The 56,974-nt window shown below is 71.9% G+C and carries 51 protein-coding genes and 1 pseudogene (1 of these 52 cut by a window edge); 35 read left to right on the forward strand and 17 right to left on the reverse strand.

Annotation, left to right across the window (positions count from 1 at the left end; all coding sequences use genetic code 11):
• A pseudogene (locus ACIQMX_RS16310) lies at positions 1-84 on the reverse strand (electron transfer flavoprotein subunit beta); the annotation flags it as partial.
• A gap of 111 nt (positions 85-195) precedes the next feature.
• Here ACIQMX_RS16310 and ACIQMX_RS16315 point away from each other — a divergent pair.
• Both ACIQMX_RS16315 and ACIQMX_RS16320 read left to right on the forward strand, forming a co-directional pair.
• Complete coding sequence (locus ACIQMX_RS16315) at positions 196-918, forward strand: TetR family transcriptional regulator (RefSeq protein WP_363074060.1); 723 nt, start codon at positions 196-198, stop codon at positions 916-918.
• Between the two features lie 125 nt (positions 919-1,043).
• On the forward strand, positions 1,044-1,448 hold the full coding sequence (locus ACIQMX_RS16320; protein ID WP_363074062.1) for a zinc ribbon domain-containing protein: 405 nt from the start codon (positions 1,044-1,046) through the stop codon (positions 1,446-1,448).
• Positions 1,449-1,458: 10 nt separating this feature from the next.
• On the opposite strand, the gene ACIQMX_RS16325 is transcribed toward ACIQMX_RS16320, so the two are convergent.
• The 3 genes from ACIQMX_RS16325 to ACIQMX_RS16335 form a co-directional block, all read right to left on the reverse strand.
• On the reverse strand, positions 1,459-2,103 hold the full coding sequence (locus ACIQMX_RS16325; RefSeq protein WP_402478510.1) for a response regulator: 645 nt from the start codon (positions 2,101-2,103) through the stop codon (positions 1,459-1,461).
• Positions 2,094-3,254, reverse strand: a complete 1,161-nt coding sequence (locus ACIQMX_RS16330; RefSeq protein ID WP_402478513.1) for a sensor histidine kinase — start codon at positions 3,252-3,254, stop codon at positions 2,094-2,096. The genes ACIQMX_RS16325 and ACIQMX_RS16330 overlap by 10 nt, the downstream gene beginning before the upstream one ends.
• Positions 3,255-3,362: 108 nt before the next feature.
• Positions 3,363-4,028, reverse strand: coding sequence for a DedA family protein (locus ACIQMX_RS16335; protein WP_402479393.1), 666 nt, complete (start codon positions 4,026-4,028; stop codon positions 3,363-3,365).
• Positions 4,029-4,367: 339 nt separating this feature from the next.
• On the opposite strand from ACIQMX_RS16335, the gene ACIQMX_RS16340 reads away from it, so the two are divergent.
• Positions 4,368-7,088, forward strand: coding sequence for a cellulose binding domain-containing protein (locus tag ACIQMX_RS16340; protein ID WP_402478516.1), 2,721 nt, complete (start codon positions 4,368-4,370; stop codon positions 7,086-7,088).
• A gap of 130 nt (positions 7,089-7,218) precedes the next feature.
• A complete protein-coding gene (locus tag ACIQMX_RS16345) occupies positions 7,219-7,809 on the forward strand; it encodes a hypothetical protein (RefSeq protein WP_402478518.1) in 591 nt (196 codons plus the stop codon).
• 255 nt (positions 7,810-8,064) lie between these two features.
• Here the strand turns inward: ACIQMX_RS16345 and ACIQMX_RS16350 are convergent, their stop codons facing one another.
• Positions 8,065-8,949, reverse strand: a complete 885-nt coding sequence (locus ACIQMX_RS16350) for an SIS domain-containing protein (RefSeq protein ID WP_402478521.1) — start codon at positions 8,947-8,949, stop codon at positions 8,065-8,067.
• A 211-nt stretch (positions 8,950-9,160) separates the two neighbouring features.
• On the opposite strand from ACIQMX_RS16350, the gene ACIQMX_RS16355 reads away from it, so the two are divergent.
• From ACIQMX_RS16355 to ACIQMX_RS16445, 19 genes are all read left to right on the forward strand, one after another.
• Complete coding sequence (locus ACIQMX_RS16355) at positions 9,161-9,961, forward strand: DeoR/GlpR family DNA-binding transcription regulator (protein ID WP_402478524.1); 801 nt, start codon at positions 9,161-9,163, stop codon at positions 9,959-9,961.
• Between the two features lie 336 nt (positions 9,962-10,297).
• On the forward strand, positions 10,298-11,473 hold the full coding sequence (locus ACIQMX_RS16360) for a Gfo/Idh/MocA family oxidoreductase (protein ID WP_326657283.1): 1,176 nt from the start codon (positions 10,298-10,300) through the stop codon (positions 11,471-11,473).
• Positions 11,474-11,599: 126 nt separating this feature from the next.
• A complete protein-coding gene (locus ACIQMX_RS16365; RefSeq protein WP_363074076.1) occupies positions 11,600-12,886 on the forward strand; it encodes a ricin-type beta-trefoil lectin domain protein in 1,287 nt (428 codons plus the stop codon).
• Positions 12,887-13,258: 372 nt separating this feature from the next.
• Positions 13,259-14,257 carry an MBL fold metallo-hydrolase gene (locus tag ACIQMX_RS16370; RefSeq protein WP_363074078.1) on the forward strand — a complete coding sequence of 333 codons (999 nt, stop codon included), beginning with the start codon at positions 13,259-13,261 and terminating at the stop codon, positions 14,255-14,257.
• A gap of 125 nt (positions 14,258-14,382) precedes the next feature.
• A complete protein-coding gene (locus tag ACIQMX_RS16375) occupies positions 14,383-15,744 on the forward strand; it encodes an ATP-binding protein (protein ID WP_402478529.1) in 1,362 nt (453 codons plus the stop codon).
• Complete coding sequence (locus ACIQMX_RS16380) at positions 15,741-16,166, forward strand: roadblock/LC7 domain-containing protein (protein WP_363074082.1); 426 nt, start codon at positions 15,741-15,743, stop codon at positions 16,164-16,166. The genes ACIQMX_RS16375 and ACIQMX_RS16380 overlap by 4 nt, the downstream gene beginning before the upstream one ends.
• The gene (locus tag ACIQMX_RS16385; RefSeq protein WP_363074084.1) at positions 16,163-16,516 is read left to right on the forward strand and encodes a DUF742 domain-containing protein; all 354 of its coding nucleotides are present in this window, start codon (positions 16,163-16,165) and stop codon (positions 16,514-16,516) included. The genes ACIQMX_RS16380 and ACIQMX_RS16385 overlap by 4 nt, the downstream gene beginning before the upstream one ends.
• The gene (locus ACIQMX_RS16390; protein ID WP_219573959.1) at positions 16,494-17,123 is read left to right on the forward strand and encodes an ATP/GTP-binding protein; all 630 of its coding nucleotides are present in this window, start codon (positions 16,494-16,496) and stop codon (positions 17,121-17,123) included. The genes ACIQMX_RS16385 and ACIQMX_RS16390 overlap by 23 nt, the downstream gene beginning before the upstream one ends.
• Positions 17,120-18,382, forward strand: a complete 1,263-nt coding sequence (locus ACIQMX_RS16395) for a cytochrome P450 (RefSeq protein WP_402478534.1) — start codon at positions 17,120-17,122, stop codon at positions 18,380-18,382. The genes ACIQMX_RS16390 and ACIQMX_RS16395 overlap by 4 nt, the downstream gene beginning before the upstream one ends.
• An 83-nt stretch (positions 18,383-18,465) precedes the next feature.
• Positions 18,466-18,885, forward strand: coding sequence for a cell division protein SepF (locus tag ACIQMX_RS16400; protein WP_363074088.1), 420 nt, complete (start codon positions 18,466-18,468; stop codon positions 18,883-18,885).
• Between the two features lie 196 nt (positions 18,886-19,081).
• Positions 19,082-19,441 carry a nucleotide pyrophosphohydrolase gene (locus tag ACIQMX_RS16405; RefSeq protein WP_402478537.1) on the forward strand — a complete coding sequence of 120 codons (360 nt, stop codon included), beginning with the start codon at positions 19,082-19,084 and terminating at the stop codon, positions 19,439-19,441.
• Positions 19,442-19,566: 125 nt separating this feature from the next.
• Positions 19,567-20,103, forward strand: coding sequence for a DUF6099 family protein (locus ACIQMX_RS16410; protein ID WP_363074092.1), 537 nt, complete (start codon positions 19,567-19,569; stop codon positions 20,101-20,103).
• A 43-nt stretch (positions 20,104-20,146) separates the two neighbouring features.
• The gene (locus ACIQMX_RS16415) at positions 20,147-21,070 is read left to right on the forward strand and encodes an LLM class F420-dependent oxidoreductase (protein WP_402478540.1); all 924 of its coding nucleotides are present in this window, start codon (positions 20,147-20,149) and stop codon (positions 21,068-21,070) included.
• 197 nt (positions 21,071-21,267) lie between these two features.
• Complete coding sequence (mmuM, locus tag ACIQMX_RS16420) at positions 21,268-22,245, forward strand: homocysteine S-methyltransferase (RefSeq protein ID WP_402478543.1); 978 nt, start codon at positions 21,268-21,270, stop codon at positions 22,243-22,245.
• Positions 22,246-22,275: 30 nt separating this feature from the next.
• A complete protein-coding gene (locus ACIQMX_RS16425; RefSeq protein ID WP_402478546.1) occupies positions 22,276-23,796 on the forward strand; it encodes a 3' terminal RNA ribose 2'-O-methyltransferase Hen1 in 1,521 nt (506 codons plus the stop codon).
• A complete protein-coding gene (locus ACIQMX_RS16430; protein WP_402478549.1) occupies positions 23,793-26,492 on the forward strand; it encodes a polynucleotide kinase-phosphatase in 2,700 nt (899 codons plus the stop codon). The genes ACIQMX_RS16425 and ACIQMX_RS16430 overlap by 4 nt, the downstream gene beginning before the upstream one ends.
• A gap of 101 nt (positions 26,493-26,593) precedes the next feature.
• On the forward strand, positions 26,594-27,826 hold the full coding sequence (locus tag ACIQMX_RS16435; protein ID WP_402478552.1) for an arginine deiminase: 1,233 nt from the start codon (positions 26,594-26,596) through the stop codon (positions 27,824-27,826).
• A 196-nt stretch (positions 27,827-28,022) separates the two neighbouring features.
• Positions 28,023-29,027, forward strand: coding sequence for an ornithine carbamoyltransferase (argF, locus tag ACIQMX_RS16440; protein ID WP_402478554.1), 1,005 nt, complete (start codon positions 28,023-28,025; stop codon positions 29,025-29,027).
• A gap of 185 nt (positions 29,028-29,212) precedes the next feature.
• Positions 29,213-30,640 carry an amino acid permease gene (locus tag ACIQMX_RS16445; RefSeq protein WP_402478557.1) on the forward strand — a complete coding sequence of 476 codons (1,428 nt, stop codon included), beginning with the start codon at positions 29,213-29,215 and terminating at the stop codon, positions 30,638-30,640.
• Positions 30,641-30,652: 12 nt separating this feature from the next.
• Here the strand turns inward: ACIQMX_RS16445 and ACIQMX_RS16450 are convergent, their stop codons facing one another.
• Positions 30,653-31,120 carry an ATP-binding protein gene (locus ACIQMX_RS16450; RefSeq protein WP_402478559.1) on the reverse strand — a complete coding sequence of 156 codons (468 nt, stop codon included), beginning with the start codon at positions 31,118-31,120 and terminating at the stop codon, positions 30,653-30,655.
• Between the two features lie 240 nt (positions 31,121-31,360).
• Between ACIQMX_RS16450 and ACIQMX_RS16455 the strand changes: the two genes are divergently transcribed.
• Positions 31,361-32,188, forward strand: coding sequence for an enoyl-CoA hydratase family protein (locus tag ACIQMX_RS16455; protein ID WP_402478561.1), 828 nt, complete (start codon positions 31,361-31,363; stop codon positions 32,186-32,188).
• Positions 32,173-34,509: a bifunctional salicylyl-CoA 5-hydroxylase/oxidoreductase gene (locus ACIQMX_RS16460; RefSeq protein ID WP_363074109.1), complete on the forward strand. Its 2,337-nt coding sequence runs from the start codon at positions 32,173-32,175 to the stop codon at positions 34,507-34,509. Before ACIQMX_RS16455 ends, ACIQMX_RS16460 begins: the two co-directional genes overlap by 16 nt.
• Here ACIQMX_RS16460 and ACIQMX_RS16465 read toward each other — a convergent pair.
• The 4 genes from ACIQMX_RS16465 to ACIQMX_RS16480 are packed head-to-tail and all read right to left on the reverse strand — an operon-like array spanning position 34,496 to position 38,257.
• On the reverse strand, positions 34,496-34,927 hold the full coding sequence (locus ACIQMX_RS16465; RefSeq protein WP_363074111.1) for a hypothetical protein: 432 nt from the start codon (positions 34,925-34,927) through the stop codon (positions 34,496-34,498). The genes ACIQMX_RS16460 and ACIQMX_RS16465 overlap by 14 nt on opposite strands.
• Positions 34,920-35,756 (reverse strand): GNAT family N-acetyltransferase, encoded by an 837-nt coding sequence (locus ACIQMX_RS16470; RefSeq protein WP_402478564.1) that lies wholly within the window; start codon positions 35,754-35,756, stop codon positions 34,920-34,922. The genes ACIQMX_RS16465 and ACIQMX_RS16470 overlap by 8 nt, the downstream gene beginning before the upstream one ends.
• A 43-nt stretch (positions 35,757-35,799) precedes the next feature.
• The gene (locus ACIQMX_RS16475; RefSeq protein WP_402478566.1) at positions 35,800-36,615 is read right to left on the reverse strand and encodes a PaaX family transcriptional regulator C-terminal domain-containing protein; all 816 of its coding nucleotides are present in this window, start codon (positions 36,613-36,615) and stop codon (positions 35,800-35,802) included.
• 4 nt (positions 36,616-36,619) lie between these two features.
• Positions 36,620-38,257, reverse strand: coding sequence for an AMP-binding protein (locus tag ACIQMX_RS16480; RefSeq protein WP_402478569.1), 1,638 nt, complete (start codon positions 38,255-38,257; stop codon positions 36,620-36,622).
• 122 nt (positions 38,258-38,379) lie between these two features.
• Between ACIQMX_RS16480 and ACIQMX_RS16485 the strand changes: the two genes are divergently transcribed.
• Complete coding sequence (locus ACIQMX_RS16485; RefSeq protein WP_402478571.1) at positions 38,380-39,507, forward strand: acyl-CoA dehydrogenase family protein; 1,128 nt, start codon at positions 38,380-38,382, stop codon at positions 39,505-39,507.
• Positions 39,504-39,905 carry a RidA family protein gene (locus ACIQMX_RS16490; RefSeq protein ID WP_363074119.1) on the forward strand — a complete coding sequence of 134 codons (402 nt, stop codon included), beginning with the start codon at positions 39,504-39,506 and terminating at the stop codon, positions 39,903-39,905. Before ACIQMX_RS16485 ends, ACIQMX_RS16490 begins: the two co-directional genes overlap by 4 nt.
• Positions 39,906-39,988: 83 nt before the next feature.
• Here the strand turns inward: ACIQMX_RS16490 and ACIQMX_RS16495 are convergent, their stop codons facing one another.
• Genes ACIQMX_RS16495 through ACIQMX_RS16515 form a run of 5 tightly spaced genes read right to left on the reverse strand, consistent with a single transcriptional unit; the run spans position 39,989 to position 45,464 of the window.
• Positions 39,989-41,122 carry an FAD-dependent monooxygenase gene (locus ACIQMX_RS16495; protein ID WP_363074121.1) on the reverse strand — a complete coding sequence of 378 codons (1,134 nt, stop codon included), beginning with the start codon at positions 41,120-41,122 and terminating at the stop codon, positions 39,989-39,991.
• Positions 41,123-41,170: 48 nt separating this feature from the next.
• A complete protein-coding gene (locus tag ACIQMX_RS16500) occupies positions 41,171-41,740 on the reverse strand; it encodes an ATP/GTP-binding protein (RefSeq protein ID WP_363074123.1) in 570 nt (189 codons plus the stop codon).
• Positions 41,741-41,746: 6 nt separating this feature from the next.
• On the reverse strand, positions 41,747-42,154 hold the full coding sequence (locus ACIQMX_RS16505; RefSeq protein WP_402478576.1) for a DUF742 domain-containing protein: 408 nt from the start codon (positions 42,152-42,154) through the stop codon (positions 41,747-41,749).
• A complete protein-coding gene (locus tag ACIQMX_RS16510) occupies positions 42,151-42,588 on the reverse strand; it encodes a roadblock/LC7 domain-containing protein (RefSeq protein WP_402478578.1) in 438 nt (145 codons plus the stop codon). Before ACIQMX_RS16510 ends, ACIQMX_RS16505 begins: the two co-directional genes overlap by 4 nt.
• Positions 42,585-45,464, reverse strand: a complete 2,880-nt coding sequence (locus ACIQMX_RS16515; protein WP_363074127.1) for a nitrate- and nitrite sensing domain-containing protein — start codon at positions 45,462-45,464, stop codon at positions 42,585-42,587. The genes ACIQMX_RS16510 and ACIQMX_RS16515 overlap by 4 nt, the downstream gene beginning before the upstream one ends.
• A gap of 381 nt (positions 45,465-45,845) precedes the next feature.
• Between ACIQMX_RS16515 and ACIQMX_RS16520 the strand changes: the two genes are divergently transcribed.
• Genes ACIQMX_RS16520 through mnhG form a run of 6 tightly spaced genes read left to right on the forward strand, consistent with a single transcriptional unit; the run spans position 45,846 to position 52,356 of the window.
• A complete protein-coding gene (locus ACIQMX_RS16520; RefSeq protein ID WP_402478581.1) occupies positions 45,846-48,773 on the forward strand; it encodes a Na+/H+ antiporter subunit A in 2,928 nt (975 codons plus the stop codon).
• Positions 48,770-49,384: a Na(+)/H(+) antiporter subunit C gene (locus ACIQMX_RS16525; protein WP_402478584.1), complete on the forward strand. Its 615-nt coding sequence runs from the start codon at positions 48,770-48,772 to the stop codon at positions 49,382-49,384. Before ACIQMX_RS16520 ends, ACIQMX_RS16525 begins: the two co-directional genes overlap by 4 nt.
• Complete coding sequence (locus ACIQMX_RS16530) at positions 49,381-51,033, forward strand: Na+/H+ antiporter subunit D (RefSeq protein ID WP_363074133.1); 1,653 nt, start codon at positions 49,381-49,383, stop codon at positions 51,031-51,033. The genes ACIQMX_RS16525 and ACIQMX_RS16530 overlap by 4 nt, the downstream gene beginning before the upstream one ends.
• The gene (locus ACIQMX_RS16535; protein WP_363074135.1) at positions 51,030-51,674 is read left to right on the forward strand and encodes a Na+/H+ antiporter subunit E; all 645 of its coding nucleotides are present in this window, start codon (positions 51,030-51,032) and stop codon (positions 51,672-51,674) included. Before ACIQMX_RS16530 ends, ACIQMX_RS16535 begins: the two co-directional genes overlap by 4 nt.
• On the forward strand, positions 51,671-52,006 hold the full coding sequence (locus tag ACIQMX_RS16540) for a monovalent cation/H+ antiporter complex subunit F (protein WP_363074137.1): 336 nt from the start codon (positions 51,671-51,673) through the stop codon (positions 52,004-52,006). Before ACIQMX_RS16535 ends, ACIQMX_RS16540 begins: the two co-directional genes overlap by 4 nt.
• A complete protein-coding gene (gene mnhG / locus ACIQMX_RS16545; RefSeq protein ID WP_363074139.1) occupies positions 52,003-52,356 on the forward strand; it encodes a monovalent cation/H(+) antiporter subunit G in 354 nt (117 codons plus the stop codon). The genes ACIQMX_RS16540 and mnhG overlap by 4 nt, the downstream gene beginning before the upstream one ends.
• A 22-nt stretch (positions 52,357-52,378) precedes the next feature.
• Here mnhG and ACIQMX_RS16550 read toward each other — a convergent pair whose 3' ends face one another.
• Both ACIQMX_RS16550 and ACIQMX_RS16555 read right to left on the reverse strand, forming a co-directional pair.
• Positions 52,379-52,879: a DUF6069 family protein gene (locus ACIQMX_RS16550; RefSeq protein WP_363074141.1), complete on the reverse strand. Its 501-nt coding sequence runs from the start codon at positions 52,877-52,879 to the stop codon at positions 52,379-52,381.
• 254 nt (positions 52,880-53,133) lie between these two features.
• Complete coding sequence (locus ACIQMX_RS16555) at positions 53,134-55,209, reverse strand: hypothetical protein (RefSeq protein WP_402478590.1); 2,076 nt, start codon at positions 55,207-55,209, stop codon at positions 53,134-53,136.
• A 282-nt stretch (positions 55,210-55,491) separates the two neighbouring features.
• Between ACIQMX_RS16555 and ACIQMX_RS16560 the strand changes: the two genes are divergently transcribed.
• A complete protein-coding gene (locus ACIQMX_RS16560; RefSeq protein WP_363074238.1) occupies positions 55,492-56,589 on the forward strand; it encodes a P1 family peptidase in 1,098 nt (365 codons plus the stop codon).
• A 300-nt stretch (positions 56,590-56,889) separates the two neighbouring features.
• Positions 56,890-56,974 carry the 5' portion of an alpha/beta hydrolase gene (locus ACIQMX_RS16565; protein WP_402479397.1) on the forward strand. 836 nt of this gene lie beyond the right edge of the window, so the window shows 85 of its 921 coding nt (coding positions 1-85); its start codon is at positions 56,890-56,892; its stop codon lies beyond the right edge, outside the window.

A 56,974-nucleotide genomic window follows, 5' to 3' on the forward strand; every position in this document is an offset into this window, starting at 1 on the left:
ATCCAGCGTCAGGTCATCGGCGAAATGCCGGTCACCGGTCGCGTCGGGCACGTACTTCACACAGACAACGATCCTCAAGCTCACGCCGGCTCTCCCTGTACTTCGTGGTGTCTCTGCGACGATCCTATGGCACCCAGTACCCTTCGTAAAGGTACCCAGTGTCGGATGCGCGTTTCCGGTGCTACGTTTCCCGGCATGACCGATGATCGCGGGCCGGCCAAGAAGCCCCCCATGCGTGATGTGCTCGCCGAGGCGGCCTTCGCGCTCTTCATGGAGCGCGGGTTCGAGCGGACCACCGTGGACGACATCGTCGCCAGCGCGGGGGTGGGGCGCCGGTCGTTCTTCCGCTACTTCCCCTCGAAGGAGGACGCGGTCTTCCCCGACCACGAGCGGTGCCTCGCGGACATGACCGCGTTCCTGGAGGCGGCCGGGGAGGGTGATCCGGTGGAGGCGGTGTGCGATGCGGCCCGGCTGGTCCTGCGGATGTACGCGGAGAAGCCGGAGTTCTCCGTGCAGCGCTACGGCCTCACGCGTGAGGTGCCCGGTCTGCGTACCTATGAGCTCTCCGTCGTGCGCCGCTACGAGCGGACCATGGCCGGGTACCTGGAGCGACGCTGGGCCGGCGCCCCCGACGCCGCCCTGCGTGCGGAGGTGATCGCCGCGTCGGTGGTCGCGGCGCACAACAACGGGCTGCGGTCCTGGCTGCGTTCGGGTGGCCGGGGCGACGCCGGCGCCGAGGTCGACCGCGCGCTGGAACTCGTCCGCACCGTATGGGGATCCGCCGCCGAGCGGCCCCCGTCGCCAGCCGCCGAGGACGAGGTGATCGTGATGATCGCACCGAAGGGCGCCCCGATGTGGCGCGTCGTGCAGCGCGTGGAGGCGGCTCTCGACGAGGAACGCGGCACCACTGAGAGGTAGTTCACTCGACGGTTCACTATCCTCCGGCACTCAGTACCTTTACTTCGTGGAACTAAGTGCCATACGGTGCCGGTGTGCCGTCGCCGGCGGTGCGGCGCACCCAACCGAGCGCGGGAGGCCGAGACGTGTTCATCACCGGAATCGACGTGGAGCCCACTGCTCGCGACGCAGCGGAGCCGCGCAGCACGGAGGGTCTGGTCTATCAGGTGTGCCGATGGTGCGGCACCGCGTCCTTCCGCAAACTCCTGTGCCCCGTCTGCGCGTCGAGCGACCTGGAGGCGGAGCAGAGCGACGGGCACGGTGTCGTCGTGCGGTCCAGCGTCGTGAACCGCTACTCGCGGGTCATGCGCAACGAGTCCCTGGTCCGCTTCCCCGCAGGCTTCGTGTACCGGTGCCGCATCGTGGGCGCGGCGCCGCACCTGGTCAGTGTCGGCGACCGGGTCCGGCCCGTCGGCGGGAAGACCTCCGAGGCGGGCGAAGTGGTCCTCGAACTGTGCGACCCGCCCGGAATGGGCGACTGGTACGCGTGAGCCGGCGCCGTCACGCCTCCAGATAGCGCAGCACGGCCAGGATCCGCCGGTTGTAGCCGGTGGTCTGCGCCAGCCCCAGCTTGTCGAAGACCGCGTTCAGGTTCTTCTCGACCGCGCTCAGCGAGATGTGCAGCTTCTGCGCGATCGCCGCGTTGGTGTGGCCCTGTGCCAGCGCCTCCAGGACGGTGCGCTCGCGCGGGGTCAGCCGAGACAGCGGGTCGCCGTGCACACTGCGGATGACCAACTGCCGTACGACCTCCGGGTCGAAGACGGCCCCGCCCGCATGGATCCGCTCCAGCGAGTCCAGGAACTCCTCCACCTGCGCCACCCGGTCCTTGAGGAGATACCCGACCCGTTCGGCGTTCGAGGCGAGCAACTGGGCCGCGTAGGCGCGCTCCACGTACTGGGACAGGACGAGCACGCCGATGTCCGGCCACCGGCTGCGGATCTCCACCGCGGCGCGCAGCCCCTCGTCCTTGTGCCCGGGCGGCATCCGGATGTCGGTGACGACGAGGTCCGGCGCATGGGCCGCGACCTCCGCCAGCAGCGCTTCGGCGTCACCCACCGAAGCGAGCACCTCATGGCCCTCCTCGGTGAGCAGGCGGACCAGTCCTTCCCTCAGCAGGGTCGAGTCCTCGGCGAGGATCACACGCACGGCAGCTCCGCGGTCACGGTCGTGGGGCCCCCGGCGGGGCTCCGGACGTCCAGCATGCCGTCGATCGCGGCGACCCGGCCGCGCAGGCCGGCCAGCCCGCCGCCTTCCGGGTCCGCGCCGCCGGTCCCGTCGTCGCGGACGAGCACCGTGAGGACCTCGCCGCGCCGCGCGACGCTCACCAGGACCTGCCGGGCGCCGGAGTGCTTGACGGCGTTCGTCACGGACTCCGACACGACGAAGTACGCGGCCGTCTCCACGGACTGCGGCAGCGGCCCGGAGACGTCGTACGCAACCTGTACGGGCAGCGCGCACCGCTCCGCCACCCCGCCCAGCGCCTCCCGCAGCCCCAGGCTGTCGAGCGCGGTCGGATAGACCCGCCAGGCCACCTCGCGCAGTTCGGCGAGTACCTCGCCCGACTCCTTGTGGGCCTGTGCCAGCAGGGCCTCCGCCTGCCCGGCGTCACGGGCGCGGCGGGCCCGGCCGAGCAGCATCGCGAGCGCGACGAGACGCTGCTGTACGCCGTCGTGCAGATCGCGCTCGACTCGCCGCCGCTCGCTGTCCACGGCCCGTACCACCGCGGCGCGGCTCGCGGCGAGTTCGCCGATGCGTCGCTCCAGCAGTTCCCGCTCGCCCGGCCCGAAGCACTCGCGCGCGAGCCGGGCGTCCAGCGCGGCGAGCGAGAACAGCCCCTGGACGTCGAGGAAGAGCAGCACGGAGCCGAGGACCACCTGGGTGAGCAGCTCCTGCCAGCTCAGCGTCGACCTGGCGACCCCGGCGGCGAGCAGTCCGGCCAGTACGAGGCCGAAGGCCAGCAGCCCGGTCACCACCGCGCACAGGAGCCCGGCGTAGGTGCGGGAGGCCAGATAGCGCAGGACCTGCTGGTCGGAGGCGCGGTGTTCGGGGAACCGGTCACGGAAGAAGAAGGACCGGCGCCACCGCTCCACCGCCGTCAGCCTCCGGGCACCCGCGACCAGAAGGGCGCGCGCCCGGGTCCGGGTGTGCGGCCACAGGAGAAAGCCGCCCAACAGGGCTCCGGCCACGGCGAAGTAGAGGAGTCCGGCCAGTGCCGTCAGGCAGCCCAGGAGGGTGCCCGCGACCGCGGACGGCCGCCGGATGAATCCGCCGTCGGTGCCTGCCGGGTCGTCTGTCATGTCCACCGACCCTAAGGGCTGTCCCGCCAGGCATTGCGGGGCGGCCCTCTGGACCTCTCGTCCGGTCGTGAGGATCCCGGCCGGTCCGCTCACGGGCATCGTGGCACCTCAGGGTGTACGGCGGTGCTGGGCCCGCCCGTTCGCGGACCGGACGCGGACGACGACGTACAGCGCGAGCGCCGCCAGGACCAGCACCAGGACGGCCTTGGAGAGCAGGCCGACGTAGGTCTCCACCGCGTCCCACTGGTCGCCGAGCCAGTAACCGGCCATCACCAGAACCGAGTTCCAGGCCAGGCTCCCCGCGGCGGTCAGCCCCAGGAACACCGGCATCGGCATCCGTTCCAGTCCGGCGGGCACGGAGATCAGGCTCCGGAAGACCGGCACCATGCGGCCGAGCAGCACGGCCTTCGTGCCGTGCCGGGCGAACCACGCCTCCGTACGCTCCAGGTCGGAGCTTCTGACCAGCGGAAGCCGCGCCCACAGCGCGTGCATGCGCGCGCGGCCGAACAGCATCCCGATCCAGTAGAGCGCGGCAGCCCCCGCCACCGAACCCAGGGTGGTCCAGAAGAGGGCCGATGCCAGTGAGATCACGCCCTGCCCCGCGGCGAACCCCGTCAGCGGGAGGATGACCTCGCTCGGCAGCGGAGGAAAGAGGTTCTCCAGCGCGATGGCGAGGCCGGCGCCGGGCCCGCCCAGGGTGTCGACGAGGCCGGCAGCCCAGCCGGCGACTCCGTCGGAGGGTTTCTGGGGAAGGGCGAGCAGCACGGAACGCATACGGGTCTCCAGATCGGGGCGGCGGTCGCGGCACCACGCCGCGACCTCCCTGGTCACGCTAGGAATCCCGCATCGGCGGCGGTATGCGGCTTGCCGTCCGGCGGGATGCGGCGGCCCGTACGTCCGTACTGCGGTTTCCCGCAGGGTGCGGGCCGTGGCCGTCCCGTATGCGCGGACACCTGGTCAGAGGATGGGGCCGAGTCATCCGATGAACCCTGTGAACACCCTTCTCGCGACGGGTCCGCGCCGCTACCATCGGGACGCGAATGGGAGCGCTCCCACACCTGTACCCGCCCCGTACCGCCGCTGTCGGCGGTCTCGTTCGGAGAGGACGTTTCCGTGCGCTCAAGCGCTAGACCCCTTGCCGCCCTCCTGGCAGCACTCACTCTCACCGCCGGGCTCTTCGCCACCGGCGCCCCGGCATCGGCGCGAGCCAACGATGGCGCACCGGTCGCCGAAGCATCCGATGTGTCCCTGGCCGCGGACACGTACGACTGGAAGAACGTCCGCATCGACGGCGGTGGTTTCGTCCCCGGAATCGTCTTCAACCGGTCGGAGAGGAACCTCGCCTACGCCCGCACCGACATCGGTGGCGCCTACCGCTGGGACCAGGCGGGCAAGCAGTGGACCCCGCTGCTCGACTGGGTGGACTGGGACCACTGGGGCTGGACCGGCGTGGTGAGTCTCGCCTCCGACTCGGCCGACCCGGACAACGTGTACGCCGCCGTGGGCACGTACACCAACAGCTGGGACCCGAACAACGGCGCTGTGCTGCGTTCCTCGGACCGGGGTGCCAGCTGGAAGGCGACCGAGCTCCCCTTCAAGATCGGCGGGAACATGCCGGGCCGCGGCATGGGAGAGCGCCTCGCGGTCGACCCGAACAAGAACTCCGTGCTGTACCTGGGCGCGCCCAGCGGCAACGGCCTGTGGCGGTCCACCGATTCGGGCGTGACCTGGTCCGAGGTGACGGCCTTCCCGAACCCGGGCAACTACTCCCAGGACCCGACCGACACCAGCGGATACGGCAACGACAACCAGGGCATCGTCTGGGTGACCTTCGACGAGCGCACCGGCAGCGCGGGCAGCGCGACCCAGGACATCTACGTGGGTGTCGCCGACAAGGACAACACCGTCTACCGCTCGACCGACGGCGGTGCCACCTGGTCGCGGATCGCCGGGCAGCCGACCGGATACCTGGCCCACAAGGGCGTACTCGACTCCTCGAACGGCTATCTGTACCTGACGCTCAGCGACACCGGCGGGCCGTACGACGGCGGCAAGGGCCGGATCTGGCGCTACGCCACCGCGACGGGGGAGTGGAAGGACGTCAGCCCGGTCGCCGAGGCGGACACCTACTACGGCTTCAGCGGACTGTCCGTGGACCGGCAGCAGCCCGGCACCCTGATGGCGACCGCGTACAGCTCCTGGTGGCCGGACACCCAGATCTTCCGCTCCACCGACAGCGGGGCGACCTGGACCCGGGCCTGGGACTACAGCAGTTACCCGAACCGCACCAACCGCTTCACCCAGGACGTCTCCTCCGTGCCGTGGCTGACCTGGGGCGCCAACCCGACGCCGCCGGAGACCACGCCCAAGCTGGGCTGGATGACGGAGGCGCTGGAGATCGACCCGTTCGACTCGAACCGGATGATGTATGGAACCGGCGCCACGATCTACGGCACCGAGAACCTCAAGAACTGGGACTCCGGCAGTCAGTTCAAGATCACTCCGATGGTGAAGGGCCTTGAGGAGACGGCCGTCAACGACCTGGCGAGCCCGCCGTCCGGTGCCCCGCTGCTCAGCGCGCTCGGCGACATCGGAGGCTTCCGGCACACCGACCTGGACGCCGTACCCGGCATGATGTTCACCTCGCCCAACCTCACCTCGACCACCAGCCTCGACTTCGCGGAGGCGAGCCCCAACACCGTCGTGCGGGTCGGCAGCGCCGACGCCGCCCCGCACATCGGCTTCTCCACGGACAACGGATCGAACTGGTTCCAGGGCTCCGAGCCCGCCGGAGTCACTGGCGGCGGCACGGTCGCGGCCGCGGCCGACGCCTCCGGGTTCGTATGGAGCCCTGAGGGTGTGGGTGTGCAGCACACCACCGGGTACGGGAGTTCGTGGTCGGCGTCCACCGGCATCCCGGCCGGGGCGACCGTCGAGTCCGACCGGAAGAACCCGAAGAAGTTCTACGGATACAAGGCCGGCACCTTCTACGTCTCGACGGACGGCGGCGCCACCTTCACCGCGAAGGCGTCGACCGGCCTGCCCGCCGAGGGCAATGTCCGCTTCAAGGCCGTGCCGGGCATCGAGGGCGACGTGTGGCTCGCGGGCGGCAGTGCGACCGGCGCCTACGGGCTGTGGCACTCCACCGACTCGGGCGCCACGTTCACGAAGTCGTCCGGGATCGACCAGGCGGACTCGGTCGGCTTCGGCAAGGCGGCCGCGGGAGCCTCGTACCAGACGCTCTTCGTGACCGCGAAGATCGGCGGTGTGCGCGGCGTCTTCCGTTCCACGGACGCGGGTACGACGTGGACCCGGATCAACGACGACGCACATCAGTGGGGCTGGATCGGTGCCTCGATCACCGGTGACCCGAGGATCTACGGGCGGGTGTACGTCTCCACCAACGGCCGCGGAATCATGTACGGCGACTCCTCGGACGGCGACGGCGGCACGGACCCGGGCACGGACCCGGGCACGGATCCCGGCACCGACCCCGGGAACCCGCCCGGGGACGCGGCCTGTTCGGTGACGTACAAGGTCACCAACCAGTGGTCCGGCGGTTTCCAGGCCGATGTGACGCTCACCAACACCGGCACCGCGGCGCTGGACGGCTGGCAGCTCGGCTGGACGTTCGCGAACGGGCAGAAGGTCACCCAGATGTGGAACGCGACGCCCACCCAGGACGGGGCGAAGGTGAAGGCCGCCAGCATCTCCTGGAACGGCAAGGTGGCGCCGGGCGCCTCGGTGGGCTTCGGCTTCACGGGCACGCTGACGGGCGGCAACGCCGTGCCGGCCGCGTTCGCCCTGGGCGACGAGGCCTGCGCCACCGGCTGACGGACGAGGGCGGGGACGGGGGGAGGGGCGGGCCGGGCGGGTGGGCCCGCCCCTTGCCGCGCCGTCTCACCGGCCGGGCGTACGACGGCCTCACTGGCCCCGTACAGGTTCGTCGGCCATACTGCCCGCCGTGGAGCAGCGCATAGATCCGAAGACTCAGCCCGCGTACGCCGCAGGCACAGACCCGGCGTACATCCCCGGTCTCACGGCCCCTCGCACCGCCGCGAAGGCGGACGAGGACCCGGAGCAGACCGAGGACCCCGCACCCGAGGGTTCCGCGCCCGAGGACGCCGTCGTGGAGGCCGCACCGGAGGAGGACGCGGCACCGGACGCCGAGCGCGTCGCCGGGACGGCGGCGGACGACGAGGAGGACGAGAAGGAGCACGTGGACGAGGCCGGCGGCGCCTCGTCCGAAGAGGGAGCCGGCGAAGAGGCCGACGACGGCCCGTCGTTCGAGGTGAGCGACCGGCGCGGTTCGATCTCCGCGGACCGTACGGGTATCCGGTTCACGCTGGACGACCAGGAGGCCGACTTCCGCTGGGACGAGATCGGCGCCGTCGAACTGAAGCCGGCCCGGTTCGGCCGCCGGTTCACCATCACGGTCCACATGTCGACCCGGCGCTGGTTCAACGCCGAGGTCGAGGCGGCCGCCAGGAGCAGCCTCAAGGAGTGGACGGAGGGCTTCGACGCGGTCCTGGACGCCTACTTCGAGGAGTCCTGAGGCGGGTGCGGGCCCGGGAACGGCCGTGCGGTGCTGACGGTCCGGGCCCGGGCCATTGGGCTGACCTGACCGTCCGGCCCCGGGACGGTTGTGCCGGGGCACCTTGAGGCCTCCGGCGCCGGTTTCCGAGCCGGGCAGCTCGGGGGTGGTGCCCCGCCACGACCGGCCGCCCTGCGACGGGCGGCCGGTTCTCCGGCGGACCGCCGGGAGCGACGCACGGTGCGCCCAGCGGATTCCACCGCCGGCTGAGGCGACTCAGGCCCCGGCCAGGACCACCGAACGCGTCAGGTGGCGCGGGCTGTCCGGGTCCAGGCCGCGGGCCGCGGCGCGGGCGATGGCCAGGCGCTGGACGCGGACCAGTTCGGCCAGCGGGTCGAGGCCGCTCTCCACCCAGCGGGCGCCGGTGGCGAGGACCTGCTCGCGCAGACCGTCGGGTGCGGTGCCGAACGTCCAGGTGGCGGTGCCGGTGGTGGCGATGCTGATGGGGCCGTGGCGGTACTCCATCGAGGCGTACGCCTCCGTCCAGGACAGCGAGGCCTCCTTCATCTTGAGTGCGGCCTCGTTGGCGAGCCCGGCGGTCCAGCCCCGGCCGAGGAAGGTGAACTGCGAGCAGTCCAGCAGTCCTTCGGGCAGCGGCTCGGCCAGCGCGGTCTCCGCGTCGCGGACCACGGCCTCGGTGTGCAGGCCGAGGTGGGCGCGGAGCAGCGTCAGCAGTGTAGTGGCGAACCTGGTCTGCACGACGGACCGCTCGTCCGCGAAGTCGAGGACCACGACGGCGTCGGCGGACGTCATCACCGGAGTGTCCGGGTCGGCGGTGATGGCCACGGTGGGGGTGGTCCCGCGCAGCCGGTCGAGGAGTTCGAGCACCTCGGTCGTGGTCCCCGAGCGGGTGAGGGCGACGACGCGGTCGTAGCGCCGACGGGCGGGGAACTCCGAAGCGGCGAAGGCGTCGGACTCGCCCTGACCGGACTCCTCACGGAGCGAGGCGTAGGCCTGAGCCATGTAGAACGAGGTGCCGCAGCCGACGACGGCGATGCGCTCGCCGGGGGCGGGCAGCACGTCGGCGTGGCGCGGAGCGAGGTCAGCGGCGCGGCGCCAGCAGTCCGGCTGACTGGCTGTCTCGATCTCGACAAATGACACTTTTGCACTCCGAACTGGCGGTGGGATGCTTGTTTACGCACGTTACTCGGTATGAGTGAGCATTACCAAGCATTCAATGTGCAGGTGTGTGCCTCGGTGGCATGACTTCGTGGCTTGACTCGGCGGAGCCGTGTGCGACGCTTGCGCGTGTCCGGTGACCGCGCCCAAGGGGATGGGTGCCCGCAGGCCGGACCCGTAAAGGAGAGTTTTCTTGTCCAGGGACGCCCGGTGGAACGCACTGCTGGAACTCGTCGGTAAGCACGGCCGGGTGGACGTCGAGGATGCCGCCGGCGCGCTGGACGTCTCGGCCGCGACCATCCGCCGGGACCTGGACCAGCTGGCCGAACAGCACCTTCTCACCCGGACCCGGGGCGGCGCCGTCGCGCACGGCGTCAGTTACGAACTGGCGCTGCGCTACAAGACGGGGCGCAACGCCCCGGAGAAGCAGGCCATCGGCCGGGCCGTCGCCGAACTGGTCGCGGCCGGCGAGGTGGTGGGGCTGACCGGAGGCACCACCATCACGGAGGTGGCGCGGTCGCTCGCCGTGCGCTCCGATCTCGTGGGCGAGGGCGCGGGCGGTGCGTCCGGGCAGCCGACCCTGACGGTGGTCACCAACGCCCTCAACATCGCGAACGAGCTGGTGATCCGGCCGCAGATCAAGATCGTGGTGACCGGCGGTGTGGCCAGGCCCCAGTCGTACGAGCTGACGGGCCCGCTGGCCAGCGGGGTGCTGGGCGAGATCACGCTGGATGTCGCCGTGCTGGGCGTCAACGCGATCGACACCGAACGCGGTGCGTACGTCCATCACGAGGGCGAGGCCAGCATCAACCGGCTCCTCGCCCAGCAGGCCCAGCGGGTGGTGGTGGCGGCCGACTCGTCGAAGATCGGCAAGCGCGCCTTCGCCCGGGTCTGCGACCTGGGGGCGGTCGACTTCCTGGTCACGGACAAGGGCATCGCACCCGAGGTCACCGCGCGCTTCACCGAGGCCGGCGTCACCGTCATCGCGGTCTGACCGCCGGGCTCCGGCCCTCGTCCCGCCTGCGGTTCGTACGGATCGGGTCCTCGTCCCACCTGCGGTTCGTACGGCTCCGGCCCACGTTCCCGCCTGTGGTGGTACGGCTCCGGGGGGCCGGAGGGGGTCGATCCGGGCTCCCGCGGCCCCGTCCCCGCCGTCGACGGCAATCGGCGAATGTCAAGAGATGTTCGCTAGCACCCCTAAACGAGCAACTCTTGCCATGAGGGTGCGCGGTCGTGAACTATATGGCTGTCGTCGTGAAGGAGCCTTCGGCCTCCCGTGCCGTCTCCGGCCGCCTTCGCCCACGCGACCGTACGTAGAGAAGGGACTCCCGTGTCAGACCTGCGACTCGGCGTCATCGGGCTCGGCCTGCGCCGTTCCATCGCGACGTCCGCCCACCACCCCGGACAGGGATCGGCGATCACCGCCGTCTGCGACCTCGACCCCGAGGTGCGCCGGCGCGAGGCGGAGGCCTTCGGCACCGATGTCGCGGTCGAGGACTACAAGCTGCTCCTCGACCGGGACGACCTCGACGCGGTCGTCATCGCCACCCCGGACGACACGCACGAGGCCATCGCGATCGACGCGCTCCGCGCCGGCAAGGCGGTCTTCGTGGAGAAGCCGCTCGGGATCACCGTCGAGAGCTGCGACAACGTCCTGCGTGCCGCCTACGAGACCGGGACCCGGCTCTATGTCGGCCACAACATGCGGCACATGGGCGTCGTGCGGCTGATGCGCGACATCATCGCCCGCGGCGACATCGGTGAGCCCAAGGCCGTCTGGGTGCGTCATTTCGTGGGCTACGGCGGCGACTACTACTTCAAGGACTGGCACGCCGACCGGACCCGGACCACCGGACTACTCCTCCAGAAGGCCGCGCACGACATCGACGTGCTGCACTGGCTGGCCGGCGGCTACACCCGGCGCGTCAACGCGCTGGGCGACCTGCTCGTCTACGGCGGCCTGCCGCGCCGCGAGCCGGACACCCCGCGCCCCGACAACTGGCTGCGCGAGTTCGACTGGCCGCCCACGGCCCGCAAGGACCTGCACCACATCGTCGACGTCGAGGACGTGTCGGTGATGAACATGCAGCTCGACAACGGCGTCGTGGCCGCCTACCAGCAGTGCCACTTCACCCCCGACTACTGGCGCAACTACACCGTCATCGGCACCGAGGGGCGGCTGGAGAACTTCGGCGACGGCCCCGGTGACGAGGTCAAGGTCTGGAACACCGGACCCAGCGGGTACCGCGCCGACGCCGACATCACCTACCGGGTTCCGGAGGCCGGCGGTTCGCACGGCGGCGGCGACACCCGGATCATGGAGGAGTTCTGCCGGTTCGTGCGCGACGGGGGCGTCACCGACACCTCACCGGTCGCCGCCCGGATGAGCGTCGCCGCCGGCGTCCTCGCGACCCGTTCCCTGCGCGAGGGCGGTGCGCCGTACGACGTACCGGCTCTCGACCCCGAACTGGTCGCGTACTTCGAACGCGGGCAGGTCCGTTCCTGAGGATCTGACCGGGAAGGCCGGACAGGGCCCCGGCCCTGTCCGGCGGGTTTCACCGCACCGGATGCACCGAGCCGGTGCATGCAAGGCAACGATCCCCGTTCCCCCCACCAGAAGCAGGTGCATCGCATGACCCTGCGCCATGTCTTAGGCACGATCACCGCAACCGTCACCGCAACCGTCACCGCGACTGCCGCGGCAGCCGCGCTGGCCCTGCTGGGCACGTCCGCCCCCGCCGGGGCCGCGGAGCCCGGCACGTCCGCCCCCGCCCGGGCCGCGGAATCCGTTACGGCCTCCCGGGCCACGGAATCCGTTACGGCCTCCCGGGCCGCTGAACCGGGAGTCACTCCCGGTACCTACACCAACTACTCCTTCCCCGGTGCTCCGGTCCTGACCGACGTCACCTGGTCCACCACCGTCCTGCATGACCCCGGCTACCGGTCGAACGTCTTCTGGAGCCATCAGTTCGGCTTCGACCAGGGCAACGGCGCCTACTTCGGGATGCAGTCCAACGGAGGATCGAAGCGGACGTTCCTCTTCTCCGTCTGGGACGTCTCCGAGGCCGAGGCGGGCTCCGCCGGGAGCTGGTGCCAGGCCTTCGGCGGCGAGGGCGAAGGCATGAGCTGCCGGATGAACCTCGACTGGACCGCCGGCCACCGCTACACCTTCGCGGTCGCGGCCGAGGGCGGCGGCTGGTTCGGCGCCACCTTCACGGACACCACCACGGGCACCGCGTACAAGCTCGGCAGCATCAAGACCCCGGCCACCGCCATCTCGCCCTCCGGGATGGTCGACTGGACCGAGTACTTCGAGTGGAACAACCCCCGCGCCACCTGCTACGACCAGCCGTTCAGTGATGCCCGGTTCGGAGTGCCGACGGGCAACGGCGGTACGGTCACCGGCGCGGTCGCCTCCACGGCCGTCAGCGACAACGCCTGTGCCCCGATGACCCGGATCGACCGCGCCACCGGATCCACCGTGCAGAACCTCGGCGTCGGCAACTCGGTGCGCGGTGCGGTGACCGGACCCGCCGGCAAGTGCCTGGACGCCTTCGGCGGGGTCGCGGACGGGGTGGTCGCCGACCTCTACACCTGCTCGGGCGGCGCCAACCAGGCCTGGGTGAGGGCCGCCGACGGCACGCTGCGGCTGCCGTCCGACTACTGCCTGGCCGCCGACGGCACCGGGAACGGCGCCGCCGTACGCGTACGCGACTGTGCCGGCACCGGCGCGGGCGGTGCGGTCGCCGACCCGGCCCGGCAGTGGACGTACGACGCCGCCACGCACGCGCTCGTCAACAAGGGTTCCGGCCGTTGCCTCGACGTCCCGGGGAGCGAGACCACGAACGGGACCGCGCTCGTGCTGTGGGACTGCCACGGCGGCGCCAACCAGCAGTGGAACGTGCCCGCGACCTACTAGGGCCCGCTCGTTCGGATCGTGCCGGGCTCGCGGGGTCCGGCACGCGCCCAGCCGTGGGCCACACCCCTGGGCGGTCCGCTTCCAGCGGTATCGCCCAGGGGTTCGAGGGTCTGTTTCCGGCCATGCTCGGTGGGTAATCGGCCTCCGCTGGTTTGCCGACGGGGCGATGTGTGCAGGTCATGGGGGCGGGTGTGCCCGGTGGATTCATTCGGAAATCTTCCGATCGTTCCCTGCCGTGACCGGCTCGGCTGCTTTCGCAGGGTGACCGGACCGCCGTCCCTGAGACAGTGGTTAGGCGATTTCAGGCCAACGGGCTCCTTCTGTGACCGGGTTCGAACGCGCGACCGGATCGGGGTCGGCATAATCGCGTCCATGTCGATCACGGGTGGAGACGTCGTTGACCTGGGCCGGGGCCTGTACGCGTGGCTCCCGCCGAAACGGGGCTGGGGGCTGGCCAACTGCGGCCTGCTCGTCTCGCCCCGTGGCGCGCTCTGGATCGACACCCCTTACGACACCGTGCTGGCGGGCCAGTTCCTGGCCGAGAGCACGAAGCTGCTGCCCGACGGTGTCTCCATCGACCGTGTGATCGTCACGCACGCCAACGGGGACCACTTCTGGGGCGCGGGAGTCCTGCCCGACGCGGAGATCATCGCGACCCGCGAGGCTCGGGAGCACATCCATTACGAGCCCACCCCGCAGCAGCAGCACGCCCTGGTCAACGGAAGCGATCCGGCCACCGCGCTCGGCGCCTACCTCGGCCGTCACTTCGGGCCCTTCGACTGGTCGCGGACCGATCCGGTCCGGCCGACGACCTACTTCACCGGGGAGCTCGAACTGACCCTGGGGGAGTACCCCGTACGCATCACGTCCCTGCCGTCCGCGCACACCACGGGCGACCTCATGGTCCATCTGCCCGCGCAGGGCGTCGTGTTCAGCGGCGACATCATCTTCTCCTCGACCCCGGAGCAGCCCGGCGACCACCCGATCCACTGGGCCGGCCCGCTGAGCAATGTGATCGCCGCCTGCGAACAGGTACTGGACACCGGCGCCGAGACCGTCGTGCCGGGTCACGGACCGGTCCTGGACCGGGCGGGCGTACGCGACCACATCGTCTACCTGGAGTACGTGCGCGAGCGCGCCCACGCCTTCCACGGTGCCGGCGTACCGGCCGTGGAGGCGGCCCGCCGGGTGATCGGGGAGGGGCGTCACCCCGAACTGGGCCTCCCCGAGCGGCTGGTGGTCACGATCGGCAGCGAGTACCGGCAGCTCGACGGATCCGAACTCCCCGGTGTTCTCCAGGTCATGACCGACGTCGCAGCGGTCGCGCAAGAAGTGGAGCAGGCCCGTGAGACGGCAGGCCCGGCGGACTGACCGCCCGGTCCTTCGCCGCGGCGGCCACGGGACCGGTCCGTGGTGCCGCGACGGCAACCGGACCGGCCCCCTCCCCGGCCGCTCCGGGCACAGGACCGACCCGACGACAGAAACGCGGTAACGGCATGGCATGGATCGTGGCGGTGATCGCCGTCATAGCCGCTGTGGCAGCAACGGCACGCTCCTACCGGGCCGAACGCTCGGAACAGCTGGCCGTGGCCCACGCCGAGCTCGCCGAACGCCAGGCGAAGGCGGCCGAGGCCCGCACCGCGGCCCTCGTCGACGAGATCCGGCAGCTGGCCCGCAAGCGGATCCCGGCCGCCGCGCTCGCCCTCTCCCACCCCAGCGCCCAGGTCCCCGGACTGCGGGAGGCGGCGGAGGTCGACGGCGGCGCGGCCAGGCTGCTCACCGAGGCCGTTCAAGCGGCGAGGACCGCGGTCATGGAGGAGCGGCAGCGCGTCGACGCTGCCGCCCGCGCGGCGATGCGCGGCACTTCCGCCAAGATCCAGTCCCTGCTCAACCAGTCCCAGCAGCTGCTGCACGAACTCCAGCACGAGTACGACGACCCGCGCATCCTGCAACTGGACTTCCGCAACGAACTCGCGCTGCGACGCACCCAGTCCACCGCCGTGCTCTGCGACGCCTGGCCCGGCCTGGCCCGGCAGAACTCGCCGCTCGTCGAGATCGTGCTCGGCGCACAGTCCCGCGTCGCAGGCTACGAGCGGATCAAGGTGGCCAACCACCTGCGCGACGAACGCCTCGGCCTCGTCGCCCGTGCCGCCGAACCCCTCGCGATCGCGCTCGCCGAACTGCTCGCCAACGCCACCGCCTACTCGCACCCCGACACCGATGTACAGGTGACGGTCCAGCAGAGTGGCGGCCGGGGCGCGTTCCTGGTGGTCGACGACGCGGGCATCGGCATGGACGACGACGCGCTCGACCGGGCCCGCGCCCTGCTCGCCGGACCCGCCGAGGTCCTGCTGACGGAACTGGGCGACCCGCCGCAGACGGGGTTCGCGGTCGTCGGCAGGCTGGTGGTGCAGTACGGCTTCCACTGCCACATCGAGGCCTCGCCGTTCGGCGGCATGCGTACGATCCTGCGCGTCCCCGCCCATCTCCTGACGGTGCTGGAGGAGGACCACAGCCTCTCCGCCCTGGCCCCGGCGCCCGTTTCGGCCACCCCGGCCCCGGAGCGGCCGGCCGTCCCCGCGCCGTCCGCCCGGCCGGAACCGGCGCCCGTCGAGGCGCCCACGGGACTGCCCACCAGACGCAGGCGCGCGCCGCGCCCCGCAGCAGCCACGCCGGCCCCCGCCGCCCCCGCCGCCGGACAGGTGTCCCGTACACCCGAGCAGGCGGAGTCTTCCTGGGCGGCACTCCAGCAGGGCACCCTGATCGGCAGGAGCGTCGCCGGGCGGGTCCCCGCACCGGATGCGGACGGCCACGACCACCTGGGCGACCAGGACGACCAAGGAGACGACGAGAAGTGAGCGCCCCCAGCCCCACGACCGGTGACCTCGCATGGGTGCTGACCCCGCTGCTGGAACTTCCCGGAGTCCAGCACGCCGTGGTCGCCACCGGCGACGGCCTCGTCGAAGGCGCCTCGCCCGGTCTCGACCGGGCCTCCGGTGAACGCGTCGCCGCCATGACGGCCACACTGCACGCCGCGGCCCGCGCCTTCACGACGGCGTTCACCAACGTCGAGGCCCCGCAACTGGCGCAGACGGTCGTCGAGTCGGACCTGGGCTTCGCCATCGTCGTACCGGCGGGGAAGAACACCACGCTCGCCCTGTTCGCCGAGCCGGGCGCCAAGCTCGGGGACATCGCCTACCAGATGCAGGTGCAGGTCACCGCGCTGACGCGGGCGATGCACGCCCCGTCCCGCCAACCGGACACCGCCGCCCGGCCATGACCGCCGGCCCAGGACGCCGTCTGATCCCCGCCTACCTCGTCACCGGGGGCCGGTCCCGGCCCACCGGCCCCGCGCTCGACCGGCTCGCCGTGCTGGTGCGCACGGACGAGGACCTGCCGCAGGACACCGGCTCCGAGCAGCGCAGACTGTGCGAACTGCTGGAGCCGGGCGCCCTCACCGTCGTCGAGTGCGCGGCCCATCTGGATCTGCCGGTCAGCGCCACCGTATTCCTGGCCACGGATCTCGCGGCCGCCGGACTTCTGCTCACGCGACCGCCGATACCCAGTGCCGGGGAGATCGACCGGTCGCTCGTCGAGAGGCTGCTCGTTGGACTCCGCTCCCTCCACTGACCGGACGGACGTCGGCTATCTGCCGGCTGCCGCCCGGACCCTGATGAAGCTCGTCGTCACGGGTCCCTTCGGCGTGGGCAAGACGACCCTGATCCGCACCCTCTCGGAAATCCCCACGCTCCACACCGAAGAGGCGATGACCCAGTCCAGCACCCTGCTCGACGACACCGCCGGACTGCCCGAGAAGACCACGACCACGGTCGCCATCGACTTCGGACGCCTCACCGTCCTGGACGATCTCGTGCTGTACATGTTCGGCACACCGGGCCAGGACCGCTTCCTGCCGCTGTGGGAGGACATCGCGCGCGGGGCGCTGGGCGCGCTCGTCCTGGTGGACACCCGCAGGCTCGCCGACTCCTTCGCCGTGATGGACATGGTCGAGGAGCAGGGACTGCCGTACGCCGTCGCCGTCAACCGCTTCCCCGACGCCCCGGCCCACAGCGACGAGGTCCTGCGCGCGCATCTCGACCTCGATGCCGGGACCCCGCTGGTCCAGTGCGACGCGAGGGAGCGACGCGGCAGCATCGACGCCCTGATCGCGCTGGCCGAACACGTGCTGACCCGCCTGCCGCAGCCCGAGGACCCGCAGCCCGAGGACCCGTCATGACATCGCATCCGCAGCCGCCGCAGCCCCTCGCGCTGTACGGGCCCGACTTCGCGGCCGACCCGCACGGCCACTACCGCATCCTGCGGGAACACGGCCCGCTCGCACCGGTCCGGATCGCCCCCGGCATCGAGGCGATGCTCGTCACCGACTACCAGGCGGCCGTCGACCTGCTGCGCGACACCCACACCTTCAGCAAGGACCCCCGCGCCTGGCAGGCGACGGTCCCGGCCGACGCCCCGGTACTGCCCGTCCTCGGGCACCGTCCCACCGCGCTGTTCAGCGACGGCGCGGAGCACGCCCGTTACCGCGACGCCATCAACGACACCCTCGCCCTGATCGAACCGCACATCCTGCGGGCCCAGGTGGCCGAGGTCGCCCAGCAGCTCATCGCCGAGTTCGCCGCCACCGGCAGCGGCGACCTCATCGCCCAGTACGCCCGGCTGCTCCCGCTGCACGTCTTCGTCACCTGGTTCGGGGTCGATCCCGCGGACGGCGAACGGATCGTCGACGGCATCGGCGGCATGATGAACTCGGCTCAGGGAGCCGCTGCCGCGTACGCCGACCTCGTCGACGTCGCCACCCGCCTCGTCGCCGACCGGCGCGCCCGGCCGCGGCGCGACCTCACCTCGTACTTCCTGGCGCATCCGGCACGTCTGGACAACGACGAGACCGTGCGTCAGATCACGTTGCTCATGAGTGCCGGCCATGACCCGACGACCAACCTGATCGGCAACGCGACGCTGCACATGCTCACCGACGAGCGGTACGCGGGATCGCTCCACGGAGGCGCGATGACCGCCCACGAGGCCATCAACGAGGTCCTGTGGCAGGACCCGCCGATCGCCAATCTGGCGGCGCACTACCCCCGCCACGACACCGAGTTCCATGGCGTCCGGCTGCGTGCGGGACAGCTCGTCCTGGTCTCCTTCGCCGCTGCCAACACCCAGTCGGGACAAGCCGCTCCGGGCACCGGGGTGCGGTCCGGGGGCAGCGCTCATCTGGCCTGGTCGGCAGGTCCCCACCGGTGCCCGGCCAAGCAGCCGGCCCTGCTCATCGCGATGACCGCGATCGAGCAGCTCACCAGCCAGCTGTGCGACGCGGAGCTGACGGTTCCGGTGAGTGAACTGCTCTGGCGCCCGGGGCCGTTCCACCGCGCACTGGTGCATCTTCCGGTACGTTTCACTCCTCTGGACAGCCTTGTGTCCGCAGGCCCCGGCCGGGAACAGGCCCGGCAGCCGGACGTTCCGATCGGCTCCTGAACCGTGTCGCTGGTAGGCCGAACGGGTGAGGGGCGAGAGAATTGCCCGATGAACAGTGAACGCAGCCGGCGCAACGCCAACCGATGCACGGACGGGGTGGTCCGGTGAGCAGGTACGACAGATATGACGTCACGGACGAGCAGTGGGAGGGGCTCGCCCAGGTCGTCCCGCTGCGCAGCCGCAACGAGTGGCCCTCCCGCGTGGACCACCGCGCGGTCCCGGAGGAGCAGGAGAGCGCCGAGCAGCGGCGCATGGTGGTGCTGCGGGTCCAGATCTTCGCGGACGCGCGCGAGGTCGCCGAGTACCTGGTCGCACAGATTCCGGTGCTGCTGGACCTGACCAGCGCCGAGAGCGACGTGGCCAAGCGGATCCTGGACTTCACCAGTGGGGTCGTCTTCGGGCTGGGCAGCGGAATGCACCGGGTCGACCGGAACGTCTTCCTGCTGTCTCCCGTCGGCATGGAGGTCGAGGGCGTGACGGCGGCGGGCGTACCGGGGGCATAGCCGACGGGCCGGCCGGGGCCGCCACGTGTCCGGTACGCCGTGACCGAGCGCGGCCCCCGGCCCGCTGCCTGCCTGCTTGCTGTCCCGCCTGCCGACCGGCCTGTCCGTCGGCCTGTTGGCCGCCTGTCCGTCGGCTTGCCGGTCCGCCGGTCAGGTGCCCGTGGGCCCGTCAGTGGGCGGTGGTAGACCTGGGGTCGTGACAGAACTTGATGTACGTGTGCTCCAGCAGCGGCTCGCCGCATTTGCGGCGGCACGTGACTGGGAGCAGTACCACACCCCCAAGAACCTCGCGTCGGCGCTGAGCGTCGAGGCCGCCGAACTCGTCGAGATCTTCCAGTGGCTGACGCCGGAACAGTCGGCTCGGGTGATGGAGGACCCCGGAACGGCGCCCAGGGTGGCGGACGAGGTCGCCGATGTCCTCGCCTATCTGCTGCAGTTCTGCGAGGTGCTGGGCATCGATGTGCTGGCGGCTCTGGCGGCCAAGATCGAGCGGAATGAGAGCCGTTTCCCGGTGCCACAGTCCACGGACCCCTCGCCCCGTCACTCTTCGGAGTGATCGAGTTGTTCACTTTCGATTTCGTGTCCACAGATTTCCGAAATCCCCTGGCCTTTCGGTACCACCGCCCTCACTGTGGGTAATGGAAGAGTTGAGCGGGTTTTCGTGTCGAACGGGGGCAAGGGATGGAAGCGGAGCGGCTTGTAGCAGTCATCCGGAGGGCACTGGCGCAGAGCCGGGGCACGCCGGACATCATCGCCGAGGCCTGGCAGGCCCAGGCGCTTGCGCAGGCGATCGGGAGCCGGCTGGCGGCGAGCGGCCCCAAGGAGTTACGGGGCGAGGCGAGCGGTCTCAGCGAGATCGGCGGACGGAGCAACGGAGCACTGGAGCACCCGGCGGCCCGGGCGGGCGTGGCACGGGCGGCGCAGCTCTCCGAGGTCGCCGATCCGCGCACGGCCCTGACCGGTCTCGGCACGCTGCTCGGGGAGGTGGGGATAGCCCTGGTCGGGGTGGCGTGCGAGACCGATGAACAGGGCCTGTACTGGCAGTGCATGGAGGCGATCGACGCGGCGGACGAGTCGACGGACCGGGTGCACGGCATGCTCCGTCAGCTCGACGAGCGGGACCGCGAGCGCAGGGAGGATCTGGAGCGTGGCCGGGAGCGGGACGGCCCGCACGGCGTGCTGCACGGACCGGTGGGACCGGCCGCCGATGTCGGCTGAGCGTCCGGCACCGGTGAGGCGTCCGGAGGTGCAGGATGGATGCATGGATCTTCGAATCTTCACCGAGCCCCAGCAAGGGGCGAGCTACGACACACTGCTCACCGTCGCGAAGGCGGCCGAGGACCTCGGCTTCGACGCCTTCTACCGGTCCGACCACTATCTGCGCATGGGCCAGGGCGACGGCCTTCCCGGCCCGACGGACGCGTGGATCACGCTGGCCGGGCTGGCTCGCGAGACCAAGCGGATCCGCCTCGGCACTCTGATGACGGCGGGGACGTTCCGGCTTCCCGGCGTGCTCGCCATCCAGGTGGCGCAGGTCGACCAGATGTCCGGCGGCCGCGTCGAACTGGGCCTGGGCGCCGGCTGGTTCGAGGAGGAGCACAAGGCCTACGGCATTCCCTTCCCCAAGGAGAAGTTCGGCCGGCTGGAGGAGCAGCTGGCGATCGTGACGGGTCTCTGGGCCACCGAGGTCGGCAAGACGTTCAGTTACGACGGTACCTACTACCAGCTCACCGACTCGCCCGCGCTGCCCAAGCCCGCGCAGGCCAAGGTGCCGGTGCTGATCGGCGGGCACGGTGCGAAGCGGACGCCGCGGCTGGCCGCGCAGTACGCCGACGAGTTCAACATCCCGTTCGCCTCACTGGAGGACAGTGAGAAGCAGTTCGGCCGCGTCAGGGCGGCCGCCGCGGAGGCGGGCCGCGCGCCCGACGACCTGGTGTACTCCAACGCCCTGGTCGTCTGCGTCGGCAAGGACGACGCGGAGGTGGCGCGCCGGGCCGCCGTCATCGGGCGGGACGTGGCGGAACTGAAGGCGAACGGACTGGCCGGATCGCCCGCCGAGGTCGTCGACAAGATCGGCCGGTTCGGGGCGATCGGGGCATCGCGCATCTACCTCCAGGTGCTGGACCTCGGCGACCTGGAGCACCTGGAGCTGATCTCGTCGCAGGTCCAGTCACAGCTCGACTGAGAACAGGCCACCTGGAAGCACGGCTCAACCCAAAGCAAGTCACCTGCGAGCACGGCTCGACCGGGAACAGGCCACCCGGCAGCACGGCTCGACCGGGAACAGGTCACCCGGCAGCACGGCTCGACCGAGAGGACAGCTCACCTGGGAGAGCAGCTGAACCGAGAGCAGAACCCGGCTCAGAGAACGAGGAGCATCCGGTGCCACCTGTCCGCGATCCCGGCCGCCCGGCCGGAGCGCCGTCCCGCACCCTCGCCACCGCGCTCGCGGCGGGAACCGTCCTGCTCGACGGCGGGCTCTCCAACCAGTTGGAGGCGCAGGGCTGCGATCTGTCCGACGACCTCTGGTCGGCCCGGCTGCTCGCGGACGGACCGGAGCAGATCGAGGCCGCGCACACGGCGTATGTGAGGGCGGGTGCGCAGGTGCTCATCACGGCCAGTTATCAGGCGAGCTTCGAAGGGTTCCGGCAGCGCGGGATCGGGCGGGCGGAGGCGGCCGGGCTCTTCGCCCGCAGCGTGGAGCTGGCCCGCCGGGCGGCCGGGGCGGTGGAGCGGGACGTCTGGGTCGCGGCCTCGGTCGGCCCGTACGGGGCGGTGACGGCGGACGGGGCGGAGTACCGGGGCCGCTACGGGCTCACGATCCGGGAACTGGAACGCTTCCACCGCCCCCGGATCGAGGCCCTGGCCGCCGCCGGCCCCGATGTGCTGGCTCTGGAGACGGTGCCGGACATCGACGAGGCGCAGGCGTTGCTGCGAGTGGCGGGGGAGTGCGGGCTGCCGGTCTGGCTCTCCTACACCGTGGCCGGTGGCCGGACCAGGGCCGGCCAGCGGCTGGAGGAGGCGTTCGGTCTCGCCGCCGGGGAGGAGCACGTGATGGCGGCCGGGGTGAACTGCTGCGATCCGACCGACGTGGACGGGGCGGTCCGGCCGGCGGCCGAGGTGACCGGGAAGCCGGTCGTCGTCTATCCGAACAGCGGTGAACGCTGGGACGCGCAGGAAAGGGAGTGGGCCGGGGGTGCCACGTTCGACGCCGGGCTGGTCCGGGCCTGGCAGGACGCCGGGGCACGGCTGGTCGGTGGCTGCTGCCGCGTCGGTCCGGCCACCATCGCGGAACTGGCCGCGCTACTGCGTGAAGGGGGGACGACACCCGAGCCCGGAGGAGCTGAAAATGCCTGGTGAGGGCGAGTGAACCGGACCATACTCGGACACGTGTTCCTGACGATCAGTACTACCGGCACCCCGGAGCGTCCCGCCACCGATCTCGGCTTCCTGCTGCACAAGCATCCCGAGAAGGCGCAGACGTTCTCCACCTCCCACGGCACCGCGCATGTCTTCTATCCCGAGGCATCCGCGGAGCAGTGCACGGCCGCGCTGCTGCTGGAGGTGGATCCCGTGGCGTTGGTGCGGCGGGGCAAGGGCAAGGGCCGCGGCGGTGCCCCCGACGCGGCGCTCGCGCAGTACGTCAACGACCGTCCCTACGCCGCGTCCTCGCTGCTCTCCGTCGCGATGAGCACCGTCTTCAAGTCCGCGCTGAGCGGCACCTGCAAGGCGATGCCCGAGCGGGCGGCGGAGCCGATGCCGTTGCGGATCGAGGTTCCCGCCCTGCCGGCCCGTGGTGGTGCCGACCTGGTGCGGGCGCTCTTCGGTCCGCTCGGCTGGTCGCGCGTGGACGCGGTCGCCGTGCCGCTTGACGAGCGGTTCCCCGAGTGGGGGGACTCGCGGTACGTACGGCTGGTGCTGGAGGGCGAGCTGAGGCTCGCGGACGCCCTGCGCCAGCTGTACGTCCTGCTGCCGGTGCTCGACGACGCCAAGCACTACTGGGTGGCGCCGGACGAGGTGGACAAGCTGCTGCGGGCCGGTGAGGGCTGGCTGGCGGACCATCCCGAGCAGAAGCTGATCACCAGCCGGTATCTGTCGCGGCGCTGGGGGCTGACCCGGCAGGCGATGCAGCGGCTGGAGCTGGTGCGGCTCGCCGAGTCCGACGACCTCGAAGTCGAGAGCATCGACAACGCGGTGGACGAGACGGCCGACACGGAGGAGCGGCCGGTGCCGCTCGCCGAGCAGCGCAGGGCCGCGATCCTGGCGGCGCTGACCGCTGCGGGGGCGAGCCGGGTGCTCGATCTGGGGTGTGGTCAGGGTCAGTTGGTGCAGGCGCTGCTGAAGGACGTGCGCTTCACCGAGATCGTCGGCGTGGACGTCTCGATGCGCGCCCTGACGATCGCCTCGCGCCGGCTGAAGCTGGACCGGATGGGGGAGCGGCAGGCCGCCCGGGTGACGCTTCGGCAGGGCTCGCTCACGTACACGGACAAGCAGCTCAAGGGGTACGACGCGGCGGTGCTGAGCGAGGTCGTCGAGCACCTCGACCTGCCGCGGCTGCCGGCCCTGGTGTATGCGGTGTTCGGGGTCGCCCGCCCCCGTACCGTGCTCGTGACCACGCCGAACGTCGAGTACAACGTCCGCTGGGAGTCCCTCCCGGCCGGGCACGTCCGGCACGGCGACCATCGCTTCGAATGGACCAGGGCCGAATTCCGGGACTGGGCGGGCGAAGTGGCCCGCAGGCACGGGTACGGGGTGGAGTTCGTCCCCGTGGGCCCCGACGACCCCGAAGTCGGTCCGCCCACCCAGCTGGCCGTGTTCACGATGACCGCGGCCGACGCGAAAGACACGACCGGCAGGCCCGGCGCCACCGCCCCGACCGACACGACCGAGAAGGAGGCGAAAGCCGCATGAGCAACACCGGCCCCAGCGACCGCGACAGCACCAGCGACCGCGACAGCACCGACAGCACCAGCGACAGTCCGGGCGATCGCCTCCGCACCGGGCGCGTCCTGCCGGTGACCGACCTCTCCCTCGTCGTCCTCATCGGGGCGAGCGGCTCGGGCAAGTCCACCTTCGCCCGCGGGCACTTCAAAGCGACCGAGATCATCTCCTCGGACTTCTGCCGCGGCCTCGTCGCCGACGACGAGAACGACCAGAGCGCCAGCCGGGACGCCTTCGACGTCCTGCACTACATCGCGGGCAAGCGGCTGGCCGCGGGGCGGCTGACCGTCGTCGACGCCACCAATGTCCAGCCGGAGAGCCGCCGCCAGCTCGTGCAGCTGGCCCGGGAGTACGACGTGCTGCCCATCGCGATCGTCCTCGACCTGCCCGAAGAGGTCTGCCTCGCCCGCAACGCGGCCCGTCCGGACCGTGCCGACATGCCCCGCCACGTCGTCCAGCGCCACCGCCGGGAGCTGCGCCGTTCGCTGCGCGGCCTGGAGCGCGAGGGCTTCCGCAAGGTCCACGTCCTGCGCACCGAGGAGGAGGCCGAGCACGCGCAAGTGGTTCTGGAGCGCCGCTACAACGACCTCCGCCACCTCACCGGCCCCTTCGACATCATCGGAGACATCCACGGCTGCAGCTCCGAGCTGGAGACGCTGCTCGGCAAGCTCGGATACGTGGACGGCGCGCACCCCGAAGGGCGCACGGCGGTGTTCGTCGGCGACCTCGTCGACCGAGGGCCCGACAGCCCGGGTGTGCTGCGCCGCGTCATGGCCATGGTCGCGGACGGCAACGCCCTCTGCGTTCCCGGCAACCACGAGAACAAGCTCGGCCGTTACCTCAAGGGCCGCAAGGTCCAGCAGACCCACGGACTCGCCGAGACGATCGAGCAGCTGGAGCGGGAGGACGCCAAGGACCCGGAATTCCGGGGCCGGGTGCGGGAGTTCATCGACGGGCTCGTCAGCCACTACGTGCTGGACGACGGCAAGCTGGTCGTCTGCCACGCCGGCCTGCCCGAGAAGTACCACGGACGCACCTCCGGGCGGGTCCGCTCGCACGCCCTCTACGGCGACACCACCGGCGAGACCGACGAGTTCGGGCTTCCGGTGCGCTACCCGTGGGCGGAGGACTACCGGGGCCGGGCCACCGTGGTCTACGGCCACACCCCCGTGCCGACCACCTCCTGGATCAACAACACCATCTGCCTGGACACGGGCGCCGTGTTCGGCGGGAAGATGACCGCGCTGCGCTGGCCGGAGCGCGAGCTCGTCGACGTACCGGCCGAGCAGGTCTGGTACGAGCCGGTGAAGCCGCTCACCACCGAGGCGCCGGGGGGCCGGGAGGGCCGGCCGCTGGACCTCTCCGATGTGCAGGGCCGCCGGATCGTGGAGACGCGCCACATGGGCCGGGTCGCGGTGCGGGAGGAGAACGCGGCGGCGGCGCTGGAGGTCATGAGCCGGTTCGCCGTCGACCCCCGGCTGCTCGCCTACCTTCCGCCGACCATGGCACCGACGGCCACCTCGCAGGAGGAGGGCTATCTGGAGCATCCGGCCGAGGCGTTCGCGCAGTACCGGGCGGACGGCGTGGCCAAGGTCGTGTGCGAGGAGAAGCACATGGGCTCCCGGGCCGTGGCCCTGGTCTGCCGTGACGCGGAAGCGGCACGGAGCCGGTTCGGGACCGGTGACTTCGGGGCCGGTGACTTCGGGACCGGTGGCTTGGGGACCGGTGGTATCGGGACAGGGGACTCCGGCAAGGGCGGCCCGACGGGTGCGCTGCACACGCGCACCGGACGGCCGTTCCTCGACGACCCCGCGCTCACCGAGGCCGTGCTCGGCCGGCTGCGCCAGGCCGTCACCGCCGCCGGACTCTGGGAGGAGTGGGACACCGACTGGGTGCTGCTCGACGCCGAGCTGATGCCCTGGTCCCTGAAGGCCGCCGGGCTGCTCCGCTCGCAGTACGCGGCGGTCGGCGCGGCGTCGGGAGCCGTCTTCCCCCCGGCCGCCGGGGCGCTCGCGGCAGCGGCGGCACGCGGTGTCGACGTCGGCGCGCTCGCCGACCGGCAGCGGAGCCGGGCCGAGGACGCGGCGGCGTTCACCGAGGCCTACCGCCGCTACTGCTGGAGCACGGAAGGACTGGAGGGGGTACGCCTGGCGCCCTTCCAGATCCTCGCCGTGCAGGGCCGCTCGCTCGCATCCGTACCCCATGACGAGCAACTGGCCTGGCTGGACCGGCTGGTGGAGCACGACCCCACCGGGCTGCTCCAGGTGACCCGGCGGCTCGTCGTCGACACAGCCGACGAGGCCTCGGTCCGCTCGGGTGTCGACTGGTGGCTGGAGATGACCGGCCGCGGCGGCGAGGGCATGGTCGTCAAGCCGCTCGGCGCGCTCGTCAGGGACGGCAAGGACCGCCTCGTCCAGCCCGGCATCAAGGTGCGTGGCCGGGAGTACCTGCGGATCATCTACGGCCCCGAGTACACCCGCCCGGAGAACCTGGACCGGCTGCGCGGCCGCTTCCTCGGCCACAAGCGGTCGCTCGCCCTGCGCGAGTACGCCCTGGGCCTGGAGGCGCTGGACCGGCTGGCCGACGGGGAGCCGCTGTGGCGGGTCCACGAGGCTGTGTTCGCGGTCCTGGCGCTGGAGTCGGAGCCGGTGGACCCGCGGCTGTGACGCGCGCTGCCGGGCCGGAACCGTTCGCGGTTGCGGCCCGGCAGCGGAACCGGCTGGCGATTCGCCGGGTGAACACCGTCCCGCGCGGTGAGGATGAGGGCATGGGATTCCATGTCGACTCCGAGGCCGGGCGGCTGCGCCGCGTCATCCTGCACCGCCCCGATCTGGAACTGAAACGGCTCACCCCGGAGAACCGGGGTGAGCTGCTCTTCGACGACGTGCTCTGGGTGCGCCGGGCCCGCGAGGAGCACGACGGCTTCGCGGACGTGCTGCGCGACCGGGGCGTGGAGGTGCATCTCTTCGGCGACCTGCTCCGGGAGTCGCTGGAGATTCCCGTGGCCCGGCGGCTCGTGCTGGACCGGGTCTTTGAGGAGAAGGAGTACGGACCGCTGGCCACCGAGCATCTGCGGGCCGCCTTCGAGGACCTGTCCACCGCCGACCTGTGCGAGGCACTGGTCGGCGGGATGACCAAACGGGAGTTCCTGGAGCGGTACAGCGAGCCGACCTCCGTGCGCTTCCACGTGATGGACCTGGACGACTTCCTGCTCGGACCGCTGCCCAACCACCTCTTCACCCGGGACACCTCGGCCTGGATCTACGACGGGGTCTCCATCAACGCCATGCGGTGGCCCGCCCGCCAGCGCGAGACCGTCCACTTCGAGGCGATCTACCGCCACCACCCGCTCTTCACGGGCCCCGACGCCGGGGCCTTCCACCACTGGTCGGAGGGGCAGGACGACTACCCGTCCACCATCGAGGGCGGCGACGTCCTCGTCATCGGGCGGGGGGCCGTGCTCATCGGAATGAGCGAGCGCACCACCCCGCAGGCGGTGGAGATGCTGGCCCGCGGTCTCTTCGACGCCGGATCCGCCCGGACGATCGTGGCGCTCGACATGCCCAAGAGCCGGGCGTTCATGCACCTCGACACCGTGATGACGATGGTCGACGGGGACACGTTCACCAAATACGCGGGCCTGGGCATGCTCCGCTCGTACACCATCGAACCCGGGGACGGGCCGCGCGATCTCAACGTCACCGACCATCCGCCCGAGCACATGCACCGCGCCATCGCCCAGGCGCTGGGCCTGGAGTCGATCCGGGTCCTCACCGCCACCCAGGACGTGCACGCTGCCGCACGCGAGCAGTGGGACGACGGCTGCAACGTCCTGGCCGTCGAGCCGGGCGTCGTCGTCGCCTACGAGCGCAACGCCACCACCAACACCCACCTGCGCAAGGAAGGCATCGAGGTCATCGAGATCCGCGGCAGCGAACTGGGCCGGGGACGCGGCGGCCCGCGCTGCATGAGCTGCCCGGTGGTCCGGGACCCGGTGTAGCGCCGCTCGACCGGATCATGCTGGCTTCGCGGGGGCCGGCCCGACCGGGACGGAACGCCCCGGGCGGGGCGCGCGACGCCGGTGCGGCGCTGCGAGGTCAGGGCGGGAGCCTCGGACGCTCTGTATAGCGATGCGTTGCATCGTATAGACTTCCAGGGTTACCGTATGCGCCCCGTCCGACCCAGGAGCAGTCACCATGGCCATAGACCTCGCAGGCCGCCACTTCCTCAAGGAGCTGGACTTCACGGCCGAGGAGTTCCGCGGCCTGATCGCTCTGGCCGCCGAGCTCAAGGCGGCGAAGAAGGCGGGAGCCGAGGTCCAGCGGCTGCGCGGCCGGAACATCGCGCTGATCTTCGAGAAGACCTCGACCCGCACCCGCTGCGCGTTCGAGGTGGCCGCCGCCGATCAGGGCGCCTCCACCACCTACCTGGACCCCTCCGGCTCCCAGATGGGGCACAAGGAGTCCGTGAAGGACACCGCCCGTGTCCTCGGCCGGATGTTCGACGGGATCGAGTACCGCGGCGACAGCCAGGAGGCCGTGGAGGAGCTGGCGGCCCACGGCGGCGTGCCCGTCTTCAACGGGCTCACCGACGACTGGCACCCCACCCAGATGCTCGCCGACGTCCTCACGATGACCGAGCACAGCGAGAAGCCGCTGGAGCGGATCGCCTTCGCCTACCTCGGCGACGCCCGGTTCAACATGGGCAACTCCTACCTCGTCACCGGCGCCCTGCTGGGCATGGACGTACGGATCGTCGCGCCGAAGGCCTACTGGCCCGCCGAAGCCGTCGTCGCGCAGGCCCGCGAGCTCGCCGGAGCGAGCGGGGCGACGGTCACGCTCACGGAGGACGTCGCCGAAGGAGTACGCGGCGCCGACTTCGTCGCCACCGACGTCTGGGTTTCGATGGGTGAGCCCAAGGAGGTCTGGGACGAGCGCATCGCCGCCCTCGCGCCGTACGCCGTCACCATGGACGTCCTGCGGGCCAGCGGCAACGACGCCGTGAAGTTCCTGCACTGCCTCCCGGCCTTCCACGACCTCGGCACCAAGGTGGGCCGGGAGATCCACGCCCGGCACGGCCTCACCGAGCTGGAGGTCAGCGACGAGGTCTTCGAGTCCGCGCACTCCGTCGTCTTCGACGAGGCGGAGAACCGGATGCACACGATCAAGGCCGTGCTGGTGGCGACGATGGCCACGCGCTGACACGGTCGTACCGCATGGTCATGCACCCAATTGGGTGAACATGCGCGTTGGTGCCTAGTATGGTCCCCGTTGGTGGGGTTCGAGCTCGCACGCTCGAACCCCATTTTCGTGTCCGGCGACCGGCCCCCACTGCCGTCGCCGCGACCCCCACCCCCCACCTGCACCGCCAGAGATGAGACCACGCCGTGAGCCCCCTGCGCCTCCCCGGCCCGCCGCGCCGCGTCAAGGACCCGCACCAGCTGATCGCCGAGTCCGGGGCGGACCTGGAGGGCCACGGGCTCAGGCGCACCATGGGCCTCTTCCAGCTGGTGTGCTTCGGGGTCGGCGCCGTCGTCGGCACCGGGATCTTCGTCGGCCTGTCCGACAGCGTCGCCGAGGCCGGTCCCGCCGTCGTGCTGTCCTTCGTCCTCGCGGCCGTCACCTGCATCTTCACCGCGTTCTCGTTCGCCGAGCTGGGCAGCGCGATTCCGGTCTCCGGCAGCTCGTACTCCTTCGCCTACGCCACCCTCGGCGAGCGCGCCGCCTTCCTCGTGGGCTGGTGCCTTCTCCTGGAGTACGGCGTATCGGTATCGGCCGTGGCAGTGGGCTGGAGCCAGTACGTCAACGAACTGCTCGACAGCCTCTTCGGGTGGCAGCTGCCGGCCGCGCTCTCCGCCGGCCCCGGCGACGGCGGGGTGATCAACCTGCCCGCCGTGCTCGTGGTGATGATGGCCGCGACCCTGCTGGTGCGCGGCATCCGGGAGAGCGCCGGGGCCACGGCAGCGATGGCCGTCCTCAAGATCGCCATCCTGCTCATGTTCTGCGTGATCGCCTTCACCGCGTTCGAGCACGACAACCTCACACCGTTCCTGGCCCACGGCCCGGGCGGCGTCACCGCGGGCGCGTCGCTGGCGTTCTTCTCGTACATCGGCTTCGACGCCATCACCACCGCGGGCGAGGAGGTCAGGAATCCGCGGCGCAACATCCCGATCGCGATCATGATCTGCATCGGCCTGGTCACCCTGCTCTACTGTGCGGTCGCCCTCGCCGCGATCGGCGCCCTGGGACCGGACGCCGTCTCCGACAAGCCGGCCGCGCTGTCCCTCATCGTCGACCAGGTCACCGACTCGACCGTCGGTGGCGGAATCATCGCGTTCGGCGCGATCGTCGCCATCGCCTCGGTCGTGCTCGCCGTCATGTACGGACAGACCCGCATCCTGATGTCGATGTCGCGCGACGGCCTGGTCCCGCGGGTCTTCGAACGCGTCTCGCCCCGGACCGCGACACCGGTCGCCAACACCTGGATCGTCGCCGTCGTCTTCGCCGTCCCGGCCGCCTTCTCCTCGCTCGACGTCGTGGTGAACCTGACCACCATCGGGACGCTGGCCACGATGGTCGCCGTGAACGTCGCGGTGATCGTGCTGCGCCGCCGCAATCCGGAGGTGAAGGCCTCGTTCCGGGTGCCGCTCTACCCGCTCAGCCCGCTGCTCGGCGTCGCCTTCTGCGTGTATCTGATGTACGGGACCGGATGGTCGACCTGGGTGCAGTTCGCCGTGTTCCTGGCCGTCGGCGCGGCGGTGTACGCCGGCTACGGGCGCAGCCGTTCACGGCTGGCGCACCGGACCGGAGCCTGACGGGCCGCCCGGTCAGGAGTGCGCCCGGTCGGAGGCGGGCCGGGCGGGTGACGGCAGGGTGAACCACACCGCTTTGCCGCGCTCCGTCGTGCGGTGGCCGCAGGACAGGCTGAGGGTACGGATCAGCAGCAGCCCGCGCCCGTGCTCCTGCCACGGGTCGGGCATGGAGTCCGGCTCCGGGCGGGAGAGATCGCCCGGCGGGGCCGGATCGCCGTCGTGCACCTCCACCTGCCAGCCGGTCGGCAGGAGCTCCACCACCAACTCGACGGGCTCGTCGCCGGGGGTGTGCTCCACGGCGTTGGCGACCAGTTCCGCGGTCAGCAGCTCGGCGGTGTCGCTGTCGACGGATGCGCCGGAGCCCGCGTCCGGGTCGATGGATGCCGGCACCGAACGGATCAGCGCCCGGGCGATCGGCACTGCGGCCGCGGAATGCGGCAGCGCGACGCGCCAGACGGCGGGTGCGGGGGCATCGGACGGCACGGCGGGCTTCCGTTCGGGAGAGCGTGGACAGTCCTGGGCCCAAGGGTTCCGGAGCTCAGAACTTCTTGGCTTCAACCTTACGAATCCCCATGACACGGGCAAGGGGCTGCCGACCGGTGCGAACGGGACGTTCGTCACTGCTTCCCGTGCCGCGCCTATCGCGTACTCGTGACGGAGGTCACGTACAGGTGATAAATTCGGGGCCAGGCAGCAGCCCGACGGCCGAAGGGGACACCCTCGATGAGTCCGTTTCCCAGCTCCGCTTCCCACACGGAGAACTGGCGCCATCTGCGCGTCTCGGTGCGGGACGGCGTCGCCACCGTCACTCTCGCCCGGCCCGACAAGCTGAACGCGCTGACCTTCGGCGCCTACGCGGATCTGCGCGACCTGCTGGCCGAGCTTGCGCGGGAACGCTCCGTGCGTGCGCTCGTGCTGGCCGGAGAGGGCCGCGGGTTCTGCTCGGGCGGCGATGTGGACGAGATCATCGGCGCCACACTCGCGATGGACACCGCGCAACTGCTGGACTTCAACCGGATGACCGGGCAGGTGGTACGGGCCCTGCGGGAGTGCCCGTTCCCCGTCGTCGCGGCCGTGCACGGAGTCGCCGCCGGGGCGGGCGCCGTGCTCGCGCTCGCCGCGGACTTCCGGGTCGCCGACCCCTCGGCGAAGTTCGCCTTCCTCTTCACCCGCGTAGGGCTCTCCGGCGGTGACATGGGCGCGGCGTATCTGCTGCCCAGGGTCGTCGGCCTCGGCCACGCCACCCGGCTGCTCATGCTGGGTGATCCCGTCCGCGCCCCCGAGGCCGAACGGATCGGGCTGATCAGCGAACTGGCCGAGGAGGGCGGGGCCGACGAGCGGGCCGCGGCGCTCGCCCGGCGCCTCGCCGACGGACCCGCGCTCGCCCTCGCCCAGACCAAGGCGCTGCTCACCGCCGAACTCGACATGCCGCTGGCCGCCTCCGTGGAGATGGACGCCGCCACCCAGGCCCTGCTGATGCACGGCGAGGACTACGCCGAGTTCCACGCCGCCTTCACCGAGAAGCGGCCGCCGAAATGGCAGGGCCGGTGACCGGGGTGATTCCGTCCGACTCCTCGCGCCGCGACGGCCGTGCGTCCGCACCCCGCCGGATCGCCGTCATCGGCGGCGGACCCGGCGGGCTGTACGCCGCGGCCCTGCTCAAGCGGCTCGGCCCGGAGCGCGAGATCACCCTCTGGGAGCGCAACGCGCCCGACGACACCTTCGGCTTCGGCGTCGTCCTCTCCGACGAGACACTCGGCGGCATCGAGCACGCCGACCCCGTCGTCCACGCCGCACTCCAGCGCGAGTTCGTCCGCTGGGACGACATCGACATCGTCCACCGCGGCCACACCCAGACCTCGGGCGGCCACGGCTTCGCGGCGCTCGGCAGGCGCCGGCTCCTGGAGATCCTGCACGAGCGCTGCGCCGGTCTCGGGGTCAGCCTCCGCTTCCGCGAGGAGGCGCCGCCCGCCGGCGAACTGGCCGCCTCCCACGACCTGGTGATCGCGGCCGACGGCGTCCACAGCCGGACCCGCGACGCCCACGCGGACCGCTTCGGGCCGCACATCACCGCCCACCGCTGCCGGTACATCTGGCTCGCCGCGGACTTCGCCCTGGACGCCTTCCGTTTCGAGACCGCCGAGACCGCGTACGGCGTGATGCAACTGCACGCCTACCCCTTCTCTCCCGACGCCTCGACCGTCATCGTCGAGATGCGCGAAGAGGTCTGGCGCGCGGCCGGATTCGACACCTGCGACCCAGCCGAGTCGACCCGGCAGTGCGCCAAGATCTTCGCCGACGCCCTCGGCCACCGCCCGCTGCGCTCCCACCGCTCCTCCTGGCTGACCTTCCGCACCGTCGTCAACGCGCACTGGTCGCACGGGAACACGGTCCTCATCGGCGACGCCGCCCACACCGCGCACTTCTCCATCGGTTCCGGCACCAAACTCGCCGTCGAGGACGCCCTCGCCCTGGCCGCCTGCATCGAGGAGCAGCCGGACCTGCCCGCGGCCCTCGCCGCGTACGAGAGCGAGCGCCGGCCCGTCGTCGAGTCGACCCAGCGCGCCGCCGCTGCCAGCCTGCGCTGGTTCGAGGAGCTGGGCGGATACGTCGACCAGCCGCCCCGCCAGTTCGCCTTCAACCTCCTCACCCGCAGCCGCCGCGTCACCCACGACAACCTGCGGCTGCGCGACGCCTCGTTCACCGCGGCCGTCGAGGACGAGTTCGGCTGCGCCCCCGGCACACCGCCGATGTTCACCCCGCTGCGGCTGCGGGGCCTGGAGCTGCGCAACCGCGTCGTCGTGTCGCCCATGGACATGTACTCGGCCACCGACGGCGTCCCCGGCGACTTCCACCTCGTCCATCTGGGCGCCAGGGCGCTCGGCGGCGCCGGGCTGGTCATGACGGAGATGGTGTGCGTGAGCCCCGAGGGCCGCATCACCCCGGGCTGCACCGGCCTCTACACCGACGAGCAGGCCGCCGCCTGGTCCCGCGTCACCGGCTTCGTGCACACCGCGTCGCCCGGCACCGCGATCGGGATCCAGCTGGGCCACTCCGGCCGCAAGGGTTCCACCAAGCTCATGTGGGAGGGCATCGACCAGCCGCTCGACGACGGCAACTGGCCCCTCGCCGCCGCCTCCGCCCTCCCGTACGCACCGGGTGTCAACCAGACCCCGCACGCCCTGGACCGCGCCGGCCTGGACGCCGTACGCGAACAGTTCGCGTCCGCCGCAGCACGCGCCGGAGCCAGCGGGTTCGACCTCCTGGAACTGCACTGCGCCCACGGCTATCTGCTCTCCGGCTTCCTCTCCCCGCTCACCAACCACCGCACCGACGCGTACGGCGGCACCCTGGCCAACCGGCTCCGCTTCCCGCTGGAGGTCTTCGACGCGGTCCGTGAACGGTGGCCCGACGACCGGCCGATGACCGTCCGGATCTCCGCGACCGACTGGGCCGAGGGCGGGACGACGGGCGAGGACGCCGTCGAGATCGCCCGCGCCTTCGTCGCGCACGGAGCCGATGCCATCGACGTCTCCACCGGACAGGTCGTCCCTTCCGAACGGCCCGAGTACGGCCGCTCGTACCAGACCCCGTACGCGGACCGCATCCGCAACACCCTGTGTGTGCCCGTCATCGCGGTGGGCGCCATCTCCTCCTGGGACGACGTCAACTCCCTGCTGCTCGCGGGCCGCGCCGACCTCTGCGCGCTGGCCCGCCCGCATCTGTACGACCCGCACTGGACACTCCACGCGGCGGCCGGCCAGGGCTACTCCGGCCCCGGCGCTCCGTGGCCGCTCCCGTACCGCGCGGGCAGCCGCACCCCGCCGACGGGCCGCACGGACGCACCGAAACCGCGGCTCACCCTGGACTGAGCGGCAGGCACGCGTGGCAGAGGCACGGGTCGGGGTGCGGGCCGGCGTGATGGGTGCGGCGCGCCAGACGGGCGGTCCGGTCCAGTTGTTCCGCCAGCTCGGCGGCCTCCTCACGCGTCCGCACCGGCATGGCCGCACACCGCTCGAGGACGGCCGGGGCGTATACCAACCGGGGCCGGAAGGTGTGCAGGTGCCGGGTTCCGGTGTCGATGGTGATCCACCGTCCGGTGTGCCGGCCGTGGCCCACCGCCGTCAGCTGCTCATTGCCCGTCCCGGGATGGGTGTCCACGACGTAGACCTTCGCCCCGCCCCGGAACGCCTTCGTGCCGGGCCGGAACTCCTGGCCCAGATCCCCGTACCGCCGCCACCGCACGACGTTCGCCGCGACCAGCCACCGGGGTTCCGCCGCGTCAGCCATCGCTCTCCTCCGCGCTGACCACCAGCCGGTCCGAGACGGCCCGGAAGCCGATGCGGGTGTACACGCCGTTGCTCGTCGGGTTCGCCAGGTCGGTGAAGAGCAGCACCTCGTCCGCACCCGCGGCCCGCGCCGCGCCGCTCACCTCCGCGGTCACGGCCGCCGCATAGCCCCGGCTGCGGTGCTCCGGTGGCGTGTAGACGGGAGCGACGCGCGCGGTGCCCGCGATCCGCGGCGAGATGCCCGCCATCGACACGGGGACGCCCTCGTGCTCCCAGAGCGTCAGCCGGCCCTCCGCCGTCCGCTCGTCGACCACCCGCCCGTGACGTGCGCCGGATCCGCCCGGACCGCCGATCTCGGCGGAGAACGCGGCGTACCAGCGCAACAGCAGCTCCCGGTCCGCCCCGGTCGCTGCCCGCGCCCGGCCACCGGGCGCGGGCGACGGCGGGGTCAGCTCGCCCAGCCGGTACAGGCGCTGTTCCTCGTCGACGCGGTGTCCCGGCCAGTGGGCCGCCACCGCCCGGGCGGTGGCCCGGTCGGCGTTGACCCGGGTCAGCCGGCGGGCGGCCATCAGCGGGGCGACCGCCTCGGGGACGACCGCGTTCAGCGTCGCGGGGTAGGGCGGCGTGTGGAGCAGGGTGCCCGCCACCTCGCCGTCGGTGCCGCGCCACCAGCCGAGTACCGGTGCGTGGTCGCCGTAGGCGCGGGGCCCGTGGCGGCGCAGGGCCGCCGTGACGGTCAGCATGACCGTGCTCTCGGCAGGTCTGGCGCTCAGCGAGGGGCCGGCCGTGGCGAGGAAGAGGTCGACGTCGTCCGTGAAGGTCCAGGTCATGCACCGGCATTCTGCCGGGCCCACCGCGGCAGGGTCACCGGGTTTATCCGTGTACGAACTCCGCCCCCGCATCCCGCAACCGCTCGTGCAGCAGCCCGAACACCTGCGCCGACCTCCCGCCCGGCCACGTCGGCGGAAGCAGCTCCGCCGGCAGCCCCGGGTCCGCGTACGGCACCTGCCGCCAGGAGTCCAGCGCCATCAGGTAGTCGCGGTACGCCGTCTCCGGATCCGGCGCCGCGTCCGGGCGCGCCTCCCAGGACTGCAGCACCGGCTCGTGCCGCTCCAGGAAGCCCTCGTGCAGCCGGGCCACGGCGTCCAGGTCCCACCAGCGCGCCACCGAATCCCCGGTGGCCGCGAAACCCAGGTGGTCGCCGCGGAAGAGTTCCACGTACGCGGTGAGGTCCAGGCGCTCCAGCGTGTGCCGCGTCTCCTCGTACAGCGCGGCGGGCGCGATCCACACGCCGGGTGCGGCGGTGCCGAAGCCGAGCCCGGACAGCCGTGAGCGCAGCAGGTGCCGCTTGTGGCGCTCGGCCTCCGGCACGGAGAACACGGCGAGCACCCAGCCGTCCTCGATGCGCGGGTCCGGATGCCGGTAGATCCGCCGGTCCCCGTCGTCGAGCAGCTGGCGCGCGTCGGCCGAGAGCGCGTACCCGGCGGACCCGCCCGGCGTCCGGGCCGCGACGAGCAGCCCCCGCCGCTTCAGCCGGGAGACGGAGGACCGTACGGCGGGGGCCTCGACCCCGACCGCGCCGAGCAGCCGGACGAGTTCCGCCACCGGGATCGGGGCGTCGCCCGGGGTGCGGCCGTACGCACCGTAGAGGGTGACGATCAGCGAGCGGGGAGTGTGCGGTTCGACCATGTGATCATTCTCGGCCCGGTGTGCCGGGGTCCGCACCGGGTCCGTCCGCGCGGAGCCGGAACCGCTGCAGCTTTCCGGTCTCGGTACGGGGGAGTGTGGGCAGGAACGTGATGAGGCGGGGGCATTTGTGCGGGGCCAGCTCGGAGCGCATGAAGAGGCGCAGCGCGTCGGCCGTCAGGGCCGAGCCCTCCTGGCGCACCACGTACGCTGCGACGATCCGGCCCCGCAGCTCGTCCGCACGGCCCACCACCGCGGCCTCCGCCACCTCGGGGTGGCGGAGCAGGGCGTCCTCGACCTCCGGGCCCGCGATGTTGTAGCCGGAGGAGATGATCATGTCGTCGGCGCGGGCCACGTAGCGGAAGTAGCCGTCCGCGTCACGCACATAGGTGTCGCCGGTGAGGTTCCAGCCGTGCCGTACGTACTCCCGCTGCCGCTCGTCGGCGAGGTAGCGGCAGCCGACCGGACCGCGTACCGCGAGCAGTCCCGGCTCACCGTCCGGCACCGGTTCGCCGTCGGCGTCCACCACCCTGGCCTGCCAGCCGGGGACCGGGAGGCCGGTGGTGCCGGGGCGGATGGCGTCGTCGGCGGCGGAGACGAAGATGTGCAGCAGCTCGGTGGCGCCGATGCCGTTGATGATCCTCAGTCCGGTGCGCTCGTACCAGGAGTGCCAGGTCGCCACGGGCAGGTTCTCACCCGCGGACACGCAGCGGCGGAGCGCGGAGAGGTCGTGGCCGTCGAGCTGGTCGAGCATCACGCGGTAGGCGGTCGGCGCGGTGAACAGCACCGAGACCCGGTGCTCGGCCAGGGCGGGCAGCAGTTGCTTGGGGCCCGCCTGTTCCAGCAGCAGCGCCGACGCGCCCGCCCGCAGCGGGAAGACCACCAGACCGCCGAGCCCGAAGGTGAAGCCGAGCGGCGGACTGCCGGCGAAGACGTCGTCGGGCTCCGGCCGCAGGACATGCCGGGAGAAGGTGTCCGCCACGGCCAGCACATCGCGGTGCAGATGCATGCAGCCCTTGGGGCGTCCGGTGGTCCCCGAGGTGAACGCGATCAGCGCCACGTCGTCCGCCGCGGTGTCCACGGCCGGGTACGGACCCGGCCGGGCAGCGGCGAGCCGCAGCAGATCGTCGGGTGCGTCGCCGCCGTATGCCGTGATCCGCAGCCCCGGGACCTCAGCCTTCGCGAGGTCGTCGAGGGACCGGACGTCGCACAGCGCATGATTGACGCGGGCGATCGAGCAGATCGTGGCGAGTTCGGCCGCCCGCTGCTGGGCCAGTACGGTGACGGCGACCGCGCCGGCCTTCAGCACCGCCAGCCAGCAGGCGGCGAGGTGCGGCGTGGTGGGCCCGCGCAGCAGCACGCGGTTGCCGGGTACGACGCCCAGGTCCGCGGTGAGGACATGGGCGATCCGGTCGACCAGGTCCCGCAGCTCCCCGTAGCTCAGGACCCCGCCGTCGGGCGTACGGAACGCGGGCCTGCCGGGCCCGAAGCGCTCGGCCGTGCGGTCCAGGAGTTCCGCGGCGCAGTTGAGCCGGTCCGGGTAGTGCAGCCCGGGCAGGTCGAAGACCAGTTCCGGCCACTGGTCGGCGGGTGGCAGATGTTCCCTGGTGAAGCTGTCGATGTGCGCTGAGGTATTCGGTTCCATGAAGGATCGCCCCCTTGTCGCCCTTGGAGCGTATCGTTTGGGTGACGGTAGTCAACGGTCCGCGATAAAGTCCCGGTCCCGGACGGGACGGCACCGGGACTTTCGACAGGAGAGGCGCCGGTATGACGGCATTCTCGCTCGATCCGGCACAGACCGCCTGGTGCGAGGAGCTGCGCACCCTGGCCGATGAGCGGCTGCGCCCGCTCGCCGAGAAGGGCGAGCCGGGGCACGTCAACCGCCCGCTGGTGGCGGCGCTCGGCGAGCTCGGGCTGCTGGACCGGCTGCTCGGTTCCGGCGCCCTCGACCTGTGCCTGCTGCGCGAATCGCTCGCCCGCGGCTGCACGGAGGCCGAGACCGCCCTGGCGCTCCAGGGCCTCGGGACGTACCCGATCGTGCAGGCGGGCACCCCCGCCCACCGCGAGCGCTGGCTCCCCGGGATCCGCGCGGGCCGCGCCGTAGCCGCCTTCGCGCTCAGCGAGCCGGGGGCCGGATCCGACGCGGCGGCCCTGGCCCTGGACGCCGTACCCGCGCCGGACGGCTGGCGGCTGACGGGCGAGAAGTGCTGGATCTCCAACGCCCCGGAGGCGGACTTCTACACCGTCTTCGCCCGGACGATGCAGGGCGCCGGAGCACGCGGCGTCACCGCGTTCCTGGTCCCCGCCGACCGCCCCGGCCTGACCGGCACCGCTCTGGACATGCTCTCCCCGCACCCGATCGGCGCCCTCCGCTTCGACGGGGTCCCGGTCACCCCGGACGACGTGCTGGGCGAACCGGACCGGGGCTTCCGGGTCGCCATGAACACCCTCAACCTCTTCCGGCCCAGCGTCGGCGCCTTCGCCCTCGGCATGGCCCGCGCCGCGCTCGACGCCACCGTGGAACACACCGCCACCCGCACCGCGTTCGGCGGGCCGCTGAGCGACCTTCAGGCCGTCTCCCACCAGGTCGCGGAGATGGCCACCCGCACCGAGGCCGCCCGGCTGCTCGTGTACGCGGCCGCCGCCGCGTACGACGCGGGGGAGCCGGGCGTCCCGCGGCGGGCGGCCATGGCGAAGCTGTACGCCACGGAGACCGCGCAGTACGTCGTGGACACCGCCGTCCAGCTGCACGGCGCCCGCGCCCTGCGCCGCGGCCATCTGCTCGAACACCTCTACCGCGAGGTCCGCGCGCCGCGCATCTACGAGGGCGCCAGCGAGGTGCAGCGCACCATCATCGCCAAGGAGCTGTACGCGAACCGGGAGCCGTCCGCATGAGCCCGATCCACCGGATCAACCCCGCCGAACTCTCACCGCCCGCGGGCTTCTCGCACGCGGTCACCGCCACCGGCAGCCAGCTCGTCTTCCTCGCCGGACAGACCGCCCTGGACCGGCGCGGCGACATCGTCGGATCCACCCTGCCCGAGCAGTTCACCACCGCGCTCACCAATCTGCTCGGCGCCCTGCGCGCGGCCGGGGGCGCGCCCGCCGACCTGGCACGCGTCACGGTCTACGCCACCGATGTCGCCGACTACCGGGCGCACGCAGCCGAACTGGGCCGGATCTGGCGGCGGCTCGCCGGCCGCGACTACCCGGCGATGGCCGTCATCGGGGCCGTGCGGCTCTGGGACGAACAGGCCCTGGTCGAGATAGACGGGGTGGCGGTCCTGCCCTGATCGCACGAACGCCCTGTGGGGCCCGGGAATCCGGGCCCCACAGGGCGTTCGGGGCGGACGGCGCTACGTGCGAAGCACGCGTCCTAGTACGGCTGGACCAGCACGTGCGCCGCACCCGGGATGCCGACCTTCAGCAGCTCGTCCTCCTCGGGCGTCGTCTCCCCGCCCGTCTCCTGCTTGAGCACGGCGTGCGACAGGGCCTGCACCCACATCGCGCGCGGGCGCCGACGGGCCTCCCAGACGTCCAGCGCGGCCGCGACGTCCGCCTCGGCGTCCAGCGACTCGGCGAGCACCAGCGCGTCCTCCACGGCCATCGCCGCACCCTGGGCGAGGTGCGGGGTGCTCGCGTGCGCGGCGTCACCGGCCAGCACCACCCGGCCGACGTGCCACGGCTCCTCGACGGTCACCTGGGAGATCCGCGAGTACACCACGGCCTCGGGTCCGGTGACGGCGGCGAGCGCCTCGGCGACCGGGCCGGAGAACATCGGCAGCCGCTCCTTGAGCTGCTCGTGCGCCTTCTCCGCGTCGGGCCGGAAGTCCTCGGGCTCGGCGAACACCGCACCCAGGTACATCAGCTCGTCGGTGATCGGGGTGAGCAGTGCCTTGGCGGCCTGGCCCGCGGAGCCCATGACGACGCCCTTGACCTGCTCCTGACGGGGAACGGTGACCCGCCAGTTGGCGAAGCCGGTGTACTGCGGGACGTAGCGGTCGCCGTACAGCCGGGTGCGCAGCGGCGAGCCGATGCCGTCGAAGCCGACGACCAGGTCCCAGCGCGCGGCGGACCCGTCGGACAGTGTGACGTCCACGCCCTCGCCGTCGTCGGCGAGCTCGGCGATGGTCGTGCCGAAGCGGATCGTCGCCCCGGCCGCCGTGGCCGCGGCACCGAGGATCTGGGAGAGCGCGGGGCGCGGGATGCCGTTGTTGGACGGGGCGTCGCCCATCCGGGGCTGCGGGATCTCGGCCAGGGTGTTGCCGGCCGGGTCGGCGATGGTCAGGATCTCCCACTCGAAGCCCGCCTTGAGGCAGTCGTCGAGGACCCCTATCTCCCGCATGACGTGCAGGGCGTTGGACGGCTGGATGATGCCGACGCCCAGGGCCTCCAGCTCGTCGCGGAGTTCGGCGACCTCGACCGTGTGGCCGCGCCGGGCCAGGGCGGTGGCGAGCGTCAGCCCGCCGATGCCGCCGCCGTGGATCAGGACGCGCAGGGGTGTTGCCATATCGGTTCCCTCCAGTGGGGGAAAAGTGCGAAGTGTCGGGGGAACTGATCAGCCGGCCGCTACGGGCAGGCTCATCAGGTGGTCCACGAGGGCCAGCAGCACGTCACGGCCGAATGACCGCTCGCGTACGTCACCGACCAGCAGGGGGACATGCGGATCGAGGTCGAGCGCCGCTCGGACCTCGTCCGGGGTGCGGCTGTTGTGCCCGTGGAAGCAGTTGATCGCCACGACGAACGGGATGTCCCGGCTCTCGAAGAAGTCGATCGAGGCGAAGCTGGTCTCCAGCCGGCGCGTGTCGGCGATGACGACGCCGCCGAGTGCTCCGTTGACCAGGTCGTTCCACATGAACCAGAAGCGTTCCTGGCCCGGGGTGCCGAACAGGTAGACGACGAGCTCCTGACTGACCGTGATCCGGCCGAAGTCCAGGGCCACGGTGGTCGTGTCCTTCTGTCCGACACCGGCCAGGTCGTCGACGCCGATGCTGGCCTTGGTCAAGAACTCCTCGGTGCGCAGGGGCGCGACCTCGCTGACCGCGCCCACGAGCGTGGTCTTGCCGACGCCGAAGCCGCCGGCGACGAGGATTTTCACAGCGGCGGGGGCCGCCTGACTGATGGTCATCTTGGCTCAGAGTCTCCCGAGTCCGTCGCGAAGGGCGGCCAGCATTCCCATGTCGGCACCGCCGGCCGCCCGGGCCACCGAAAGGGGCGCACGGGCGAGCAGCAGGCCCTGGGCGACCAGGTCCGCCAGCAGGATCTTGGTCACCGAGACCGGGAGGTTGAGGTCCGCGGAGACCTCGGCGACCGCGGCGGGACGCAGACAGCGTTCCAGGATCATCCGGTGCTCCGGCTGGAGCCTGCCCGGATGGACCGGCGCGCCGTGTCCGTCCCGCGGGTCGTGCGCGGTCGTCAGCACGGTGATGAGGCTGAAGTCGTCCCGCTCGGGAGCGGTCCGGCCACGGGTGATGGTGTACGGGCGCACCATGGTGCCCGCACCGTCCTCCTCCGTCTCCTCGTCCTCCCAGTGCGGGGTCACGCGTGCAGCCCGTCCCCGCCGCCGAAGGCGTTGAAGTCGCCCCGCACCGGGGTGCTGAGCTTCTGGCCGACCTGCTGGACCAGGTTGTGCATGGCGAGCGACATGATCTCGGCGTCCACCTCCTGGGAGGCGACGACGGCCAGGTGCGTGCCCTGGGCCGCGGAGATGATGAAGAGCCACAGATCCGACAGCTCGACGATCACCTGGTGCACGTCGCCGCCGTTGAAGAGCTGGCCCACACCGCGGGCCAGGCTCTGCTGGCCGGTGCAGATGGCTGCCAGCCGCTCGGCGTCGGACCGCTCGACGGTGCGCGAGTGGCTCACCACCAGACCGTCGTCGGACAGCAGCACGGCGTTCAGGGTCTCGGCCACCGAGTCCACCAGACCGTCGAGCAGCCAGTCGAGGTCCTGGTGAGTGGCGGTAGTGCGTGTCATGACCGTTCTTCTCTCGTGGGGAGGGGGGCGGGAGGGGCGGGCTGCGTCGGCGGCTCGTCGGTCGCGCGGGCAGCGCGGGACCGGCGCTGGAAGGCTCCGATGGCAGCCCCGGCGCGGCGCGGGGCCGGACGGGACTGAGGATCGGCCGATCTGCCCGGCGACGGGGACGCGGTGGTCCCGGAGGACGGCGTGATCCGCAGTTCGTCCACGAGGCTGGCCTGCCTGACCCGGCGCGGCAACGGGGGTTCCGTGGCGGGCGCGGCCGGCAGCGCGGGCCGTCCCGGCCCGCTCTCCCGTCCGGTCGTACCCGCCGCCGGCGGAGCCGGATGGTCGGGTTCGGCCACCGGGAGCCGCCCCGGGTGTCCGGCGGCCGGTTCCGGCTGCCGGGGCCCGGGCACCGGGAAGCCGGTCCGGTCGGGGACGCCCGCCGCGTACGGTCCCGGGTACGGCTGATGCGGAGTCATGTACGGCTCCTGGGGCGTCTGGTAGGGCTGGTGCGGTACCGGGTACTGGCCCTCGGCCTTCATGTACGGCTGCTCGGCATCGGCGTACGTGTCCTGGTGGGACCCGCCGCCGTACGGGCGGTCGCCCGGGTTGCCGTACGGGCTCCGGTCCGTGCCGCCGTACGGGGACGCCGGTACGGCCTGGCCGTACGTACTGGCCGGTGTGCTGTCCGGGTACGGGGTGTACGCGGCCGCCTGCTCGTCGAAACGGTGCTCGGCGGGGGCCGGCCGCGGCTGCTCCTCCCGGTCGGGGAAGGGCTCGTCCGCCACCGTGTAGGGCGTACCGCCGGTCTCGAACGGTGCTCCCGCGGCGTGCAGCGCGGTGACTCCGGCGAGCGCCTGACCGCGGCCGCGGCTGGGCAGCGCGTCGGTGTCGCGGGTCGGTGCGGGTTCCGGTGCCGGTTCCGGTGCCGGTGCGGCGGCCGTTTCCTCGGGGGAGGGGACGGCGACCGGGCCGGAGTGCGGGCCGGGAACGGTGAGCGCCTCGGGGACGAGCAGGACGACCCGGGTGCCGCCGAAGGCCGACTGGCGGAACTCCACCCGCAGGCCGTGCTGGTCGGCGAGGCGCGCGATCACGTACAGACCGAGCCGGATGTCGTCGGCGTGCGCCAGCACGTCCATCCGGGGCGGCCTGCTCATCAGCTCGTTGGCCTCGGCGAGCTGGTCGTCCTCCATGCCGAGCCCGCGGTCCTCGACCTCGATGGCCAGGCCCCGGCTGACCCGGGCCGCCCTGACCTCGACGGGGCTGGGCGGCTTGGAGAAGGTGAGGGCGTTCTCGATGAGCTCCGCCAGCACATGGGAGACGGGGCCGACGGCCCGCTCCGCGAGCCAGGGCGCGCCGTCGAGATCCAGCACCACGCGCTGGTAGTCCTGCACCTCGCCCTGGGCGGAGCGCATGACGTCGAGCAGCGGTACGGGCTTGCGCCAGCGCCGGTGCGGGGAGCCGCCGGCGAGGATCACGAGGTTCTCCTCGTAGCGCCGGAGGCGGGCGGTGAGGTGGTCGAGGTCGAAGAGGCCGTCGAGCACCTCGGGGTCCTCGTGCTTGCGCTCCAGCTCGTCCAGCTTCTTCAGCTGCTGGCCGATCAACTGCTGGGTGCGGCGTGCGATGCGCTGCAGCAGCCGCTCGAAGCCGCGGTGCTGGTCGGCCTGTTTGACGGCCGCCTGGAGGGCACTGGTGCGGGCCAGGTCGAGAGCGTTGCCGAGCTGGGTCAGCTCGTCGGCCTTGCCGCCTTCCTTGTGGTCGTGACCGATCGCGCGGGCCTCGGCCTCGACGTCGATGCGTTCGCCCTGGCCGAGCCGCTCGACGACGTCGGGCAGGGTCTTCTCCAGCTCCTCGGCCCGCTCCTGGAGCCGGCCGATCCGGCGGCGCAGGTTCCGGGTGAGACGCCAGGTGATCCAGATGACGGCGATGACGGCGAGAAGGCCGACGACCGAGGTCACGGCGACCCTGATCAGCAGGGAGAGGACACTGTCCTTGCCGTTCGCGACGACCAGGTCGGTGCGGTGCTCCATCAGCTTCATCAGCTGCGGCGTGAGCTCGTCCATCGCGCCGCGCCAGGTCTTCTCGTCGGCGCCGAGCCGGACGAAGCCGGCGCTGTCGGGATCGGCGGGCCGCAGGACCTGGTTCTCCACCCGGGTCTTGGTCTTCCAGGCCGAACTGCCGGAGATCGCGTCCCACATGGCCCGCTCGTCCGCCGGGAGATAGGGGGCGACCTTGTTGGCGTACTGGAAGGACTGGCCGGAAACGGCCTCGCGGACCTGCTGGAGGTCGGCCGTGCTCAGCTTGCCCTTGGACCAGCCGCGGGCCAGCAGCGCGTCGGAGCGCGAGACCATCTCCTTGGCCCAGAACAGGTCGACGAGCGGCTGCGAGAGCGTGGTGATCTCGCCGTTGTCCACATGGCTGAGCGCGGTGAAGAGCTTCAGGTCGACCGCGATCAGGTCCGTGTAGTAGCCGTACACGGCCTTCTGCTGGTCGTCGTCCCCCTCGTCGACGAGGGAGCGCTGGGCCGGGAGTTGGGTGATCGCCGTACGGGCCTTGACGACCGCCTCCCGGACTTCACCGGGGGCGTCGTCGGTGGCGATGTCCGAGAGGGACTGGAAGCTGGTGATCGCTTCGTCGGTCAGCTTGCGCTGCTTGCGCAGCGCGTCGGTGGCACCTCCGTGGCGGGCCAGAGCTTCGGCGCTCAGCCGCCGCTCCTCCTGCAGGTTGTAGTACACGATGTTGGACGGCTGGCCGGCTTTCTGGGCCAACAGCCCCTGAGCCGCTTGCCTTTGGAAGTCGAGCAGAGTCTGACCACTGGTGACGGCCCAGAGGGCGGCCAGTGCGACACCGGGGACGATGGCCAGTACGAGCAGGGCCGTCCGCAGCGACATTGTGGTCGAGTCGCTCCGCCTTGACGCGCGCGTGCGCAGGGCATGCTCCTTGACGATGATGCCAGCCTCGCGACTGGCCAAATCCGTTGGAAACTTCGACAGATAGATATTAGTCACACTGCAAAAAAGGAAAGGAAGCGGGCTCACATGTGCATCACTGATCACTCACAGAAACACCATCAACGCGCGGAGCTGTCCGGAAAGTGACGTTTCGACAGCTGCCGGATGAAGCGGAAGCGTCGGTTCGGGCAGGTTCCGCAGTGCGGGGACGACGTCCGTCCCCGTTCGCGCGGCGCGCCGTACGGGTGAAGCGCGGCCGGGGATATATCTCTATTTAGTGCCCTTTGTCTGTTCCGTGACCCCGCCCACCGTGCCGGCCGTATGACCGCGCTCGTCATCTGCCACTTCGTCCTCGCCGCGTGCGCGCGCCCGCTGGTGCGCCGGCTGGGCGCGCGCGCCTTCGTGGTTCTCGCGCTGCCCCCGGCCGCCACCACCTGCTGGGCGTTCGCGCAGTGGGACACGGCGGCCTCCGGCGCCTCGGTCACCTGGTCGTGGAACTGGATCCCCGCGTACGACGTCTCCGTCGCCCTGCGCCTGGACGCCCTCGCCGAACTGATGGTGCTGCTCGCGGCGGGCGTCGGCACGCTCGTCCTGCTCTACTGCGCCTCGTACTTCAGGAGCGACACCCCACAACTGGCCGGATTCGCCGGGAACCTGCTCGCCTTCGCCGGGGCCATGCTCGCCCTCGTCCTCAGCGACGACCTGATCACGCTCTACGTCTTCTGGGAGCTGACCACGGTCTTCTCCTACCTGCTGATCGGATTCGACAGCGAGCAACGGCACAGCCGCCGCTCCGCCCTCCAGGCGCTCACCGTCACCACGCTCGGCGGCCTCGCCATGCTCGTCGGCTTCCTGATCATCGGTCAGGCGGCGGGCACCTACCGGATCTCGGAGATCATCGCCGACCCGCCCCGGACGAGCCTCGCCGTCTCCGTGGCCATCGTGCTGATCCTGTGCGGGGCCCTGTCGAAGTCGGCGATCTGGCCGTTCAGCCTCTGGCTCCCGAACGCCATGGCGGCGCCCACCCCCGTCAGTGCGTATCTGCACGCCGCGGCCATGGTCAAGGCCGGTGTCTACCTCGTCGCCCGGCTCGCCCCCGGCTTCGCCGACGTCCCCGTGTGGCGGCCCGTCGTGATGGTCCTCGGCGCCGCGACGATGCTGCTCGGCGGCTGGCGGGCCCTGCGGCTCAACGACCTGAAGCTCGTCCTCGCCTACGGCACCGTCAGCCAGCTCGGCTTCCTCACCCTGCTCGCGGGCGTCGGCAACCGCGATGCGGCACTGGCAGCCGCCGTCATGATCCTCGGTCATGCCCTGTTCAAGGCACCGCTGTTCCTCGTCACCGGCATCGTCGACCACGCGGCCGGCACCCGGGACCTGCGCAGGCTCTCCGGTGTCGGACGGTCGCTGCCGTACGTCTGCGCCGTGGCCGTGACCGCCGCCGCCTCCATGGCCGCACTGCCTCCGCTGCTCGGCTTCGCCGCGAAGGAGGCCGCCTTCGACGCACTGCTGCACGGCGACACGGCGGACCGCTGGGCGCTGGGCATCACGGTGGCGGGCTCGATGCTGACCGTCGCCTACACCGTCCGCTTCGTCTGGGGCGCCTTCTGGCGCAAACCCGGGGTCGCCGACACCCCGGTCCACCGGGTCAGCCCGTCCTTCCTCGCGCCGCCCGCCCTGCTCGCCGCCTGCGGGCTGGTGCTGGGCCCCGGCGTGGGCTGGACCGACCGGCTGCTGAGCGCCTACGCGGACGTCTTTCCCGCCCCCGCCCACCCGTACCACCTCGCGCTCTGGCACGGCTGGGGCACCGCACTGCAGCTGTCCGCCGTCGCCACGGCGGGCGGTGCGGTGCTCTTCGCTGTACGCACCCCGGTCACCAGGCTCTCCCGGCGGATCGCCTGGCCGACGGCGGACAGCGTCTTCGGGCATCTGCTGCTGGGCCTCGAACGGCTCTCGCTCCAGATCACCGGCGTCGTCCAGCGGGGCTCCCTGTCGGTGTACCTCGCCACCACCCTCCTCGTGATGCTCGCCGGTCAGCTCACCGCGCTCGTCGTCGACCGGCCCTGGCACGGGGCGGCCGCGCCACGGCTCTGGGACGTACCGCTGCAGGGCGCCGTCGCGGCGCTGACCTGCGCGGCGGCGCTGTCCTGTCTGACCGTCAGACGCCGCATGAAGGCCGTGGTGCTGGCCGGGCTCACCGGATACGGGACCGCGCTGCTCTTCGTCGTCCAGGGCGCACCGGACCTGGCGCTCACGCAGTTCTGCGTGGAGACCGTGTCGATGATCGTGTTCGTGCTCGTGCTGCGACGGATGCCGGTGCACTTCCAGGAGTCGATGAGCAACTGGCGGCGGGCCGTCCGGATCCCGGTGGCCCTGGCGGCGGCGGCCACCCTGAGCGTCGTGGTGTGGGTCGCGGCGGCCGCGCGCACGGCGGAGCCCGCCGGGGCGGCCATGGTCGAGGAGACCGCGGACCACGGCCTCAAGGACGTGGTGGCCACCATCCTGGTGGACCTGCGCGCCTGGGACACGATGGGCGAGTCCGCCGTCCTGGCCGCCGCGGCGATCGGTGTGACGAGCCTGATCTACCTGCACCGCCGTGCCGAGGGCGACCCGGCACCGCCGGAGGCACGGCGGCACACCGCCTGGTCGGTGGCCACGCCTCCGCTGACCGGACTGCCGCACGGCGACGAAGGCGCCCCGGAGCGCAGCTGGCTGGCGGCCGGCTCCACGCTCGCACCCGAGCACCGGTCCATCGTCTTCGAGGTCGTGGCACGGCTGCTGTTCCACCCGATCCTGGTGCTCTCGGTCTATCTGCTGTTCTGCGCGGAGAACATGCCGGGCGGCGGATTCGTCGCCGGACTGGTCGCCGGGGTCGCACTGATCACCCGCTATCTGGCGGGCGGACGCTTCGAACTCGCCGAGGCCGCGCCCCTGCAGCCCGGGCTCTTCACCGGTCTCGGCCTGTTCCTGTCCACCGGAGTGGCGCTGCTCGGCCTCGCGGACGGCACCGTTCTGCACGCCTGGACCCACCACGGCCACCTGCCGCTGATCGGCGACTACCACTTCGGTACGCCGGTGATCTTCGACTGCGGGGTCTATCTGCTGGTCCTGGGCGTGGTGCTGGACATCGTGCGGGCCCTCGGCGCCAAGGTCGACCGGCAGATCGAGCGGGCGGCAGCCGCCGCCCAGGCGGCCACGGCCGGACCGGCACCCGGACCGGCCGCTCCCGAGACGGGAGGCACCGCCCCGTGACCGTCAGCGCCTCGCTCCTCGCCACCGCCGCGGTCCTGTGCGCGGTCGGCGGCATCCTCATGCTCACCCGTCCGCTCACCCGGATCCTGCTGGGCGCGGTCATCGCGGGCAACGGCATCAACCTGCTCGTCCTGTCCGCCACCGGATCGGCCGGCCGCGAACCCCTGCTCTACGGCGTCGAACTGGGCCGGGTCACCGACCCGCTGCCCCAGGCCATCGCCCTCACCGCCATCGTCATCACGCTGGCCACCACCGCGTTCCTGCTCGCCATGGCCTACCGCAGTCACCAGTTGACCGGCACGGACGAGGTGCACGACGACGACGAGGACCGGCGCATCGTGCTGCGCGCCGAAGTGCTGGGGGAGCGCGACGAACTGCGCGAGCAGTACCGGGCGGAGGCCGAACCCAGCGCCGAGGCCCGCCGCCGCTACCGCGAGGAGCGCCGCCGTCTGCGGGCCAGACTGCGGGCCGACCGCGCGCTCCAGGCCCGCGGCAGGGACGCGAGCGGGGACCTGTGGCACGACGTCCTGGGCGCGGACGCGGAGGACTACGCGGCCGAGCGGCCCGCGGAGCGGCCCCAACCCCCCACGAACCGAGGAGACACCGGGTGAACGCACTCGTCCCGCTGCCGGTGCTGCTGCCGCTCTGCGCCACCGGCCTGAGCCTCGCCTTCGGTACCAGGCTCAAACAGTTCCAGCGCTTCATCAGCGTCGCCGTCCTCACCGCCGTACTGGGACTCTCGGTCGCCCTGATGATCGCGGCCGACATGAACGGCCCGCTGAGCGTCCATCTCGGCGACTTCGCACCACCGCTCGGCATCACCCTGGTCGCCGACCGGCTCGCCGGACTGATGCTGACCATCTCCTCGGCCGTCACCCTCTGCGTCCTCGTCTACTCCCTGGGCCAGGGCATGGCCGACCGGGACGAGGAGACGCCGGTCGCCGTCTTCCACCCCGCCTACCTCATCCTCGTCGCCGGGGTCTCCTGCACCTTCCTCGCCGGCGACCTCGTCAACCTGTACGTCGGCTTCGAGATCATGCTGGTCGCCAGCTTCGTCCTGCTCACGCTCGGCGGCACCGGCCCCCGGATCCGGGCGGGCTCCACGTACGTGATCATCTCGCTGTTCTCCTCGATGCTCTTCCTCACCGCCATCGCCATGACCTACGCGGCCACCGGAACCGCCAACTTCGCCCAGCTGGCCGGCCGGCTCGCCGAACTCCCGCTGGGCGTCCAGACCCTGATCCAGGGGATGCTGCTGACCGTCTTCGCCATCAAGGCCGCCGTCTTCCCTCTCGCCGCCTGGCTCCCCGACTCCTACCCGACCGCGCCGGCGCCCGTCACCGCGGTCTTCGCCGGACTCCTCACCAAGGTCGGCGTCTACTGCATGCTGCGCACCGAGACCCTGCTCTTCCCCGGAAACCGGCTCGGCGACCTGCTGATGGCCGCGGCGCTCGCCTCGATGGTCGTCGGCATCCTCGGCGCGGTCGCGCAGACCGACCTGAAGCGGCTGCTCTCCTTCACCCTCATCAGCCACATCGGCTACATGGTCTTCGGCATCGGCCTCGCCACCCGGGAGGCGTACGGCGGCGCGATCGTCTACGTCGTCCACCACATCACCGTCCAGACCACGCTGTTCCTGGTCGCCGGGCTGATCGAGCGCCGCGGCGGCACCACCGAGCTGACCCGGCTCGGCGGCATCGCCAAGGCCGCCCCACTGCTCGCCGTCCTGTTCTTCGTACCCGCGATGAACCTGGCCGGCATCCCGCCGCTGTCCGGTTTCATCGGCAAGCTCGGACTCATGCGCGCCGGCGTCGCCGACGGCAGCGTCTGGGCCTGGATCCTCGTCACCGGGTCGACGGCGACGAGTCTGCTCACGCTGTACGTGATGGCCAAGGTCTGGAACCTGGCGTTCTGGCGGGCGGCGCCTCCCGGCCAGGCGGCGGACGGCACGGTCCTGGAGTCGGACGACGACAGCGACGACGACACCGACGAGGGCCCCGACCGGATGCCCGGCACCGGTGACGAAGGGGTACGCCCCCGGCACGAGCCGGCCGGTCGCGCGGTCGCGGCCACGCTGCACGGCCATGCCGTCACGACCACGACCCGGCTCCCACGCCCGATGACCTGGGCCACCGCGGCGACGGTCGCGCTCGGCCTCGCCTTCACCGTGTTCGCGGGGCCGCTGACCGAGTACACCGACCGCTCGGCCGCCGAGCTCATCGCGCGCGTCCCCTACATCGAGGCGGTGCTCGGCCGGTGAAACGCCTGATCACGTTCCCCTACCGGAACAAGAACCTGCCCCCGTTCAGCGTGGAGTTCGGCGGTCGCCGGCCACGCGTGCTCGACCTGCCGCTGATCGCCTGGCTCACCGTCATCTGGGTGCTGCTCTGGTCCAGCCTGAACTGGGCCAACGTGCTGACCGGAGTGGTGGTCGCGGTGGCCGTCTGCCTGGCGTTCCCCCTGCCGCAGGTCGATCTCGGGCTGCGGCTCCATCCCTGGGGCATCGTGCGACTGGTCGTCTATCTGCTCTACGACATGTACACCTCCGGCGTGAAGGTCACCCGGCAGATCTTCGCGGGCCACCCGCACCGGGCCGCCGTCATCGCCGTTCCGCTGCGCTGCCGCTCGGACCTGATGCTCACCGCGACCGCCGTCGCGGTGTCGAACGTGCCGGGCGGATCGATCATCGAGGTACGCCGCGCGACCGCCACGGTCTTCGTGCACGTCCTCGACGCGGACCTGCCCGCCGAACTGGACGCGGCCCGGCGTTCCGTCTGGCGCATGGAGGAGCTGACCGTCCGGGCCTTCGGCACCCGCGACGAGATCGAGCGGGTCGCCGGGCCGCCCCCGCCCGCACCGCACACCGGCGAGCGGCCGGGAGACCAGGAGGAGGGCGCATGAGCGGGCCGGAGACCGTCGACCGGGTGCTGCTGACCGCATCCGTCGTCCTGATCGTCGTGGCCGGAGCGGGCCTGCTGTTCCGGATCTGGCGCGGCCCCTCGATGCTGGACAGGGCGCTCTCGCTCGATGTCTGCGCCGCCCTCATCATCTGCGGGCTCGGCGCCAAGTCCGCCTTCGCGCGGGATCCGTTCTACTTCCCGATCATGCTGGTGCTGGCCTTCCTCGGCTTCACCGGTTCGGTCGGCATCGCCCGCTTCATCGCGGTGCGCGACCGGCCGCCGGGCCCCGCGGGCACCGACGCCGGGCCGCGGACCGGCAAGGAGGCCCCATGAGCCCCTGGCTCCAGATCATGGACACGGCGGGTGCGGTCCTGCTGCTGATCGGCGCGGCCATCTGTCTGCTCGGCGTGATCGGCATGCTGCGGCTGCCGGACGTCCTGTCCCGCAGCCACGCCGCGACCAAGCCGCAGTCGCTCGGCATGCTGCTGGTGCTGGCCGGAGTCGCGCTGCGGCTGCGCAGCGGCATGGATCTCGCGACGCTGGCGCTGATCGGCTTCTTCCAGCTGATGACCGGCCCGGTCGCCGCACACCTGGTCGCACGCTCCGCGTACCGCACGGGCCAGATCGACCATGGTGAACTGCTCTTCGACGAACTGGACGAGCAGCTCACCGAGGAGAGCTGACGCTGAGGAACCCCGCCCGCGGTCAGAACTCCTGGCGCGTCGCGCTGCGGCCCGCGGCGGACAGCAGGGAACCGATCGCGATCCCGATGACGAGATACAGGGCCGCCGAACCGATCCTGGCGTCCAGCGGGGCGGACGTGGTGAAGGGCAGCAGCACCATGACGGCGGTGGCGAGCGTGACGATCCAGGCGAAGAAGGTGCCCGGCTGCGGCGTCGCCAGCATCAGCACGTGCAGCAGGGCGGTGGCCACCAGGGCGGCGAACGCCGCCCCCATGGCCAGCACGCCCGTCGACGCGTCGCCCATCGCGCCGTCACCCTCCGGCGCGAAGACCGGGATCCCGAGCACACCGCGCAGCAGCAGCAGCCCGACGACCGCGGTGAGCGCGGCCACCAGGGCGGTCATCGCGCCGCCCGCCCAGAGCCGTCCCGCGTCGACACGGGGGCCCCGGGACCGCGGCCGGTGCTGCGGCGGTACGAATCCGGTCTGCTGCGGCTGCCAGTCGTAACCGTCCTGTGGGTCCATGACCGGACCTCTCCCCTCGATCGACCGAATCCCGATCGTCGGACGGCCGGAGTACGGGGGCGACCGGGCGCGGTCCGAACGGGTGAGACGGGCGGGGGCTGACGGCGGCTCAGGAGCGCGCCTCCCGGGCACGGCTCCGACCAGGGCGGGACTCTCCCGGGCACGGCTCCGAGCGGCGGCGCGGCTCCTCCCGGTCGCGGTCCTTCCCGGGCACGGCTCCTCCCGGTCGCGGCCCGCGCGGGGCGGGACAACCTTCAGTGGTCCTCGGCGCCCGCCGTCAGGATCGACTCGATCGTGCCCTCCTGCAGCGGGTGCGGGGCCTGGGCGGCGAGCCGTGCGTACAGGCGGTGCCAGGCGGCTTCGTCGTCCACCGGCAGATGCCGGCGCACCAGCTCCGCGACGCCGGCCAGGGCTTCGGCCACCGCCCCGGGCGCGTCCGCCCGATGCCGGGCATCGCCCAGGTACCGCAGGACGCACGGCCCCTGACCGGCTACCCGGATCAGGTCGTCGGCGGTGATCACGCCCTCCTCCAGCATCCGGTCGAGCAGGTCGACGGGCCCGTCGGGCGTACTCCCGTACCGGATGCCGTTCCGCAGGATCCCGCGGGCGACCACCGGGTCGTCGCTCCGGCACACGGTCCGGCCGCGCTGGTGGTCCTGGACAGCCGCGTCGGTGTGCCGTGCCAGGACCTCCGGCGGCGTCGACGGGCGGTTGACCACCTGGGCCCAGTGCGTGAACGGCTCGCGTACGTGCTCCGCCTCCAGATAGCTCCAGTCGACCCCCCAGCCGTCGAAGAGCAGCATCAGCTGTGACGTGTCCGAGGCACCGGAGCTCCGGCTCACCCGGCGCAGCCGCGCCACCAGCTTCGGTGTGGTGAACTCCCGCTGCGCACGCGTCCGGAGGGCGGTCTGCGGGTCGGGGGCCGTGAGCGCCTTGGCGCAGATACGGCCGACGGCGGGGGAGACCCGGCCCGTGGCCAGGAGCGCGGTCAGCCGGGCGGGACCGCCGGCGAGCAGGAGGCCCAGACAGCCCGTCAGATGTTCCTGGACCTTGAACTTCTTCTGGCCGTGACCGGCGAACGCCGCCTCGATCAGCTCCGGTTCCCGGGCCTGGAGGCATTCGTGGTGGACGAGGGAGGAGATGTCCGCCACCCGAGGCGCGAGAGCCACGGCCGGGTCGGTGAGCGCCTGGCGCCGCTGGTCCGGGGTGACCCGGGCCCAGGTGTTCACCACGCTCAGATGGATGTCCCGGTCGCCCAACGCGAGCAGGGGCACGGCGGTCCGTCCGTCCGCATCCGTCCCGCGGGCCAGGACGAGCAGCGCCTCGCGGTCACCGGCGTCCATCAGATGCCGCAGCACGCCGGGAGGGGTGCCGTGGCGGACGGCGACCACGTACTGGGCGAGCAGGACGCCCGTGCCGTCGGGCAGCGTGGGCATGACTCGATCGAGGACCGCGCTCTGCGCCCGCCGCAGCACCTCGCCGGACGGCCACCACCACGTCGCGTCGAACAGCTCGTCGGCCGCCGACTTCCTCCCGCCTCTCCGGCGCACGTAGGTCCGCTGGTCCTCCAGATCGCGCGCGGGCCGCACGATGCCGGGATCGGGCGCGAGGGACCCGGCCAGTTCGAGCACCTGCGGCCACGTGATGTCCGGCCGGTCCGACGCGGCGGTGCAGTGCTTCTCCACCGCTGTCAGAAGCCGGAGCCAGGCCTGCGGATCGGTGCCCAGCGCGCCGGTCAGCAGGGTCCGCAGTTCGCGTTCGACGGCGTGACGGACACGGCTCGCCTGCCAGCGCGCCCGGACCGGCATGAACAGCCGGGCCGGCAGCACCTCCAGGACATCGGCCGCCGTGACGATGCCGCCCAGGTAGAACGGCGACAGCCAGGTCGCGATGGCGGCGGCCTTCCTGCTGCCGGTCAGGCCGCGGCTCGTGCGGTCCGTCTCGAACCGCAGTTGCTCCAGGACCTCCACCCGGTCCGGTACGCGTTCCGGACGGGGGCCGCGCGGGTCGCGCTCCGGGAAGCCGCACGCCGCCCAGGAATCCGTCAGCCAGTCGGGGCATCCGGTGGCCGCGGGCCAGAAGGTGCGGTGCGTGGCACCGAGGAACCGGACGGTCTCCGGCTCGCTGGGCACGGGCGGCCGGCCCCCGCCTCCTTCCACCGCGAGACGGCGCAGCAGATCGATCGCCGCCACGGCCGAGCGCTCGGTCGCCCGGAACGGCGCCCAGTGCGCCTGGCTCCGGGTCCGGGCCGTGTGCCCCGCGTCCGCGCCGGCCGCCGGCCGCCCCGTACCGCCGCTGTCCGTGTCCGTCACTGCCCCCGCTGTCGTCATGGAGGAAGTTCAGCACATGCCTCTGACAACGCCGTGCGGAGCCGGGGCTGTACGGGCGCCGCGCCGGTCAAGGGACCGGCCGTCCTGGAAATCGGGCAGGCGGAGCCGCCCGCCTGCCCGTCCTCGGCGAAGCCACGGCAAGGTGACCGCCGACCCCGAAGCGCACGAGAAGGCCTGGTATTCGGAGCCCGGCCCTCGCCGCTCCGGGCCGCGCAGGGTCACGTAACGTCTGGCCGCATGACTGACGACGGCACCCGGGAGGCATCCGTGGACGACCACCGCATGAGGGCACGTGAGCTGGGCATACCGCTGAACGGCGAGCCGGGGACCTGGAACGCCATCACGGACGTTCCCGGGGTCGAGGTCGGGTACGTGACCCTCCGCGAGGGCGACGACGTACGCACCGGCGTCACCGCGCTCCTCCCGCGCGGCAGGGACGGAGTGGGCATGCCCTGCGCGGCCGGCCTGCACTCGTTCAACGGCAACGGCGAGATGACCGGCACCGCCTGGATCGAGGAGAGCGGGTCCCTCGCCGTTCCGGTGCTCATCACCAACACCTACGCGGTCGGCCCGGTGCACCGCGGCGTCGTCGAGTGGGTGCGTGCCAACCGCCGCGACATGGCGCCCGAATGGCTGCTGCCGGTGGTCACCGAGACCTGGGACGGCCACCTCAACGACATCCACGGATCGGCCGTGGAGTCCCGCCACGCGGCCGCCGCCATCGAGGCGGCGGCCTCCGGGCCGGTCGAGGAAGGATGCGTCGGCGGCGGTACGGGCATGCGCTGCTACGGCTTCAAGGGCGGCTCGGGGACCGCCTCGCGGGTGGTGGAGTACGGCGAGGACCGGTACACCGTGGGCGCCTTCGTGCAGGCCAACTTCGGCGCGCGGCGCGAACTGGTGGTGGCCGGTGTCCCGGTGGGCCGCGAACTGCCCGACGGCCCCGTACCGGAGCCCGACGGCGAACGCCAGGTCCCGCCCGGGGCGGGCTCGGTGATCGTGGTGGTGGCCACGGACGCACCCCTGCTGCCGGGCCAGTGCGAGGCGCTGGCCCGGCGGGCGACCCTGGGCCTCGCCCGTACCGGAACCACCGGCAGCCACTTCTCCGGCGACATCTTCCTGGCCTTCTCCACGGCCAACGAAGGGGCCCTGACCAGCACGTTCCCGGAGGATGACGGCAGCGCCCCGTACGAGTCGATGCGCTTCGTTCCCTGGGGCCGGATGGACCCCTTCTACGGTGCGGTGGTCGAGTCGGTGGAGGAGGCGGTCCTGAACGTGCTCACGGGTGCGCACGCGATGACCGGCCGGGCCGGCCACCACGTGCCGGCGCTGCCGCTGGACCGGGTCTCCGCGCTGCTGGCCGCGCGGGGCGCGGTGACGTAGGGCCTCTCGGCCGGATCATGCCGGCGGCCGGCCGCGATGCCGGACGGCCCCGTCACCCGCGCGGGCGAAGCCCCCGGAATCCGCCCGCACGGTGGTGTCCCCTCCCGGCGGGGAGGGGACACCACCCCTGTGAGGACCGGTCCGTGACGGTTTCCCGACCGCGGTCCGTGCGTTCTCAGGCGCCGAGGAGACGGAGATCCGAAGGATCCCTGACCCGGCGCGCCCTGTCCCGTTCGGCAGTCGCCCCCGATGCTGGAAGGACGGTGCCCGAGGCGGGCGGAGGAGGAACGGGGACGCGTGATGCTGACGACGACGGCACACCCTGCGCAGGGAACCCCCGCGCCCGGCGGTCTGTCACGGGGGGTCCGCAGGATCACCCTCGAAG

Origin of the sequence: Streptomyces sp. NPDC091416 (assembly GCF_044756845.1) — a bacterium.
Taxonomy (GTDB): domain Bacteria; phylum Actinomycetota; class Actinomycetes; order Streptomycetales; family Streptomycetaceae; genus Streptomyces.

What these genes read in the sequence shown, in the direction of transcription:
- ACIQMX_RS16415 (WP_402478540.1), top strand. Translation starts at nt 20,147, where the DNA reads ATGGATCTTCGAATCTTCACCGAGCCCCAGCAAGGGGCGAGCTACGAC.
- ACIQMX_RS16470 (WP_402478564.1), bottom strand. Translation starts at nt 35,756, where the DNA reads ATGACCTGGACCTTCACGGACGACGTCGACCTCTTCCTCGCCACGGCC.
- ACIQMX_RS16410 (WP_363074092.1), top strand. Translation starts at nt 19,567, where the DNA reads ATGGAAGCGGAGCGGCTTGTAGCAGTCATCCGGAGGGCACTGGCGCAG.
- ACIQMX_RS16465 (WP_363074111.1), bottom strand. Translation starts at nt 34,927, where the DNA reads ATGGCTGACGCGGCGGAACCCCGGTGGCTGGTCGCGGCGAACGTCGTG.
- ACIQMX_RS16365 (WP_363074076.1), top strand. Translation starts at nt 11,600, where the DNA reads ATGACCCTGCGCCATGTCTTAGGCACGATCACCGCAACCGTCACCGCA.
- ACIQMX_RS16395 (WP_402478534.1), top strand. Translation starts at nt 17,120, where the DNA reads ATGACATCGCATCCGCAGCCGCCGCAGCCCCTCGCGCTGTACGGGCCC.
- ACIQMX_RS16370 (WP_363074078.1), top strand. Translation starts at nt 13,259, where the DNA reads ATGTCGATCACGGGTGGAGACGTCGTTGACCTGGGCCGGGGCCTGTAC.
- ACIQMX_RS16455 (WP_402478561.1), top strand. Translation starts at nt 31,361, where the DNA reads ATGAGTCCGTTTCCCAGCTCCGCTTCCCACACGGAGAACTGGCGCCAT.
- ACIQMX_RS16475 (WP_402478566.1), bottom strand. Translation starts at nt 36,615, where the DNA reads ATGGTCGAACCGCACACTCCCCGCTCGCTGATCGTCACCCTCTACGGT.
- argF (WP_402478554.1), top strand. Translation starts at nt 28,023, where the DNA reads ATGGCCATAGACCTCGCAGGCCGCCACTTCCTCAAGGAGCTGGACTTC.
- ACIQMX_RS16510 (WP_402478578.1), bottom strand. Translation starts at nt 42,588, where the DNA reads ATGACACGCACTACCGCCACTCACCAGGACCTCGACTGGCTGCTCGAC.
- ACIQMX_RS16515 (WP_363074127.1), bottom strand. Translation starts at nt 45,464, where the DNA reads ATGTCGCTGCGGACGGCCCTGCTCGTACTGGCCATCGTCCCCGGTGTC.
- ACIQMX_RS16430 (WP_402478549.1), top strand. Translation starts at nt 23,793, where the DNA reads ATGAGCAACACCGGCCCCAGCGACCGCGACAGCACCAGCGACCGCGAC.
- ACIQMX_RS16335 (WP_402479393.1), bottom strand. Translation starts at nt 4,028, where the DNA reads ATGCGTTCCGTGCTGCTCGCCCTTCCCCAGAAACCCTCCGACGGAGTC.
- ACIQMX_RS16555 (WP_402478590.1), bottom strand. Translation starts at nt 55,209, where the DNA reads ATGACGACAGCGGGGGCAGTGACGGACACGGACAGCGGCGGTACGGGG.
- ACIQMX_RS16435 (WP_402478552.1), top strand. Translation starts at nt 26,594, where the DNA reads ATGGGATTCCATGTCGACTCCGAGGCCGGGCGGCTGCGCCGCGTCATC.
- mnhG (WP_363074139.1), top strand. Translation starts at nt 52,003, where the DNA reads ATGAGCCCCTGGCTCCAGATCATGGACACGGCGGGTGCGGTCCTGCTG.
- ACIQMX_RS16485 (WP_402478571.1), top strand. Translation starts at nt 38,380, where the DNA reads ATGACGGCATTCTCGCTCGATCCGGCACAGACCGCCTGGTGCGAGGAG.
- ACIQMX_RS16520 (WP_402478581.1), top strand. Translation starts at nt 45,846, where the DNA reads ATGACCGCGCTCGTCATCTGCCACTTCGTCCTCGCCGCGTGCGCGCGC.
- ACIQMX_RS16315 (WP_363074060.1), top strand. Translation starts at nt 196, where the DNA reads ATGACCGATGATCGCGGGCCGGCCAAGAAGCCCCCCATGCGTGATGTG.
- ACIQMX_RS16550 (WP_363074141.1), bottom strand. Translation starts at nt 52,879, where the DNA reads ATGGACCCACAGGACGGTTACGACTGGCAGCCGCAGCAGACCGGATTC.
- ACIQMX_RS16560 (WP_363074238.1), top strand. Translation starts at nt 55,492, where the DNA reads ATGAGGGCACGTGAGCTGGGCATACCGCTGAACGGCGAGCCGGGGACC.
- ACIQMX_RS16330 (WP_402478513.1), bottom strand. Translation starts at nt 3,254, where the DNA reads ATGACAGACGACCCGGCAGGCACCGACGGCGGATTCATCCGGCGGCCG.
- ACIQMX_RS16385 (WP_363074084.1), top strand. Translation starts at nt 16,163, where the DNA reads ATGACCGCCGGCCCAGGACGCCGTCTGATCCCCGCCTACCTCGTCACC.
- ACIQMX_RS16400 (WP_363074088.1), top strand. Translation starts at nt 18,466, where the DNA reads ATGCACGGACGGGGTGGTCCGGTGAGCAGGTACGACAGATATGACGTC.
- ACIQMX_RS16495 (WP_363074121.1), bottom strand. Translation starts at nt 41,122, where the DNA reads ATGGCAACACCCCTGCGCGTCCTGATCCACGGCGGCGGCATCGGCGGG.
- ACIQMX_RS16375 (WP_402478529.1), top strand. Translation starts at nt 14,383, where the DNA reads ATGGCATGGATCGTGGCGGTGATCGCCGTCATAGCCGCTGTGGCAGCA.
- ACIQMX_RS16480 (WP_402478569.1), bottom strand. Translation starts at nt 38,257, where the DNA reads ATGGAACCGAATACCTCAGCGCACATCGACAGCTTCACCAGGGAACAT.
- ACIQMX_RS16540 (WP_363074137.1), top strand. Translation starts at nt 51,671, where the DNA reads ATGAGCGGGCCGGAGACCGTCGACCGGGTGCTGCTGACCGCATCCGTC.
- ACIQMX_RS16500 (WP_363074123.1), bottom strand. Translation starts at nt 41,740, where the DNA reads ATGACCATCAGTCAGGCGGCCCCCGCCGCTGTGAAAATCCTCGTCGCC.
- ACIQMX_RS16490 (WP_363074119.1), top strand. Translation starts at nt 39,504, where the DNA reads ATGAGCCCGATCCACCGGATCAACCCCGCCGAACTCTCACCGCCCGCG.
- ACIQMX_RS16460 (WP_363074109.1), top strand. Translation starts at nt 32,173, where the DNA reads ATGGCAGGGCCGGTGACCGGGGTGATTCCGTCCGACTCCTCGCGCCGC.